General features: G+C 61.0%; 47 protein-coding genes and 1 pseudogene. 20 read left to right on the top strand and 28 right to left on the bottom strand.

Annotated elements, in window-relative coordinates; all coding sequences use genetic code 11:
- Positions 1 to 271: 271 nt before the first annotated feature.
- Both macA and HX812_RS14485 read left to right on the top strand, forming a co-directional pair.
- Complete coding sequence (gene macA, locus HX812_RS14490; RefSeq protein WP_038846603.1) at positions 272 to 1,423, top strand: macrolide transporter subunit MacA; 1,152 nt, start codon at positions 272 to 274, stop codon at positions 1,421 to 1,423.
- A 3-nt stretch (positions 1,424 to 1,426) separates the two neighbouring features.
- Positions 1,427 to 3,385 carry a MacB family efflux pump subunit gene (locus HX812_RS14485; RefSeq protein WP_038846601.1) on the top strand — a complete coding sequence of 653 codons (1,959 nt, stop codon included), beginning with the start codon at positions 1,427 to 1,429 and terminating at the stop codon, positions 3,383 to 3,385.
- 44 nt (positions 3,386 to 3,429) lie between these two features.
- On the opposite strand, the gene HX812_RS14480 is transcribed toward HX812_RS14485, so the two are convergent.
- Positions 3,430 to 4,098 (bottom strand): response regulator transcription factor, encoded by a 669-nt coding sequence (locus tag HX812_RS14480; protein ID WP_177077621.1) that lies wholly within the window; start codon positions 4,096 to 4,098, stop codon positions 3,430 to 3,432.
- A gap of 155 nt (positions 4,099 to 4,253) precedes the next feature.
- Positions 4,254 to 5,489, bottom strand: a complete 1,236-nt coding sequence (locus HX812_RS14475; protein ID WP_038846595.1) for a methionine gamma-lyase — start codon at positions 5,487 to 5,489, stop codon at positions 4,254 to 4,256.
- Positions 5,490 to 5,612: 123 nt separating this feature from the next.
- Here HX812_RS14475 and HX812_RS14470 point away from each other — a divergent pair, with 123 nt between their 5' ends.
- From HX812_RS14470 to HX812_RS14460, 3 genes are all read left to right on the top strand, one after another.
- Complete coding sequence (locus HX812_RS14470) at positions 5,613 to 6,083, top strand: Lrp/AsnC family transcriptional regulator (protein WP_038846593.1); 471 nt, start codon at positions 5,613 to 5,615, stop codon at positions 6,081 to 6,083.
- Positions 6,084 to 6,190: 107 nt separating this feature from the next.
- Positions 6,191 to 7,171, top strand: coding sequence for a Gfo/Idh/MocA family protein (locus HX812_RS14465; RefSeq protein WP_038846589.1), 981 nt, complete (start codon positions 6,191 to 6,193; stop codon positions 7,169 to 7,171).
- A gap of 38 nt (positions 7,172 to 7,209) precedes the next feature.
- Positions 7,210 to 7,839: a ribonuclease T2 gene (locus HX812_RS14460; protein WP_038846586.1), complete on the top strand. Its 630-nt coding sequence runs from the start codon at positions 7,210 to 7,212 to the stop codon at positions 7,837 to 7,839.
- Here HX812_RS14460 and HX812_RS14455 read toward each other — a convergent pair.
- Complete coding sequence (locus tag HX812_RS14455) at positions 7,836 to 8,273, bottom strand: Rrf2 family transcriptional regulator (RefSeq protein WP_038846582.1); 438 nt, start codon at positions 8,271 to 8,273, stop codon at positions 7,836 to 7,838. The two genes, HX812_RS14460 and HX812_RS14455, sit on opposite strands and share 4 nt — an antisense overlap.
- Positions 8,274 to 8,417: 144 nt before the next feature.
- Between HX812_RS14455 and HX812_RS14450 the strand changes: the two genes are divergently transcribed.
- On the top strand, positions 8,418 to 9,290 hold the full coding sequence (locus HX812_RS14450; protein ID WP_038846578.1) for an NAD(P)/FAD-dependent oxidoreductase: 873 nt from the start codon (positions 8,418 to 8,420) through the stop codon (positions 9,288 to 9,290).
- Here HX812_RS14450 and HX812_RS14445 read toward each other — a convergent pair.
- Complete coding sequence (locus HX812_RS14445; protein ID WP_038846576.1) at positions 9,280 to 9,978, bottom strand: SDR family oxidoreductase; 699 nt, start codon at positions 9,976 to 9,978, stop codon at positions 9,280 to 9,282. The genes HX812_RS14450 and HX812_RS14445 overlap by 11 nt on opposite strands.
- 106 nt (positions 9,979 to 10,084) lie before the next feature.
- On the opposite strand from HX812_RS14445, the gene HX812_RS14440 reads away from it, so the two are divergent.
- Entirely contained in the window at positions 10,085 to 10,519 is a 435-nt protein-coding gene (locus HX812_RS14440; protein ID WP_033902288.1) for a helix-turn-helix domain-containing protein, read from the top strand.
- Positions 10,520 to 10,572: 53 nt separating this feature from the next.
- On the top strand, positions 10,573 to 12,261 hold the full coding sequence (locus HX812_RS14435; protein WP_038846573.1) for a phospholipase D-like domain-containing protein: 1,689 nt from the start codon (positions 10,573 to 10,575) through the stop codon (positions 12,259 to 12,261).
- Here the strand turns inward: HX812_RS14435 and HX812_RS14430 are convergent.
- The 3 genes from HX812_RS14430 to HX812_RS14420 form a co-directional block, all read right to left on the bottom strand.
- Positions 12,254 to 12,847 carry a TetR/AcrR family transcriptional regulator gene (locus tag HX812_RS14430; protein WP_038846571.1) on the bottom strand — a complete coding sequence of 198 codons (594 nt, stop codon included), beginning with the start codon at positions 12,845 to 12,847 and terminating at the stop codon, positions 12,254 to 12,256. The genes HX812_RS14435 and HX812_RS14430 overlap by 8 nt on opposite strands.
- A gap of 64 nt (positions 12,848 to 12,911) precedes the next feature.
- On the bottom strand, positions 12,912 to 13,754 hold the full coding sequence (locus tag HX812_RS14425) for an alpha/beta fold hydrolase (RefSeq protein ID WP_038846569.1): 843 nt from the start codon (positions 13,752 to 13,754) through the stop codon (positions 12,912 to 12,914).
- 133 nt (positions 13,755 to 13,887) lie between these two features.
- A complete protein-coding gene (locus tag HX812_RS14420) occupies positions 13,888 to 14,907 on the bottom strand; it encodes an NAD-dependent epimerase/dehydratase family protein (RefSeq protein WP_038846566.1) in 1,020 nt (339 codons plus the stop codon).
- 172 nt (positions 14,908 to 15,079) lie between these two features.
- Here HX812_RS14420 and HX812_RS14415 point away from each other — a divergent pair, with 172 nt between their 5' ends.
- Positions 15,080 to 15,667, top strand: coding sequence for a LysE family translocator (locus HX812_RS14415; protein ID WP_033902283.1), 588 nt, complete (start codon positions 15,080 to 15,082; stop codon positions 15,665 to 15,667).
- On the opposite strand, the gene HX812_RS14410 is transcribed toward HX812_RS14415, so the two are convergent.
- From HX812_RS14410 to gloB, 11 genes are all read right to left on the bottom strand, one after another.
- Positions 15,609 to 16,502, bottom strand: a complete 894-nt coding sequence (locus HX812_RS14410; RefSeq protein ID WP_038846563.1) for an AraC family transcriptional regulator — start codon at positions 16,500 to 16,502, stop codon at positions 15,609 to 15,611. The genes HX812_RS14415 and HX812_RS14410 overlap by 59 nt on opposite strands.
- Before the next feature lie 63 nt (positions 16,503 to 16,565).
- Positions 16,566 to 19,028, bottom strand: coding sequence for a TonB-dependent receptor (locus HX812_RS14405; protein ID WP_038846561.1), 2,463 nt, complete (start codon positions 19,026 to 19,028; stop codon positions 16,566 to 16,568).
- 97 nt (positions 19,029 to 19,125) lie between these two features.
- Positions 19,126 to 20,076 carry a FecR domain-containing protein gene (locus HX812_RS14400; protein WP_038846559.1) on the bottom strand — a complete coding sequence of 317 codons (951 nt, stop codon included), beginning with the start codon at positions 20,074 to 20,076 and terminating at the stop codon, positions 19,126 to 19,128.
- The gene (locus tag HX812_RS14395) at positions 20,073 to 20,594 is read right to left on the bottom strand and encodes a sigma-70 family RNA polymerase sigma factor (protein WP_038846557.1); all 522 of its coding nucleotides are present in this window, start codon (positions 20,592 to 20,594) and stop codon (positions 20,073 to 20,075) included. Before HX812_RS14395 ends, HX812_RS14400 begins: the two co-directional genes overlap by 4 nt.
- 219 nt (positions 20,595 to 20,813) lie before the next feature.
- A complete protein-coding gene (locus tag HX812_RS14390; RefSeq protein ID WP_177077596.1) occupies positions 20,814 to 22,415 on the bottom strand; it encodes an ABC transporter ATP-binding protein in 1,602 nt (533 codons plus the stop codon).
- A 1-nt stretch (position 22,416) separates the two neighbouring features.
- Positions 22,417 to 23,436 carry an ABC transporter permease gene (locus HX812_RS14385; protein ID WP_012723835.1) on the bottom strand — a complete coding sequence of 340 codons (1,020 nt, stop codon included), beginning with the start codon at positions 23,434 to 23,436 and terminating at the stop codon, positions 22,417 to 22,419.
- Between the two features lies 1 nt (position 23,437).
- Entirely contained in the window at positions 23,438 to 24,514 is a 1,077-nt protein-coding gene (locus HX812_RS14380) for a microcin C ABC transporter permease YejB (protein WP_033902277.1), read from the bottom strand.
- Positions 24,515 to 26,353: an extracellular solute-binding protein gene (locus HX812_RS14375; RefSeq protein ID WP_038846200.1), complete on the bottom strand. Its 1,839-nt coding sequence runs from the start codon at positions 26,351 to 26,353 to the stop codon at positions 24,515 to 24,517.
- Entirely contained in the window at positions 26,350 to 28,179 is a 1,830-nt protein-coding gene (locus tag HX812_RS14370) for an extracellular solute-binding protein (RefSeq protein WP_038846202.1), read from the bottom strand. Before HX812_RS14370 ends, HX812_RS14375 begins: the two co-directional genes overlap by 4 nt.
- A 196-nt stretch (positions 28,180 to 28,375) precedes the next feature.
- Entirely contained in the window at positions 28,376 to 29,791 is a 1,416-nt protein-coding gene (locus HX812_RS14365) for a lytic transglycosylase domain-containing protein (RefSeq protein ID WP_038849325.1), read from the bottom strand.
- 98 nt (positions 29,792 to 29,889) lie between these two features.
- Positions 29,890 to 30,657, bottom strand: a complete 768-nt coding sequence (gloB, locus tag HX812_RS14360; protein ID WP_038849322.1) for a hydroxyacylglutathione hydrolase — start codon at positions 30,655 to 30,657, stop codon at positions 29,890 to 29,892.
- A gap of 65 nt (positions 30,658 to 30,722) precedes the next feature.
- Here gloB and HX812_RS14355 point away from each other — a divergent pair, with 65 nt between their 5' ends.
- The 5 genes from HX812_RS14355 to HX812_RS14335 all read left to right on the top strand — a co-directional run bounded on the left by HX812_RS14355 (position 30,723) and on the right by HX812_RS14335 (position 35,823).
- Complete coding sequence (locus HX812_RS14355; protein ID WP_016979721.1) at positions 30,723 to 31,481, top strand: methyltransferase domain-containing protein; 759 nt, start codon at positions 30,723 to 30,725, stop codon at positions 31,479 to 31,481.
- A gap of 30 nt (positions 31,482 to 31,511) precedes the next feature.
- Positions 31,512 to 31,964 (top strand): ribonuclease HI, encoded by a 453-nt coding sequence (gene rnhA / locus HX812_RS14350; protein ID WP_010210917.1) that lies wholly within the window; start codon positions 31,512 to 31,514, stop codon positions 31,962 to 31,964.
- Between the two features lie 70 nt (positions 31,965 to 32,034).
- Positions 32,035 to 32,775, top strand: coding sequence for a DNA polymerase III subunit epsilon (gene dnaQ, locus HX812_RS14345; protein WP_177053027.1), 741 nt, complete (start codon positions 32,035 to 32,037; stop codon positions 32,773 to 32,775).
- Between the two features lie 202 nt (positions 32,776 to 32,977).
- On the top strand, positions 32,978 to 35,233 hold the full coding sequence (locus HX812_RS14340) for an Orn/Lys/Arg decarboxylase N-terminal domain-containing protein (RefSeq protein WP_038843984.1): 2,256 nt from the start codon (positions 32,978 to 32,980) through the stop codon (positions 35,231 to 35,233).
- Positions 35,234 to 35,241: 8 nt separating this feature from the next.
- Positions 35,242 to 35,823 carry a GNAT family N-acetyltransferase gene (locus HX812_RS14335; RefSeq protein WP_080642358.1) on the top strand — a complete coding sequence of 194 codons (582 nt, stop codon included), beginning with the start codon at positions 35,242 to 35,244 and terminating at the stop codon, positions 35,821 to 35,823.
- On the opposite strand, the gene HX812_RS14330 is transcribed toward HX812_RS14335, so the two are convergent.
- Entirely contained in the window at positions 35,820 to 36,713 is an 894-nt protein-coding gene (locus HX812_RS14330) for a LysR substrate-binding domain-containing protein (RefSeq protein WP_038843981.1), read from the bottom strand. The genes HX812_RS14335 and HX812_RS14330 overlap by 4 nt on opposite strands.
- 109 nt (positions 36,714 to 36,822) lie before the next feature.
- Here HX812_RS14330 and HX812_RS14325 point away from each other — a divergent pair, with 109 nt between their 5' ends.
- The gene (locus tag HX812_RS14325) at positions 36,823 to 37,167 is read left to right on the top strand and encodes a hypothetical protein (protein ID WP_038843979.1); all 345 of its coding nucleotides are present in this window, start codon (positions 36,823 to 36,825) and stop codon (positions 37,165 to 37,167) included.
- A gap of 61 nt (positions 37,168 to 37,228) precedes the next feature.
- Here HX812_RS14325 and HX812_RS14320 read toward each other — a convergent pair whose 3' ends face one another.
- Positions 37,229 to 37,465 (bottom strand): hypothetical protein, encoded by a 237-nt coding sequence (locus tag HX812_RS14320; protein WP_016979714.1) that lies wholly within the window; start codon positions 37,463 to 37,465, stop codon positions 37,229 to 37,231.
- Positions 37,466 to 37,692: 227 nt separating this feature from the next.
- Here HX812_RS14320 and HX812_RS14315 point away from each other — a divergent pair, with 227 nt between their 5' ends.
- Complete coding sequence (locus tag HX812_RS14315; protein ID WP_038843977.1) at positions 37,693 to 38,250, top strand: NADPH-dependent FMN reductase; 558 nt, start codon at positions 37,693 to 37,695, stop codon at positions 38,248 to 38,250.
- 11 nt (positions 38,251 to 38,261) lie between these two features.
- Here the strand turns inward: HX812_RS14315 and HX812_RS32410 are convergent.
- Together HX812_RS32410 and HX812_RS14310 are read right to left on the bottom strand one after the other, a co-directional pair.
- A pseudogene (locus HX812_RS32410) lies at positions 38,262 to 38,357 on the bottom strand (N-acetyltransferase); the annotation flags it as partial.
- Positions 38,358 to 38,390: 33 nt separating this feature from the next.
- Complete coding sequence (locus HX812_RS14310; RefSeq protein WP_038845843.1) at positions 38,391 to 39,020, bottom strand: FMN-dependent NADH-azoreductase; 630 nt, start codon at positions 39,018 to 39,020, stop codon at positions 38,391 to 38,393.
- Between the two features lie 95 nt (positions 39,021 to 39,115).
- On the opposite strand from HX812_RS14310, the gene HX812_RS14305 reads away from it, so the two are divergent.
- Entirely contained in the window at positions 39,116 to 39,967 is an 852-nt protein-coding gene (locus HX812_RS14305; RefSeq protein ID WP_038845844.1) for a LysR family transcriptional regulator, read from the top strand.
- Here HX812_RS14305 and poxB read toward each other — a convergent pair.
- Entirely contained in the window at positions 39,964 to 41,688 is a 1,725-nt protein-coding gene (poxB, locus tag HX812_RS14300; protein ID WP_038845845.1) for a ubiquinone-dependent pyruvate dehydrogenase, read from the bottom strand. The genes HX812_RS14305 and poxB overlap by 4 nt on opposite strands.
- A gap of 77 nt (positions 41,689 to 41,765) precedes the next feature.
- Complete coding sequence (locus HX812_RS14295) at positions 41,766 to 42,998, bottom strand: NADH:flavin oxidoreductase/NADH oxidase family protein (protein ID WP_038845846.1); 1,233 nt, start codon at positions 42,996 to 42,998, stop codon at positions 41,766 to 41,768.
- Positions 42,999 to 43,069: 71 nt separating this feature from the next.
- Here HX812_RS14295 and HX812_RS14290 point away from each other — a divergent pair, with 71 nt between their 5' ends.
- Positions 43,070 to 43,474 (top strand): MerR family transcriptional regulator, encoded by a 405-nt coding sequence (locus HX812_RS14290; RefSeq protein WP_038845847.1) that lies wholly within the window; start codon positions 43,070 to 43,072, stop codon positions 43,472 to 43,474.
- Between the two features lie 41 nt (positions 43,475 to 43,515).
- On the opposite strand, the gene HX812_RS14285 is transcribed toward HX812_RS14290, so the two are convergent.
- Positions 43,516 to 44,010 (bottom strand): DUF934 domain-containing protein, encoded by a 495-nt coding sequence (locus tag HX812_RS14285; RefSeq protein WP_033902261.1) that lies wholly within the window; start codon positions 44,008 to 44,010, stop codon positions 43,516 to 43,518.
- Positions 43,994 to 45,652 carry a nitrite/sulfite reductase gene (locus tag HX812_RS14280; protein ID WP_033902260.1) on the bottom strand — a complete coding sequence of 553 codons (1,659 nt, stop codon included), beginning with the start codon at positions 45,650 to 45,652 and terminating at the stop codon, positions 43,994 to 43,996. The genes HX812_RS14285 and HX812_RS14280 overlap by 17 nt, the downstream gene beginning before the upstream one ends.
- 411 nt (positions 45,653 to 46,063) lie before the next feature.
- Between HX812_RS14280 and HX812_RS14275 the strand changes: the two genes are divergently transcribed.
- Positions 46,064 to 47,125, top strand: a complete 1,062-nt coding sequence (locus tag HX812_RS14275; RefSeq protein WP_038845848.1) for an ABC transporter substrate-binding protein — start codon at positions 46,064 to 46,066, stop codon at positions 47,123 to 47,125.
- Here the strand turns inward: HX812_RS14275 and HX812_RS14270 are convergent.
- Positions 47,122 to 47,340 (bottom strand): DUF2970 domain-containing protein, encoded by a 219-nt coding sequence (locus tag HX812_RS14270; RefSeq protein ID WP_033902258.1) that lies wholly within the window; start codon positions 47,338 to 47,340, stop codon positions 47,122 to 47,124. The two genes, HX812_RS14275 and HX812_RS14270, sit on opposite strands and share 4 nt — an antisense overlap.
- Positions 47,341 to 47,392: 52 nt before the next feature.
- A complete protein-coding gene (gene metH / locus HX812_RS14265) occupies positions 47,393 to 51,103 on the bottom strand; it encodes a methionine synthase (RefSeq protein ID WP_038845849.1) in 3,711 nt (1,236 codons plus the stop codon).
- 166 nt (positions 51,104 to 51,269) lie between these two features.
- Between metH and HX812_RS14260 the strand changes: the two genes are divergently transcribed.
- Entirely contained in the window at positions 51,270 to 53,561 is a 2,292-nt protein-coding gene (locus tag HX812_RS14260) for a fatty acid cis/trans isomerase (protein WP_038845850.1), read from the top strand.
- Positions 53,562 to 53,660: the final 99 nt, after the last annotated feature.

Below are 53,660 nucleotides of genomic sequence, written 5' to 3'. Positions count from 1 at the left end.
TTACGGGGCGCCGAAGATCAAAAGCCAAAGCAAAAGCAGAGCGCGGCGGCCTTAGAGCCGACCGGTATTGTGTGGTCGAGCCCGGTCAAATGTGGGAGCTGGCTTGCCTGCGAATGTATCGCCTGGGTCTATCTGATTCACTGAGGTGCCGAGTGTTGGGGCAAGAGCGTTTTGGTTACTTTTGCGCTTTTCAAAAGTGACCCGCTGTAAGAGCGGAACCAATAGTGGCCGTTACTCAAATAACGGATATGTTCTCGATCAAAGGTCATCTATGCAAAAGCCAACGCTACGCAAACTAGGAATGCTCGCCGCACTGGCCATCGCCATAGGCTTGATCATCTACACGGTCCAAGCTCCCGCCGACGCACCGCAATACCTCACCGCCACCGCCTCACGCGGCAACATCGAAAACGCCGTCCTCGCCACCGGCCTGCTCGAAGGCATCAAACAGGTCGACGTCGGCGCCCAAGTCTCCGGCCAATTGAAATCCCTCAAAGTCAAAGTCGGCGACAAGGTCAAAAAGGGCCAGTGGCTGGCCGAAATCGACCCATTGATCCTGCAAAACACCCTGCGCAAAGCCCAGGTCGACGAAGAAAACCTCCAGGCCCAACGCCGCGCCACCGCCGCCCAGCTCAAGCAGGCCAAGTCCGTGTACGAACGCTACAAAGGCCTGCAGATTGACGAATCGGTCTCCCGTCAGGACTTCGAAGACGCCGAATCCACCTTCCAGGTGCAACAGGCCAACCTCTTGTCCCTGGACGCGCAAATCAAAAGCGCCCACATCCAGATCGACACCGCCAAGGTCAACCTGGCCTACACCCGCATCGTCGCGCCCATCGACGGTGATGTAGTGGGCATCGTCACCCAGGAAGGCCAGACCGTGATCGCCAACCAACTGGCGCCGGTACTGCTCAAGCTGGCGGACCTGGACACCATGACCGTCAAGGCCCAGGTCTCCGAGGCGGATGTGATTCACATCAGCCCCGGCCAGCAGGTGTACTTCACCATCCTCGGTGAGGCCGACAAGCGCTACTACGCCAAGCTGCGCGGCACGGAACCGGCACCGCAGAACTTCCTGGAAACCCAGACCGCCGGCACGCCGAAGCAGAACACGGCGGTGTTCTACAACGCACTGTTCGACGTACCCAACCCCGACCACCGCCTGCGCATCGCCATGACCGCCCAGGTACGTATCGTGCTCGACACTGCCGAGGCCGCGCTGATGGTGCCGGTGGCGGCGCTGGGGGCGCGCAATAACGACGGCAGTTACTCGTTGCGGGTGCTGGACGCCAAGGGCAAGGCAGTGTCGCGGGAGGTGAAGACCGGGATCAATAACAATGTGAAGGTGCAGATCCTCGAAGGCCTGGCCGAAGGCGACAACGTGGTGATCGGCGACGCCACGCCGGCTGTGGCGGGGAACTGACGGATGACTCAGCCACTGCTGGAACTCAAGGGCATCACCCGCAGCTTCATGGCCGGCGAGCGCGAATTCATCGCGCTCAAGGGCATCGACCTGACGATCCATGCCGGGGAAATGGTCGCTATTATCGGCGCTTCGGGCTCCGGTAAATCCACCCTGATGAACATCCTCGGCGGCCTGGATTACGCCACGGCCGGCAGCTACAAGATCAACGGCATCGAAACCCGTTCCCTGGGGGATGAGCAGTTGGCCGAACTGCGCCGCGATTACTTCGGTTTTATCTTCCAGCGCTACCACTTGCTGGCGCACCTGAGTGCCTTGCACAACGTAGAAATGCCAGCAATCTACGCCGGCACACCGGAAACCCAACGTCACAGCCGCGCACGGGAGTTGCTCGCGCGGCTGGGCCTGTCCGGTCACACCACCCATCGCCCCAGCCAGCTCTCCGGTGGCCAACAGCAACGGGTGAGTATCGCCCGTGCCTTGATGAACGGCGGCGAAGTGATCCTTGCCGACGAACCCACGGGCGCCCTCGACACCCACAGTGGCAAAGAGGTGATGCGTATCCTCGCCGAGCTGCACGCGGCGGGGCACACGGTGATTATCGTCACCCACGACCCCAAGGTCGCGGCGAATGCTCAGCGCATCGTCGAGGTGAGCGATGGCGAGATCGTCAGCGACAAGGCCAATGAGCGTGCTGGCCTGGAGTTGCCCAGCGACACACCTATCGAGCCAAAACGCAGCGGCGCCCGGCGCTTGGTGGCGAGCCTGGGGTTGTTCAAGGAGGCCTTCAACATGGCCTGGGTCGCGCTGGTGTCTCACCGCATGCGCACCTTGTTGACCATGCTCGGTATCGTTATCGGTATCACTTCGGTGGTGTCGATCTCGGCCATCGGCGAAGGCGCCAAGCGTTATGTGCTCAAGGACATCCAGGCGATTGGCAGCAACACCATCGACATCTTTTCCGGCACCAGTTTTGGCGACAGTCGCGCCTCGGCCATCGAGACCTTGATGCCTTCGGACGTGGACGCGTTGAACCAGCTGTATTACGTCGACAGCGCCACGCCGGTGGTGGGTCGCAACCTGTTGCTGCGCTTTGGCAATATCGACCTGGATGCGCAGGTGAATGGGGTGAGTGACCGCTACTTCAAGGTGAAGGGACTCAAGCTCGAAGCCGGTATCGCCTTCAGCGAAAGCGATGCACGGCGCCAGGCCCAGGTGGTAGTGATCGACCACAACACCCGTCACCGATTGTTCGGCCCGAACGTCGATCCGCTCGGGCAGGTGATCCTGGTGGGCAACCTGCCGTGTACCGTGATCGGGGTCACCGCTGACAATAAGAACATGTTCGCCGCCAGCAAGGCGTTGAACGTGTGGGTGCCCTACGAAACAGCGGCGGGGCGTTTGCTGGGGCAGCGCCATCTGGACAGCATCACCGTGCGCATCAAGGACGGCCAGCCGAGCAAGGTGGTCGAAGACAACGTCAACAAGCTCATGCTGCAACGCCACGGCACCAAGGATTTTTTCACCAACAACCTCGACAGCATCATGCAGACGGTGCAGAAAACCAGCCGCTCCCTGGCGTTGCTGCTGTCGTTGATCGCGGTGATTTCGTTGCTGGTGGGGGGCATTGGCGTGATGAATATCATGCTGGTGTCCGTCACCGAGCGTACCCGTGAGATCGGCATTCGCATGGCGGTGGGGGCGCGGCAGTCGGATATCCGCCAGCAGTTCCTGGTGGAAGCGGTGATGGTGTGTTTGATCGGCGGGCTGATCGGGATCTCGCTGTCCTACGCCCTGGGCTTTCTGTTTTCGTTGTTTGTAAAGGAATGGGAGATGGTGTTTTCCCTGGGTTCGATCATCACGGCGTTTGCCTGTTCGACGTTGATCGGCATTGTGTTCGGCTTTGTGCCGGCCAGGAATGCGGCGCGGCTGGATCCGATCGAGGCGCTTGCCAGAGATTGAGGAACCCGCTGCAGGAGCCGGCAAGCCGGCTTCTGCAGTGTTTTTTACGAGAGCGTGTCCTCAGTGGCATACATCCACCGCAACAACGAATGCCGCCCGCTGATCCCCAGCTTGATCGACGCGCGTTTCAGGTAGCTTTCGATGGTGTTGACCTTCAACGCCAACTGCTCCGCCAACTCCGGCGCCGTGCGCCCGGCGAGCAGGCCCACGCACACCTCAAGTTCACGGTTGGACAAGGTCAACCCTGACTGCACCAGTCGTTCTTGAATGCGCCTGCGCAGGGTTTCGATACCTTGGTTTTCCGGCACTACCGCGTCGCTGTCCTGGCGGCACGGTTGGATCGCGGCGATGTGTTTTTCCACCATGGGCAGCAGCAAGGTAGAAAAGTCCTGCAACATGCTGCGTTCCTGGGGCGAAAAGCTTTCGGACTGGTGCGAGCGATACACCGACAACACGTAGCGCACGTCATCCTTGCGGCGGGTGAGGTGCAATTGTGCGGCGGGTTGTTCCTCGCCCAACGCCTCCACCGAATCGGTGTAGACCGGGCTGATCTTGCGGCGGGTTTGCCCGTCGGCGCTGACCTGCAATTGCGTGATATGGGTGGCGTCCACTGCCAGTTGGGTGAGGATCAGGTCATGCAGCATGCGTGGGAAATGGCGGCTGCCGGTGCTGGCGATGACTTTGCCAATATGAGGGAACAGCTGTGAGTTCATCATTTCGTCCATGAGGCGTGCAGGTATTCGGCCTTATAGCGACGGGGATTAAGATACAAGCCAATGCGAATAACCTACCGTGATAGTCCTTCCCGCCGGAACCTATGCTAGTACAGCCTGGCGACGGGAAGGGGATCCAATCTTAAAAAATCGGATTAAAAACTCACAAGCTTAGAAGGACGCGTAATAGCACGGTTGCACTTGGCCAGTGCCTGTTGCACATCCGCCAACAGGTCGGCAACGTCTTCAAGCCCCACCGACAAGCGCACCAGCCCTTCGCTGATCCCGTGCGCCGCACGCTCCTGCGGGGTGTAGGTGGAATGGGTCATGCTCGCCGGATGCTGGGCGAGTGACTCGGCATCACCCAGGCTGACCGCACGGGTAAACAGCTTGAGTGCATTCATGAAGCGTCGACCGGTTTCTATGCCGCCCTTGAGTTCGAAGGCAATCATGCCGCCTGGCAGTTTCATCTGCTGTGTCGCCAATTCGTATTGCGGGAAAGAACGCAACCCTGGGTATGTCACCCACTGCACGGCCGGGTGCGCCTGCAAGGCTTCGGCCACCGCCTGGGCGTTGCTGCAATGACGGTCCATGCGCAGGGCCAGGGTCTTGAGGCCGCGCATCAACAGTGAGGCGTCCTGCGGCGACATCACTGCCCCGGTCAGGTCCTTGAGGCCTTGCAGGCGAATGCGCTGGGCCAGGGCCTGGCTGCTCACGGCGATGCCCGCGGTGATATCGCCATGGCCGCTGAGGTACTTGGTGGCCGAGTGCACCACCACATCGGCGCCCAGGTCGAGGGGGCGTTGCAGGTAGGGTGTGCAGTAGGTGTTGTCGACGACCAGGGTGACATTTGGCTGCTGGTGGGCGAGGGCAGCTACGGCGGCGATGTCCACCAGTCGCAGGTTGGGATTGGCCGGGGTTTCACAATAGATCATGCGGGTGGCAGGGCTGAGAGCGGCTTGCAGCGCTTCGAGGTCGGTGAGGTCGACATGCCGCACTTTGATACCGAATTCACCGATGCCATGGTGCAGCAGTGCAAAGGTGCAGCCGTACAGGGTCTGGCTGACGATCACCTCATCACCGGGGCGCAGCAGGGTCCAGAACGTCGCAGCAATCGCGCCCATGCCTGAGCTGAACGCCACGGCAGCCTCACCATTTTCCAAGGTGGCCATGCGTGATTCCAGCAGCGCCAGGGTCGGGTTGGAAATACGTGTGTAGAAGTGGCCGCTCGCTTCGCCGGCAAAACAGGCGGCGCCGTATTCAGCGGTTGGGAAAGCAAAGGTGGCTGACAAGTAAATCGGCGGGACGAGTGCGCCGTGGTGGTCTTTTGGGTCATAGCCGTGGTGGATGGCGCGGGTGGAAAAGCCGAATGCATTGTGTTTATTGTTCATGTCGGACGCTCCTTATTTCCTACAATGCTATGCTCATAACCAGAGATGAACTTTGCAATATTTGCTGCTAATTCCCGCGTCATGGGATGAAAACCTCATAAAAATAAAGAATAGAGGCACGTTATGCCTGTCAGTCTCGACCGTACCGATAAAGCACTTTTAAACGCGTTGCAGGGCAATGCCCGTCTCACGGTGGCTGAATTGGCCGACCGGGTTTCCTTGACGACCTCGCCGTGCTGGCGGCGCGTGCGCAACCTGGAAGAGAGTGGGGTGATCAGTGGGTATCAGGCGATTCTCTCACCCAAGGCATTGGGGTATGGGGTGACGGCGTTTGTCAGCATCATGATGGAGAGTCACACCCAGGAGATCGCCCGGGCGTTTGAGCAGCGGTTGTTGGAGATTCCGGAGATTGTGGCGTGTCATAACGTGTCCGGGCGTTATGACTTTTTGTTGGAAGTGGTGGCGAAGGACCTGGAGTCGTTTGGGGAGTTTGCGCGGGAGGTGTTGCAGACGTTGCCTTGCGTCAAGGAGATTTATTCAAGTTTTTCTTATAAATCGGTCCGGGCGTTGAGGGTGATTCCGTTGCCGGCGTAAGGCGCAGGCCGTGGGGCTGGACTCGCCGCAGGTTGATCATGAGGGATGGCGCATAAGCAGAGGGATGTGGATACTGCCCGATTGATCAAAAAGCACGAGGAGAGCAGATGAGCACCATACGTTGGGGCATGATCGGCTGTGGCAGTGTCACTGAAGTGAAGAGTGGGCCGGCTTTCTACAAAGCGCCAGGTTCTGCGTTGGTGGCCGTGATGGGGCGCCGCGAAGACGCCGTGCGTGATTATGCGGCACGCCACGGTATTGCACGCTTCTACACCGACGCCCAGGCACTGATCAACGACCCTGAAGTGGACGCCGTCTACATCGCCACGCCGCCCGACAGCCACCTTGAGTACAGCCTGATGGTGGCGGCGGCCGGCAAGCATTGCTGCGTCGAGAAACCCATGTCGCTGAATGCCGAGCAGAGCGCATTGATGCAGCGCACGTTCGAACGTGCCGGGTTGCATCTGTTTGTTTCCTATTACCGCCGTTCGCTGCCGCGCTTCCAGCAAGTGCGCGACTGGCTACGGGATGGGCGCATCGGTGAGCTGCGCCACCTGACCTGGACCCTGTGCAAACCACCGGCTGCCCATGACGCCAATGCCGCCAACTGGCGCACAGACCCAAGCGTTGCCGGTGGCGGTTATTTTGCCGACTTGGCCAGCCATGGCTTTGACCTGTTCCAGTACCTGGCCGGCGATATCATCGAAGTGTCCGGTTACACCTCGCGCCAGGAAGGCCGTTACGCGGCGGAAGATGCCGTGACGGCCAGCTGGCGCTTTGCGTCCGGCGCGCTGGGCATGGGCTGCTGGAATTTTGTGGCGGACCGTCGTGAAGACCGGGTGGAACTGATCGGCAGCCGTGGTCGAATCCAGTTCTCGGTGTTCGAAGACCAGCCCCTGCGTCTTGCAGGCGAGACGCAGGAGGTGCTGGAAGTACCGTGCCACGCGCATATCCAGTGGCATCACGTAGTGGCGATGAACGCGCATATTCGCGGCGAAGCCGAACATCCGTCGTTGGCCATCGAGGCGCTGAAGACCGATCGGATCCTGGACAAGGTGCTACAACGTAACCCCCATCATCCTGGCTAGGCTCGATAGAGTTTTTCTTTTTTCCAAGGAATAGACGGATGAAATACTGGTTAGCGATCGGGTTGTTACTGGCCACCAGTGCAATGGCGGCTCCGCGTAGCCAAGGCACGCCGGGGGAGTTTGATTTTTATGTGTTGTCGTTGTCGTGGTCGCCGACCTTTTGCCTGACGCACCCGGACAACGAACAGTGTTCAGGCAAGGGCTACGGGTTTGTGTTGCACGGCTTGTGGCCGCAGTACGCGCGGGGAGGGTGGCCGGCGTCTTGCTCGCCGCAATCGCAGTTGAGCCGCGAAGAAATCGAAAAAGGCGCAGCATTGTTCCCGACCCGTTCACTGCTCAGGCACGAATGGGCCAAGCATGGCACTTGCAGTGGCCTGGAGCCGTTGGCCTACCTGCAAAAAACCGATGAGGCGCTGGGCGTGGTGAGCATTCCGCAGCAACTGCAACCCTTCAACACGCCGCCATCGCTGCAAGCCCGTGAGATCGAGGCGCTGTTCCGCGAGAGCAACCCGCGCATGGGCAACCATGGGCTGGCGGTGATCTGCAAAGGCAAGGTGTTCTCGGAAGTGCGGGTGTGCCTGACCAAGGACCTGGCGTTTACCGGCTGCCCGCGCAGTGTGAAAACCCAGTGCCGCGACGGTGATATCCGTATCCCGAGCCAGCGCTAAGGCTGCATCGCCAGGCGATAGCGCTCATCAAAATCCTCGGCCAATTGCGCCAATGTGACTTGGCCCAGGCGCTCCAGCAGCAGCGCCTGGGCTTGCTCGAAGGCCTGTGTCAGCGCGGCGTTCACCGCTTGTTCCACCAGGCATTGCGGGTGGTCGGTGGACAAACCGATGGCGAATATCGACGGCGTGCCCAGGGCGTTGTGAATCTCCAGCAGGGTGATTTCACTCAACGGCTTGCCCAGGCTCCAGCCACCTTGATGGCCCTTTTCCGAACGGACATAGCCCTTTTCCTTGAGCAGCCCGAGCGTGCGCCGCACTACCACCGGGTTGGTGCCGAGCATCTGCGCGATGGTTTCCGACGTGGCGCGCTCTTCATGGCGACCCATATGGATCAGCACGTGAAGCATGCGCGAAAGGCGGGTGTCATTTCTCATCAAGGGGCCTCGGTTCATTCAAGCCGAAAGTATCGTTCGTAACCCTAAAAGTTGCGAGACGCTTGACGGACTATTTTTACGTAACTTATGGTGTGTCGTGAAAGCCCTCGGATAACCGAGGGCACACAACATGGGGTCATTTTCATGATGTACGACGTGATTATCGTGGGTGGCAGCTACGCGGGCCTGTCTGCCGGCCTGCAACTGGCGCGGGCGCGGCGCCAGGTACTGGTGATCGACTCGGGGCAGAGGCGCAATCGCTTTGCGGCCACCTCCCACGGTTTTCTTGGTCAGGACGGCCAGGCGCCGGAGATGATCGCTGCCGAAGGGCGCAGCCAATTGATGGAGTACCCGACGGTCACGTGGGTGCAGGACCGCGTGCTTCAGGCCGAAGGTTGCAGCGTACGTACCGAATACAACGGTACGTTCCAGGCCAAGCGCCTGATCCTCGCCACCGGCGTTGTCGACGAGTTGCCCACTATCGAAGGCCTGCAAGAACGTTGGGGCAAGCACGTATTCCACTGCCCGTACTGCCACGGCTATGAGCTGGATCAAGGCCGTATCGGCGTACTCGCCACCTCACCATTGGCCATGCACCACGCACTGATGCTGCCGGATTGGGGCACCACCACCTTGTTCACCAATGGCGTGTTTACCCCGGATGCCGAGCAACAAGCGCAGTTGGATCGACGTGGGGTCAGCGTGGAAAACGCGGCGGTACGGCGCATCAGCGGTGAGCGCGCCAACCTGGAACTGGACGATGGCCGAGTCTTCAACCTCGACGGCATCTTCACCATGTCCCGCACCCGCATCAGCCCCCTGGCCGAGCAACTGGGTTGCGAACTGGCCGACGGACCCACCGGCACTTACCTGCACACCAACGACATGCGCCAGACCTCCGTGCCTGGCGTGTTTGCCTGTGGTGATACGTCGCTGGCCGCCGGTTCCGTCGCGCTGGCCGTGGCCGAAGGCGTGCGCGCCGGGGTGGGCGCGCACTTTTCGTTGATCAACGGTTGAGGTAGACCGGGCTGTCGGTGGACAACGAGGCTTTGACCCCGTGGGTCATGTCGGTGATCAGCACTTCTTCACGCTCGTCGCTCAAGGCCTGCAAGGTGAGGGCGACCACTTCCTGGGGCGTACTTTTCGGGGCTTGCACATCGGCCACCATGTCGGTGTCGATGTAGGCCGGGTGCACGCCGATCACCAGGGTGTTCTGCTCACGCAACTCGCCGCGCAGGCCGTTGGTGAGGCCCCACTGGGCGGACTTGGAGGCGCTGTAGCCACCGGCGCCCGGAGGGCTCAGCCAGCTCAGAACCGACAGCACATTGATCAACGCACCGCCGCCTTGCTTGGCCAGGATCGGCGCAAAGGCACGGCTGACGCGCAGGGTGCCGAAGGTGTTGACGTCGAAGTGCTGTTGGAGGTTCTCGACGCTGTCCTCCGCCAACAATGAGCCGTACTTCAGAAACCCCGCGTTGTTGATCACGATATCCACGTCCGTGCACTGCTCGGCGGCGCGTTGCACGCTGGCCTGATCGGTGATGTCCAGGGCAATCGGCGTGCTGCCGGGGATGTTCACGCTGCTGGGGTCGCGCGCTCCGGCGTAGACCTTGGCTGCGCCGCCTTCGAGCAAGGCATTGACGAACGCTTTGCCCAGGCCGCGATTGGCACCGGTAACCACTACCACTTTTCCACGAATATCCATGATCAGCTCCAGGCTACAAATTAGGTTTAATGATGAAACTGTTTTTATCCTGTGCCTGTTGGTCCTATAATGCAACCTAATTTTACAGCTGCCTGGAGGGCCGACGATGAAACGCAAATGCCTGGAAGGCGATTGCTGCCCAGTGGCACGCGCCCTGGACGTAGTGGGTGACTGGTGGACGCTGTTGATCATCCGCGATGCATTCGCCGGGGTGACGCGCTTCGGTGATTTCCAGAAGCACCTTGGCGTGGCGAAAAACATTCTTGCCACCCGCCTCAAGGACATGGTCGAGCAAGGCTTGCTGCAAACCAGCGAAGTCGGCGCGCGCAGCGAATACCAGCTCACCGACAAGGGCCGCGCATTGATGCCGGTGCTGGTGACACTGGCGCAGTGGGGCCAAGCCTTCACCGAGCCGGAACATGTCGGCACCCAGGTACTGGATGCACGCTCGCTCAAGCCGCTGCGCAACGTCGAGATCCTCGCCGAGGACGGTCGGGTGTTGGGTATTGACGATATTGTCACTCAAGCGCCACTGGCTTGATCCGGCGCAGGCGCTAGACTCTAAGCACCGTCTCCCATTGGAAGGGACATCGCTTGAGCGCCGATTTCGAGAGCAAGACCACGTTCCAGGGGTTGACCTTCAAGCTGTACCGAGGAGAGGGCGCCGCACTGCTGGCGTTCGACCTGGCGCCGGACCTGGCCACCCCTGACTTTGTCGGTTTCAGCATCGAAGTGCGCTACCCCGGCGCCACCCATTGGGGTGTGCTGCACAACCGCCTGCACTTCGACTATCCACCCACGCCCGAGCGGCCGCGGACTTTTCCGTCCACCGAGGCGCCATTCCAGAAATTCCGCTGGATCCATGTGCCCAGCGAGATCCTGCCAGGCTTTTTCCGCTACCGCGTCACCGCTTGCTACATGGGCGCCGATGGCACATTGAGCAAAGGTGTCGGGGTAGAAGGGCAGGTGAGCCTCGAAGCGCAGACCATCAGCCATTTCGTCAATATCGGCTTTACCCGAGGCTTTGCGTCCTCCCAGGCGTACGGCGACCGTTTCGACAATGAAACACGTATCCTGCCACCGGCCCGTTCCGCCCCCAATGCCTACCTGGAACTGGACATGGCGCCTTTCGAGCGCAACTACCAATGGCTGGGTTTTGAGGCACGGCAGTTGATTCTGCAGGTGCTCGACCAAGTGGCGAACGACCCCGAGTTGACCCTCGACGCGTTGATCTACGAAAGCAAGGAACCGGACATCCTGCGCCGGCTGGAACAGCTTGGCCCGCGCCTGCGTGCAATCATCGACGATCATGGCGACCAGAGCGCCGTCGACAGCTGCGAAAGCATCAGCGCCGCCCGCTTGAGCGCGGCCGGAGCGCAGGTCAAGCGTCTGCATTTCTCCAGCCAGCAGCACAACAAAGTGTTGATTATGCGCCGCGCCGGCAAGGCGATCCGGGTGCTCGGTGGTTCCACTAACTTTGCCTTGCGCGGCTTGTATATCCAGGCCAATAACGTGCTGTTGTTTGACGACGAAACAGTCGCGGGCAAGTTCGCCGAAGTCTTCGACGCCTATTGGACCTCACCCACGACGTTCCGCAAGCACCCGCTCTCGCAACAGTGGTGGGTGGTGCGCGACGAGCCGGGCTCCAAGGTGTCGCTGTGTTTTGCGCCGCATGCCGACAGCGCGTTGTCCCTCGATCCCATCGCCACCAGCATCGAAAAAGCCACCAGTTCGGTGCTGTATTCCATCGTGTTCCTGAGCCTGATCAACGGCAAAGTACGCACAGCACTGGATGAACTGATGCAGCGCGCGCTGTTCTCCTACGGCGTGGCCCAGCGCACCGGCAAGCTGGCGGTGCGCAAGCCGGACGGTTCGGTAGGGCTGCTGCCGTTCGCCTACCTGGCGAGCAACGCACCGGCGCCGTTCAAGTCGGAGTGGTCGGGGAATGCGGGGAACATGGTGCACAACAAGTTTGTGGTCACGGACTTCAATGGCGCCAACCCCACGGTGTACACCGGTTCATCCAACCTGGCCGGCGGTGGCGAGAAGAACAACGGCGACCACCTGATCCGCATCGAAGACCGCAAGATCGCCGTGGTGTATGCCATCGAGGCGTTGCGCCTGTTCGACCATTTCCACTTTCGCGTCAATGCCAGCCAGCCTGGCGCGCTGCAAACCCTGCGCCTGGCCAAGCCTCCGGCAGCGGGTGAGAAAGCCTGGTTTGACGCCTACTATCGCCCCGGCCATGTGAAGGCGCGGGACCGCGAACTGTTCGTCAAATAGACCCCGGGTGGCCGTCCACCAACTGTTGGAACAAGGGCGTCAGCAGGTCGATCAACACCTGCGGATCGGCCTTGGCCAATGCCGACAACTCCAGCATCTGGCGCATCACCTGGAAGCCCGACACCAGCGCCATTACCAACGCCGCACGTTCTTCGTGATGGGCGCCCTTGAGGGCGGCGGCCATGGTCGCCTGATGGCCCTTTTCCACTTGCTCGCGGCCAATGATCGCCGCGCGTTTGCTGGACGCCGAGTGCAGCATGATCAGGAAACCTTCCAGCGGCGTGCTGCCGGCTTCGGTGATGCTGACCAGTGCGGTAGCCATCGTGCGGCCGAGGTTTTCCGAGCTGAGATTGTTCTCGGTGAGGATGATCGGGCTGGCCATGGTGTCGGCGATCACTTCGGCAAACAGCTGCTCCTTGGAGCCGAAGTAGCGGTTGACCAGCATTGCCGTCACGCCCGCGCCAGCGGCGATTTCGCGCACCCCGGCACCGTCATAGCCCGACTGGGCAAACGCCTTGCGTGCGGACAACAAAATGGCTTCGCGGGTGACGGCGGCATTGCGCCGGCGTGGAATGGGGTTGGGCATTGGCATCCTGACGTGGCTGGAAACTGTGGGCGCGCACCCGGTGCGCGCCGACAGGGTACAGGGTCTATTTGCTGTCGAGGAAGCCCAGCAGTGCGGCATTGAACAACGCCGGGTCTTGCAGGAAGGCAAAGTGACTGGTGTTCGGCAGGATCAGCAGGCCTGCACCGGGGATGGTTGCGGCCATGTACTCGGTGTGTTCGCGCTTGATCGCTTCGTCATGGTCGCCGTCGGCAATCAGGATCGGCGTCTTGATACTTTGCAGTTGCGCGTCAGTCCAGTTCGGTTGGCTGGCCCACATATGGCTGATTTGCTCGACGAACGCGTCGTACTCTTTTGGCGTCGGTGATAGCTTGGCGTACTCCTTGCCCGCGCGTTCGATAAAGGCGGCGAAGGTCGGATTTTTCTCAACACCGTCTTTTACGCCAGCGGTCTGGGTGTTGGCGGCGAAGGCGAATACTTTGCCGATACGGTCCGGATGACGCAGGGCCAGGTCGATGCCGATGATCGCGCCGTCGCTCCAGCCGACGATGTCGGCGCGGGGGATTTTCAGGTGGTCGAGTACGGCCACCACGTCGTCGGCCATCAGGTCGTAACCGTAGGGTTTTTCATCCCGCGAACTGCGCCCGTGGCCACGGCTGTCGATGCTGATCACCGTGTGTTTGGCCGACAGCGCCTTGACCTGGTTGCCCCAATAGTCGGAGTTGGACAGGCCGCCGTGCAGCAGCACCACCGGCGAGCCGTGGCCGGTGCGGGTGTAGTAGACCTTGATGCCGTTGACGGCAGCGTAGCCGGTCTTGGCGCCGGCCACGGCGGCGGGTGTTGGCGGCAGGGTTTCCCAGCGTTCAGCGGCTTGGGCGGCGGAAAAAGACAGCATCAGGCAGGCAGCTGCCAGCAGGCGACGTGACATAGCGGTTCCTTGTTTGCGATGAGTAGGGGCTGAACTCTAGCACCGGCGCCAGCAGCGGAAATACGCATTTTTGCCTATCAAAACCGGCCGTTTGAAAGAAAAAAATGCAGTTATATCAATGGAATAAAAGCGTCTAAACGACCTTGTGGGTGATCAGGCTATTGGCACAATCGATCAGCGTCTCGCTGCTGGGGCGCGGCTGCCAGCCCAGCATCACGCGGGCTTTTTCTGCCGTGTGACGGTGTCGGCGGCCAAGGTTGGGGGTGAGGCCGCGCAGCAGCGGATCGAAACGTGCCAGCAGGCGCAGCAGCCAATCCGGGATGTTACGGCTGGGCACCTTGTTGGCGGCGTCGCCCAGGTGGTCGCGCAGTATCTGGGAAATTTCTGCCATCCACAGGAACTGCCCAACCCCCAACAGCCGCTGTCCGGCGGCGGCCGATGCGGTCATGGCGCGGATATGCAGGGCGGCGAGATCGCGTACATCCACCACTTCGAAGCCCAGGCGCGGGTTGCCTTTGGCGCGACCTTGCAACAGGCGGGCGATGACTTGCACGGACCCGAGGGTGTCAGCGCTCATGATCGGGCCGAACACCGCACCGGGGAGCACGGTGGTCAGTGTGGTCGGGCCGGTCTGTTTGTGCATGAAGTCCCACGCGGCACGCTCGGCCTGGCGCTTGGCGTGGCGATACGGGGTCACGTGGGTTTCCTTGGGGTCGAACCACACGGACTCGTCGCTGAGGCTGTCGGGACTCTGCAAGGGTGGGGTGGCGACGGTGGCGGCGCTGGTCATGACCACCCGGCGAACCCCCGCGTGGGTTGCTGCACGCAGGACACGCAAGGTCCCGTCCCGCGCCGGGGCAACCATGTCCTCCAGGTGTTGTGGCGCATCCAGGCCCAGGGGCGAGGCGACGTGCAGCACGTAGTCGCAACCAGCCATGGCCGCGCTCCACCCTTCATCGCGAGTCAGGTCGGCGGCAAAACAGGTGAGCCGGGTGTGGTCGATACCCTGGCTGCTCAAGGCAGCGCGCAGGGCCGGTTCCTTGGCCAGGCTGCGCAAGCTGGTACGCACGTCATAACCCTGTTGCAACAGGCCTGCCAGGCACCAACCGGCGATGTAGCCCGTGCCTCCGGTGACCAGAACCGCTTCCGCCATGACCTTTCTCCCGCCTGTGTGAATGAATTCAGGCTGACTTTAGGGCTGAAATCGCTATAAGTCTACAGCTGTATACAAAATTCCTCGACGAGGGGCATTTTGTTCAATACCCCGATCCAGTTGCTCTCTACCGTATAGCCTTCGTCACTCGTTCGAATAAAAAGGAACTGTAATGAGCTTGATCATTTCCATGGCCGCCTTCGCGTTGGCCACTTCCATCACGCCGGGACCGGTGAATGTGGTGGCGCTGAGTTCGGGGGCGCGTTTCGGGTTTGTCGCCAGCCAGAAACATGTGGTTGGCGCTGCTGTGGGGTTCACCTTGTTGCTGGTGCTGATTGGCCTGGGCCTGCATGAGGTACTGGTGCGCTGGCCGATCCTGACCCAATTGATCCAGTGGGGTGGAGTGGCCTTTCTGCTGTACATGGCTTGGAAGCTGGCGGTGGACGATGGTCGACTGGATGCCGAGGGCACTGCCACCGCACCGTCGATGCTGTATGGCGCGATCATGCAATGGCTCAACCCCAAGGCGTGGCTGGCCTGTGTGGCGGGGATGGGGCTGTTCGTCGCGGACGGCGACGCCGCGCAAGTCTGGCTGTTCGCGGCGCTTTACCTGGTGATCTGCTACCTGTCGGTGGCCTGCTGGGCCTATGCGGGAACCTTCCTGCGCCGCTACCTGGGCAATCCCCAGGGCGTGCGGGTGTTTAACCGTTCAATGGCCGCGTTGCTGGTGGCCAGTGTGGGTTATTTGCTGATGGCGTGAGCCGGTCGCGGTATTGCCCTGGTGTGGCAGCGAAGTGCTGTTTGAAGGTGCGCTGGAAATGCGCCTGGTCGGCGAAGCCCGCGGCCAGGGCTACATCAGCGATCAACTCGCCCTGGCGCAATTGCGTACGGGCAAACTGGATGCGCTGGTTGACCAGGAACGCATGGGGCGTGAGCCCGTAATACTGCTTGAAGGCCCGGATCAGGTAGGAGGGCGACAGCTCGGCCGCACCGCAGATATCTTCCAGTTTCAGCGCCTGGGTGCAGCGCTCTCGGATGTACTCGGCGGCCCGCTCCAGCCTTTGGTTGACCTCGCGCAGCGGGGTATGGGAGGGGTTGAGTCGCTGCTGTACTTCGCTGAAGTAGCTCACCAATGCGCTTTGTTTTTGCAGGTGCTCAGCTTGTTCATCCACCAATATCCGGTACAACGCCAGCAGGCCCTGGTACAGCACAGGGTCCTGGGTGTAAGGCGTGTTGAAGGGCCGGTAGCCCTGGTCAGCACTGAAGCCCAACTGATGCTGCAAATCCGTCAGCCAGGGCGTGTCGAGGTACACCATCTGATAGGACCACGGCTCATTGGCGATGGGATTGCACGCGTGCACGTCGCCGGGGTTCATCAACACCACGGTGCCGGCGCTGATCTCAAAGGTGTCGACGCCATAGTGGTAGTAGCTGCGGCCGGTTGTCACCGCACCAATGGAAAAGTGCTCGTGCGCGTGTCGGGTATAGGTCACCTTGCGCCCATCGTCGATGGTGCGTGCCTCGATGAAGGGCAGGCGCTCGTCGCGCCAGAAGCGCGGCGAGCGTGAAGGAGGAGCGAGGCGGTGCATCGACATGGCGGCGGTTGCCTCCCTTGAGCGAGTGCAGGGATCATTACACACACCGCCAGTGCCGTCAGCTCAGAAGTCCCACTTGGTCGCCAGTTGCACGCTGCGCGGCTCGCCATAGAAGCCCGTACCGAAGTTACCCAGGCCGGTGTAGTACTTTTTGTCGAACAGGTTCTTCACGTTGAGCGTGGTGCTCAGGTGATCGTTGAAGCGGTAGCGCGCCATCAAGTCCACCAGGTAGTAGCTGTCCTGGGTGATACGTGAGTTGTGGCCGAAGTTGACGGTATCTGCCGGGTCGGGCTGGAACACATTGCCGAAGAACTCGCTCTGCCAATTCACGCCGCCGCCCACGGTGACCTTCTCCAGCGCGCCAGGCAGGCGATAGGCGCTGAACAGGCGTACCACTTGCTGTGGCGTGGTGGTTTGCAGCACCGAACTGTAGACGTAGCCATCATTGGCATCGCGGGTGTGCTGGTAGGTGTAGCCGGCGGAAAGGTTCCAGCCGTCCAGCACTTCACCCGACAGCTCTGCTTCGAAGCCCTTGGTGGTGGCGCCGGCAATAGGGCGGTACACCGAGTCGGTCTCGAAGCCTGAGACATACTCGGCGACGTTGTCCTGCTCGATGCGGAACGCGGCAAAGCTGGCGTTCAGGCGGCCCTCGTAGAACGCGGCCTTGATCCCGGCTTCGTAGGTTTCGCCTTCGATCGGGTCGAGCAGTTTGCGGTCCGCGTCCTTGCTGGTTTGCGGACGGTAGATCTGCGTGTAGCTGGTGTACACCGACCAGGTGTCGTTGAGGTCGTAGACAATCCCCGCGTACGGCGTGACCACGCCGCTCTGATGATACGTGGTGCGGTTATCGGTCTTGGTCGGGTCGTAGAAGTCGGTGGTGTCGGTGCCACTGAAATTGCTGACGCGGGTGCCGAGGATCACCGACAGGTCATCGGTGGGTTTCAGGCGTGTGGCCAGGTAGGCACCGGTCTGGCGTTGCACGATGTCGTTCTGGCCGCTGCGTGGGATATCGGGCTTGGCATATTTGCCGCGCCAATCGAAGATGCTGCCGCCCACCGCGGGGTAGATCGAGCCATACACCGGCACGTCCTGCTTTGAGCGGGTGGCCATGAAGCCCATGATCAGCTCGTGCTCGCGACCAAACAGACTGAACGGCCCGCTGAGGTTGACGTCCAGGGTGTTCTGCACCTGATCGCCCTTGTACTTGCCCATGAACATGTACATGTTCTCGCCGCTGACCGGGTCCGGGTTGCCGCCACTGGCGGAGGCGAGCAGGGTGTCGTGCTGGCTGCGCTTGCGATCGAGGCTGACCTTGAGCGACCAGTCGTTTGCCAGCTTTTGCTGCACCGAAGCGAAGAGCGTCTGGTTCTGGAAGTCGCGACGGCTCCAGTCGGCCGCCGGGTTGAACGAGCGCGAGAAGTTCGTGCGCGAGCCGTCGCTGAAGTACATTGGGAAACCGGTCCAGCTGGCGCCGCGTGAGCGGGTGTTCTGCTGGTCGATGCCGAAGGTCAACAGCGTGTCGGGCGTAAGGTCCGCCTCAAGGATGCCGTAGGCGATGTCCTTGGTGTTCTGGTAATGGTCCAGGTACGACTGGCGGTCCTGATACACACCGACAAACCGTCCACGCACATTGCCCGATTCGGTCAGCGGGCCTGAAATGTCGCCTTCGGTGCGGTAGTTGTCCCAGGAGCCGAAGGTCTGGGTCACGGAGGCCTTGAAAACCGCCGTAGGTTTCTTGCGAATCAGATTGACCGTGGCGGACGGGTCACCGGAACCGCTCAACAGGCCGGCCGAACCCTTGATGATTTCCAAGTGGTCATACACCGCCATGTCGGTGCTGGTGGTGCCGTAGTCATACACGCCGTCGTAGGTGGAGTTGACGCCGTCATACTGGAAATTGGTGATCGGCAGGCCACGGCTGGAGAACTCCCAGCGCTCACTGTCGTAGTTCTGCACGCTCACGCCGGGGGCGCGGCGCAGGGTGTCGGCGATGCTGTTGGAGCCTTGGTCATCCATCTGCTGGCGGGTGATCACGGTGACCGATTGCGGGGTCTCGCGCATCGACAGCGGCAGGCCGGTGGCCGAGGCCATGGAGCCTGTGGTGTAGGAATGGGTGTCTTCAGTGGTGGCGCCAAGGTCCTGGCCAGAAATGGTCGTGGCGCCCAGTTCGAGGGCACCGGTATTGGCCGGGATCTGTTCCAGCACATAGCCGTTGTTGCCTTGGGGCAGGGCCTGCAAACCGCTGCCCTGCAACAGGCGCTGCAAGCCGGCTGCCGGGGTGTAGCTGCCATTCAGTCCGGGGCTGGTCTTGCCGGCGGCGAGGTGGTTGTGGCCGGCGATGTAAATACCGGACTGCTCGGCAAAGCTGTTCAGCACACTGACCAGGGAGCCGGCGGCGATGCGATAGCTGCGGCTGGCTTCCTGGGTCGAGGGCGATTCGGCGGCTTGCAGCGTCGATGCGCCAAGGCAAAACAGCGAGGTAGCCAGCGCCAATGGGCGCAGCGCGAAGCGAGCAGGTTGCGACATGGATGTTTCCCTTTGGATCAAATCGATCGGCGAAATGAAGCGTCTGCAGGGTTAACCGAACGAGTTTTCAAAAAGGGAACTGGCGGTTGACGATTGTTTACCGAGGACCGACGGTGACCCACCATGTCATCGGCTTATCGACAAGTATCGGCAATGCGGCTTGCAGCAGATGCAGCGCGTGGTCGCTGTCCATCAACGGGAATGAACCCATCACCGGCAAGTGCGCCACGGCCGGGTCGCAGCCCAGGTGGCCGGGGCGATAACGGTTGAGCTCGGCGATCAGTTGGCCAAGCGGCAGGTTGTCCGCCAGTAATACGCCGCGGCTCCAGGCCTCGCGCGACGGTGAGGCCGGTGCGGTTGGCTGGAAGCCGTTGCGGCTGAATGAGACTTGCTGGCCGGCTTCGATGATGCGCACGGGGTGGTCGGCAGCGGTGACTTGCACCCGGCCTTCGAAGACGTTGAGTTGGGTGTGGTCGTCGCTTTGCACCACGCTGAAACGAGTACCCAGCGCCTGCATACGGCCGTGTGCGGTATCCACCAGGAACGGCCGGCTGGCATCCTTGGCCGTGTCGATCAGCACTTCGCCAAAACGCAGCGCCAGCAGACGTTGAACCCCATCAAAGCGCACATCCAGAGCCGTCAAGGCGTTCAGCCACACATGACTGCCATCGGCCAGCAGCGCATCGCGGGTTTCACCGCTGCGGGTGGCATAGTCCGCGCTCCAGCCGCCGACCAGTCGTGGCAAGATGGTCTCGCGCCAGGTGCCCCAGGCCACTGTCGAACCGACGCCCAGCACCAGCAGTGTCTTGAGCGCTTGACGACGCGAGGTGCGCAACGCCCGGCTGGCGCCATGGGCGTGTTCCTGCAACGGGGTAAACCGCTGGCTCACGCGCTGCACATACTGCCAGGCCGCCAAATGCTCGGGGTTCTGCGCGACCCAGGCCTGCCAGTGCAGTTGCTCCAGGGCGCCCCCTTGATCCTGCAGGCGCACGTACCATTGCGCCGCCTGCTCCAGGCTGGCGTGGCTGAGTTTGCCGGGCGTGTTCATTGCACCAGCATGCCGTCGAGTTCCGCTTCCAGGATCGCGCAGTGCAGCAGGGCCTGAGCCATGTACTTCTTGACCATGCGTTCGCCCACGCCCAACTGCTCGGCGATCTGCTTGTAGGCCAGGCCGTGCAGTTGGGCGAGCAGGAAGGCTTCGCGGACGTTCTTTGGCAGACGCGCAAGCATGGCGTCCACTTCGTAGAGGGTCTCGACGATGATTGCGCGTTGTTCCGGTGACGGCTGGGTGGCTTCCGGGCACAGGGCCAGGCTGTCCAGCCAGGCCTTCTCTAGTTGGCGCCGCCGCCAGAGGTCGATGCACAAGCCACGGGCGATGGTTGCCAGGTACGAGCGCTGGCGCACGTGGTCGGTTTCGGTCGGCGGGCGGTTGAGGAGGCGAATAAAGGTGTCGTGGGCCAGGTCGGCGGCATCCCAGCGGTCATTCAGCCGACGGCGCAGCAGGCCGAGCAGCCAGCCGTGGTGAGTGCCGTAGAGGTGGGTGAAAGAGGTCGACACGATTTCCATCCAACGCAAAAGGATTGGCGTAAATAAGAATTGGTCGCGATTAAAGCAAAGGGGGCGCGTGTGCGCAAATGATATTGAATGGCTATTGAAGGGAAGGTGTGCACTCGATCAAATGTGGGAGCGGGCTTGCTCGCGAATGCGTTTTGTCAGTCATAGATGCATCGACTGACACACTGCATTCGCGAGCAAGCCCGCTCCCACATTTCTGATCTACGTACATCAGGCGGGTACGAGGAACGCTGCCTCCAGCAGTTGCCGGGTGTAGGCATGCTGCGGGTCGGCAAAAATCGCCTTGGCATCGCCTTGTTCCACCACCTGCCCATGCTTGACCACCATCAACTGGTGACTCAGCGCCTTCACCACCGCCAGGTCATGGCTGATGAACAGGTAAGTCAGGTTGTACTTGGCCTGCAGGCTACGCAGCAGTTCCACCACTTGGCGTTGCACCGTGCGGTCCAGGGCTGAGGTGGGTTCGTCGAGCAGGATCAGGCGCGGCTTGAGCACCAAGGCGCGGGCGATGGCGATGCGTTGGCGCTGGCCGCCGGAGAACTCGTGGGGGTAGCGGTGGCGGGATTCGGGGTCGAGGCCCACTTCCTTGAGCGCCGCGATGATCGCGGCTTCCTGCTCGGCCGGCGTGCCCATCTTGTGGATGCGCAGGCCTTCGCCGACGATCTCGCTGACGCACATGCGCGGGCTCAGGCTGCCGAACGGGTCCTGGAACACCACCTGCATTTCCCGGCGCAGCGGGCGTACCTGCTGCTGGGTGAGCTTGTCCAGTTGCTGGCCTTCAAAGCGGATGCCGCCCTTGCTGGCGATCAACCGTAGAATCGCCAGGCCCAAGGTGGATTTGCCCGAGCCGCTTTCGCCGACGATGCCCAGGGTCTGGCCCTGGGGCAGGCTGAAGTTGATGCCGTCCACCGCCTTGACGTAATCGACGGTGTTGCGCAGGAAGCCCTTCTTGATCGGGAACCAGACTTTCAGGTCATCGACTTCCAGCAAAGGGGGCCCGACGTCGTTGCTGGCCGGTCCACCGCTGGGCTCCGCCGCGAGCAGTTCCTGGGTGTACGGATGCTGGGGCGACTGGAACAGCGTTTCACAGTCGGCCTGCTCGACGATGCAACCCTTTTGCATCACGCACACACGATGGGCGATGCGCCGCACCAGGTTCAAGTCATGGCTGATCAGCAGCAGCGCCATGCCCAGCCGCGCCTGCAGTTCCTTGAGCAATTCGAGGATCTTCAATTGCACCGTCACATCCAGCGCCGTGGTCGGCTCATCGGCGATCAGCAACTCCGGCTCATTGGCCAGGGCCATGGCGATCATCACCCGCTGGCGCTGGCCGCCGGACAGCTCATGGGGCAGGGCCTTGAGGCGTTTGTGCGGCTCGGGAATGCCCACCAGATCCAGCAGCTCCAGGGTGCGCTGGGTGGCGACTTTGCCTTGCAGCCCTTTGTGCAGGCCGAGCACTTCGTTGATCTGCTTCTCGATGGAGTGCAGCGGGTTCAACGAGGTCATCGGCTCCTGGAAGATCATCGCAATGCGGTTGCCGCGAATATGGCGGATGGTTTTTTCTTTCAGCGTGAGCAGGTCCTGCCCGGCATAGTCGATGGTGCCGGAGGGGTGCCGCGCCAGCGGGTAGGGCAGCAGGCGCAGGATCGAGTGGGCGGTCACCGATTTGCCCGAGCCACTTTCGCCCACCAGGGCAATGGTCTCGCCACGCTTGATGTCGAAGCTGACGTTGTTCACCACGCGGTGGTGATGGTCGCCCGTGACGAACTCGACGGAGAGGTCGCGGATTTCGATCAGATTGTCCTGATTCATCTCATTTCCTCGGGTCGAAGGCATCGCGAGCGGACTCGCCGATAAACACCAGCAAACTCAACATGATCGCCAGCACGGCAAAGGCACTCATGCCCAGCCACGGCGCTTGCAGGTTGGATTTGCCCTGGGCCACCAGTTCACCCAGGGACGGTGAACCGGCCGGCAAGCCAAAACCGAGAAAGTCGAGGGCGGTGAGGGTGCCGATGGCGCCGGTGAGAATGAACGGCATGAAGGTCATGGTCGACACCATCGCATTGGGCAGGATATGCCGGAACATGATCGCGCCATTCTGCATGCCCAGCGCCCTGGCGGCGCGCACGTATTCCAGGTTGCGTCCGCGCAGGAACTCGGCGCGTACCACGTCCACCAGGCTCATCCACGAAAACAGCAGCATGATCCCCAGCAGCCACCAGAAGTTGGGCTGCACGAAACTCGCGAGGATGATCAGCAGGTACAGCACCGGCAAGCCGGACCAGATCTCCAGGAAGCGCTGCCCGGCCAAATCCACCCAGCCGCCGTAGAAGCCCTGCAAGGCCCCGGCGATCACGCCGATGATCGAGCTGAGCACTGTCAGCGTCAGGGCAAACAGCACCGACACACGGAAGCCATAAATGACCCGCGCCAGCACATCGCGGCCTTGGTCATCAGTGCCCAACAGGTTGACGCTGGAAGGCGGCGCGGGTGCCGGCACTTTCAGGTCGTAGTTGATGCTCTGGTAGCTGAACGGAATCGGCGCCCACAAGGTCCATGCGTCCTTGGCCTTGAGCAGCTCCTGAATATACGGGCTCTTGTAGTTGGCCTCCAGCGGGAACTCACCGCCAAAGGTAGTCTCCGGGTAACGCTTGAGCGCCGGGAAGTACCAGCCACCGTCGTAATGCACGGCCAGCGGCTTGTCGTTGGCGATCAGCTCTGCGCCCAGGCTCAGCACGAACAGGATCAGGAACAGCCACAGCGACCACCAGCCACGCTTGTTGGCCTTGAACCGCTCGAACCGGCGGCGATTGAGGGGGGATAGATTCATCTCAATGCTCCCGGCTGGCAAAGTCGATACGTGGATCGACCAGGGTGTAGGTAAGGTCGCCGATCAGTTTCACGATCAGCCCCAGCAGGGTGAAGATAAACAGCGTGCCGAACACTACCGGGTAGTCGCGGTTGATCGCCGCTTCAAAGCTCATCAGGCCCAGGCCGTCGAGGGAGAAAATCACTTCCACCAGCAAGGAGCCAGTGAAGAAAATCCCGATGAAGGCCGAAGGGAAACCGGCGATTACCAGCAACATTGCGTTGCGAAATACATGGCCGTACAGCACGCGGTGGTTGGTCAGGCCCTTGGCCTTGGCGGTGACGACGTACTGCTTGTTGATCTCATCGAGAAAGCTGTTCTTGGTCAGCAGGGTCATGGTGGCGAAGTTGCCGATCACCAGGGCTGTGATGGGCAGCGCCAGGTGCCAGAAGTAATCGAGGATCTTGCCGCCCCAGCTCAGTTCGTCGAAGTTGTTCGACGTAAGCCCGCGCAAGGGGAACCAGTCGAGGTAACTGCCGCCGGCAAACACCACGATCAGCAAGATGGCGAACAGGAACGCCGGGATCGCATAGCCGACGATGATCGCCGAGCTGGTCCACACATCAAAATGGCTGCCGTGCCGCGTGGCCTTGGCGATCCCCAGCGGGATCGACACCAGGTACATGATCAGCGTGCTCCATAACCCGAGGGAAATGGACACCGGCATCTTCTCCTTGATCAAGTCGATGACCTTGGCGTCACGGAAGAAGCTGTCGCCAAAATCCAGCTGGGCGTAGTTCTTGACCATGATCCACAAGCGTTCCGGCGCCGATTTGTCGAAGCCGTACATCTTCTCGATTTCCTTGATCAGCGCCGGGTCCAGGCCCTGGGCGCCACGGTAGCTGCTGGAGCCGGCCACCGACACTTCGGCACCGCCACCGGCAATGCGGCTGGTGGCGCCTTCAAAACCTTCAAGCTTGGCGATCATCTGCTCCACCGGGCCACCGGGGGCGGCCTGGATGATGACGAAGTTGATCAGTAGGATCCCGAACAACGTGGGGATGATCAGCAATAGGCGGCGAAAGATATAGGCCAGCATTTAATCGCCTCCGCTCGCCGGATCGGCGCTGGTGTCTGGGTCTGAGGTGACGGCGGGTTTTACGTCAGGCTTGGCCCACCAGGTGGCGGTGCCGACGTCATAGCGCGGCGGGACTTTGGGGTGGCCCAAGTGATCCCAATACGCCACGCGGAACGTCTTGATGTGCCAGTTCGGGATCACGTAGTAGCCGAACTGCAACACACGGTCCAGGGCCTTGGCATGCGCCACCAGGCTTTTGCGCGAATCGGCGTCGATCAGCTCTTCCACCAACTGGTCGATGGCCGGGTCCTTGAGGCCCATGTAGTTGCGGCTGCCGGGCTTGTCGGCGCTGGAGGACTTCCAGAACTCGCGCTGTTCGTTCCCCGGCGAGGTGGACTGCGGGAAGCTGCCCACCAGCATGTCGAAGTCCCGCGAGCGAATGCGGTTGATAAATTGTGAGACGTCAACCCGACGAATCACCAGGTCGATGCCCAGGTCGGCCAGGTTGCGCTTGAACGGCAGCAGGATGCGTTCGAACTCGGTCTGGGCCAGCAGGAACTCGATGGTCACCGGTTTGCCGGTGGTGTCGACCATCTTGTCATCGACGATACGCCAGCCGGCTTCCTGCAACAGTTGGTAGGCCTCGCGCTGCTGGGTGCGGATCATGCCGCTGCCGTCGGTCTTGGACGGTTCGAAGGCCTGGGTGAAGACTTCAGGCGGGATCTTGTCGCGCAGCGGTTCGAGGATCGCCAGTTCATCCGGGCCGGGCAGGCCGGTGGCGGCCATCTCCGAGTTCTCAAAGTAGCTGCGGGTGCGGGTATAGGCGCCGTTGAACAGCTGCTTGTTGCTCCATTCGAAATCCAGCAACAGGCTGATGGCCTTGCGCACACGCACGTCCTGGAACATCGGCTTGCGCATGTTGAACACGAAGCCCTGCATGCCGGTGGGGTTGCCGTTGGGGATTTCTTCCTTGATCAGGCGACCCTGGGCCACCGCCGGGATGTTGTAGGCGTTGGCCCAGTTCTTGGCGCTGAATTCCAGCCAGTAGTCGAACTGCCCGGCCTTGAGGGCTTCCAGCGAGACAGTGCTGTCGCGGTAGTAGTCAGTGATGCGGTTATCGAAGTTGTAGAAACCCTTGGCGACCGGCAGGTCCTTGGCCCAGTAATCCTTGACCCGCTCGTAGCGGATCATGCGCCCGGCCTTGACCTCGGCCACCTTGTACGGCCCGCTGCCCAGCGGCACTTCGAGGTTGCCCTTGGCGAAATCGCGGGTGGCCCACCAATGCTTGGGCAATACCGGCAGTTGCCCGAGGATCAGCGGCAATTCGCGGTTGTTGGTGCGCTTGAACTTGAACAGCACCTTCAGCGGGTCTTCGGCGATCACTTCGTCGACGTCGGCGTAGTAGGTGCGGTAGATCGGCGAGCCTTCCTTGATCAGTTCCTGGAAGGTGAACACCACGTCTTCGGCGCGGATCGGGTGACCGTCATGGAAGCGGGCTTCCGGGCGCAAATAGAAGCGCACCCAGCTGTTGTCCGGGGCTTTTTCGATCTTGCCGGCGACCAGGCCGTATTCGGTGATGGGTTCGTCCAGGCTTTGCATGGCCAGGGTGTCGTAGATCAAACCGAGGTTGTCGGCCGGCACGCCCTTGCTGATGTACGGGTTGAGGCTGTCGAAGCCGCCCATGGCCGACTCGCGGAACGTGCCGCCCTTGGGCGCATCCGGGTTGACGTAGTCGAAGTGCTTGAAGTCGGCGGGGTATTTGGGCGGTTCGTTGTAGAGCGTCAACGCATGTTGCGGGGCGGCGTGGGCCGCGGTGCACAGCAGCAGGCCGCCGAGCAGTGCAGTACGCAAATACATCATTGGGCTTTCTCCGAAGCTTTCAGCCACCACGCGCTCAGGCCCAGGCTATAGGGCGGCGTGGTGACAAAGGCGAACCGGTTGCGGTACGCCAAGCGATGATAGTTGAGGTACCAGTTGGGAATACTGTAGTGCTGCCACAGCAGCACCCGGTCCAGGGCACGGCCGGCGGCCAGTTGCTCTTCGCGGGTCTTGGCGGCCAGCAGTTGTTCCAGCAGGTGATCGACAATCGGGTTGGCAATGCCTGCGTAGTTCTTGCTGCCCTTGATCGCGGCCTGGCTGGAGTGGAAGTACTGCCACTGCTCAAGGCCCGGACTCAAGGTCTGGTTGAGGGTGATGAGGATCATGTCGAAGTCGAACTGATCCAGGCGTTGCTTGTATTGGGCGCGGTCGACGGTGCGCAGGCGTGCGTCGATGCCGATGCTGATCAGGTTCTCGACATAGGGCTGCAGGATGCGCTCCAGGTTCGGGTTGACCAGCAGGATCTCGAAGCGCAGCGGTTGGCCGTCTTTGTTCAGCAGACGTTGGCCGGAGAGTTTCCAGCCGGCGTCACCGAGCAGGGCCAGGGCGCGGCGCATGGTCTCGCGGGGGATGCCGCGCCCGTCGGTCTGGGGCAGGCTGAACGGCTGGGTAAACAGGTTGGCCGGCAATTGCTCGCGGTAGGGCGAGAGCATCAGCCATTCATGGCCGGTGGGCACGCCGGTGGCGGAGAATTCGCTGTTGGGGTAATAGCTCAAGGTGCGTTTGTAGGCGCTGCTGAACAGGGTGCGGTTGGTCCATTCGAAGTCGAACATCAGCCCCAGGGCTTCGCGCACCTTGGTCTGGCTGAAGTTCGGTCGCCGGCTGTTCATGAACAGGCCCTGGCTCTGGGTCGGGATCTGGTGGGCAATCTGCGCCTTGATCACGTCGCCCCGGTTCACCGCTGGGAAGTTGTAGCCGTTGGCCCAGTTTTTGGCCTGATGCTCGATATAGATATCGAACTCGCCAGCCTTGAAGGCTTCGAAGGCCACGTCGCTGTCGCGGTAGAACTCCACCTCGACCTTGTTGTAGTTATAGAACCCCTGGTTGACCGGCAGGTCCTTGCCCCAGTAGTCCTTGACCCGTTCGAACACCAGTTGCCGTCCAGGCGTGACCTTGCTGATACGGTACGGCCCGCTGCCCAGTGGTGGTTCGAAGGTGGTGGCCTTGAAGTCGCGGTTTTTCCAATAGTGCTGGGGCAATACCGGCAATTCGCCCAGACGCAGGATCAGCAACGGGTTGCCGGCGCGCTTGAACACAAAGCGGATGCGGTGCCGGTTGAGGATATCCACGCGCGCCACTTCCTGCAGGTTGGTGCGGTATTGCGGGTGACCTTCGGTCAGCAGGGTGCGATAGGAAAACGCCACGTCATAGGCCGTGATTGGCTTGCCATCGTGGAAGCGCGCTTCCGGGCGCAGGTTGAACACCACCCAGCTGCGGTCTTCACTGTACTCCACCGACTGGGCGATCAGCCCATAACTGGAGGTGGGCTCATCGCCGGAAGGCGCGTACAGGCCGGTGCCGACCATCAACGGCTCGTTCAGCTCGTTGACGCCGTATTGCAGGAAATTGGGCGTGGAAACCGGGCTGGAGCCCTTGAAGGTATAGGGATTGAGGGTATCGAAGGTGCCAAAGGCCATGACCCGCAATGTCCCGCCTTTCGGCGCTGCAGGGTTTACCCAATCGAAGTGGGTGAATTTGGCCGGGTACTTGAGCCTGCCGAACTGCGTATAACCGTGGCTCTCGGTAATCGCCGCGTTCGCACCAAAGCTCAAGGCCAGACTTATTAGTAGAAGGAGGGGACGCTTCAAGTCAGGGATCCGATCCAGGCGGCTTGCGCTTTATGATCGGTACAGTAACAGCTTGTTCCGGTTGGAAAAAGCCGATTGGGATGATGTAGATCCAATGTGGGAGCGGGGCTTGTGTGGTGAGCGGGCTTGCCCCGCTCACCACACAAGCCCGATCAACACACCAAGCCCGTTCACACAAACTGGGCTGGTTTGTCAGTCAGCGCGGCCCGGAAACCACCAGCATCTGCCCCGGCTTCAACGCCTGGCCAGTACGCGGGTTCCAGCGCTTGAGATGTTGCATCTCGACGTTGAAACGCTTGGCGACGATGTACAACGAGTCGCCTTTCTTGACCTTGTATTGCACCGGCTTCTTGCTGTCGGCCTTGGCCACCAGCTTGCGCGTGTCCTGCATCACCAGGGTCTGGCCGACCTTGAGCGCCTGGCCGTTGAGCTTGTTCCAGCGCTGCAAGTCATGCACATCGACCTTGTTGGCCTTGGCGATCAGCGTCAGGTTGTCGCCACTGCGCACCTTGTAGCTGCGGGTACGCCCGGCAACGCGCGCGGTCTCGACTTCGTCGAACACCTGCTTTTTCGGCCGCATCGCCAGCAATTCTTCTGGCTTCATCGTCGAAAGGGTACTAGTGAGCAGTTGTGCCTTGGAACTCGGCACCAGCAGATGCTGCGGGCCATCCAGGGTGGTGCGCTGTTTCAGCGCGGGGTTGAGCTGGAACAGTTCGTCTTCGTCGATCTCGGCCAGCGCGGCGACCCGTGACAGGTCCATGCTTTGCTTGACTTCAACCACTTCGAAGTACGGCGTGTTGGCAATCGGGTTCAGGTTGACGCCATAAGCCTCGGGCGCCAGCACCACCTGGGACAGCGCCAGGAACTTGGGCACGTAGTCCTTGGTTTCCTGGGGCAGGGGCAGGTTCCAGTAGTCGGTCGGCAGGCCGAGCTTCTCGTTGCGCTCGATTGCCCGGCTCACCGTGCCTTCGCCGGCGTTGTAGGCGGCCAGGGCCAACAGCCAGTCACCGTTGAACATGTCGTGCAGACGGGTCAGGTAGTCGAGGGCGGCAGTGGTGGAGGCGGTGATGTCGCGGCGGCCATCATAGGCGCGGGTCTGGCGCAGGTTGAAGTAGCGCCCGGTGGAGGGGATGAACTGCCACAAGCCGACCGCATCGCTGCGCGAATAGGCCATTGGGTTGTAGGCACTTTCAATCACTGGCAGCAGCGCCAGCTCCAGGGGCATGTTGCGTTCTTCAAGGCGTTCGACGATGTAATGAATATAGAGGCTGCCGCGTTCGCCGGCGTTCTCAAGGAAGGAAGGGTTGCTGGCGAACCACAGTCGCTGTTGCTCGATACGTGGGTTGACGCCTACACCGTCCTGCAGTTGAAAGCCCCTTCGCATGCGCTCCCAGACATCCTGGGGCACTTCGGGAGCGGGCTTCTGCGAAAGCCAGATGACGGGTTTCTGTTTGATCTTGGCGCTGAGGTTTGGCTTGGGTTGCACGGTGGATTGTGCGGTGAAATTGCTTGATTGGCAGCCCGCCAGCGTGGCGGACACAGCCACCGCCACAGCTTGAGCCAGGCGGGTCAATGCGTCTGAATGGTTGGATTTACGAATAGATGACGACATTGGCTGGAAGTAAGTTCCGGGCAAAAATGTCGGGCGATTCTAGAAACCCGTTTGGTTCCGGTCAACCATTCAGAAATTGCGTATCAGATTGCTTCCCGTTAGAACTTATCTTTCCACGCCCTCAAGCTAGCAAACACCTCGGCCCCAGAGCGGTTGTCGCGGCCATTCCGTTCGTCCGCTTTTTGTTTAACGGATGTTTCAGAGGTGCGCAGAAAGGGGTTGGTGCGCTTTTCCAGGGCCAGGTTGGAAGGCAGCGTGATCTCGCCACGTTCGCGCAATTGGCGGACGTTTTCCACCCGTTCGGCGATATCGGCATTGTCCGGTTCCACGGCCTGGGCAAACTTGAGGTTGCTTTGTGTGTATTCGTGGGTGCAGTACACCAAGGTGTCGGCGGGCAGTGCGGCCAAGCGCTCAAGTGAGGTGTGCATCTGTTCTGGCGTGCCTTCGAACAGGCGCCCGCAACCGGCGGCGAACAGGGTGTCGCCACAGAACAGCACGCCCTGGTGATAAAACGCGATATGGCCCAGGGTGTGGCCGGGCACGGTATAAATGTCGAAGTCCCAGCCGAGCACGCTGATGCGGTCGTTATCGTTCAGGGCGACGTCCCGCGCCGGGATTTTCTCGTTGGCCGGGCCGTAGACCTTGGCGTCAGTCACCCGTTTGAGTTGTTCGACGCCGCCGACATGGTCGTGGTGATGGTGGGTGATCAGGATGTCGCTCAGGACCCACTCAGGGTTTTGCTTGAGCCAGGCCAGCACCGGCGCGGCATCGCCGGGGTCGACCACGGCGCAGCGCTGGGTGCTCGGGTCTTGTAACAACCAGATGTAGTTATCGGTGAAGGCGGGCAGGGCACTGATCTGTATCATTCTTCGATTCGCCAAGCTGAACACATTGGTGCATCTTAGAACGTCTAGGCGAGTTGGAGAATGCAATGACTGATAAAGCGTTCGCCCAGGCCGATCCTGAGTGGCTGGCCCTGATCAGTGCAGCCCGTGAATGGCTGTCCGGTCCGATCGGGCAATTTCTGCTGGACGAAGAACGGCGCATGCTCGAAGACGAGTTGGGCCGGTTCTTTGGCGGCTACCTGGTGCATTACGGACCTTCGGCCGAAACGCCACCGTGCGCGCCCCAGGTGCAGCGCAATGTGCGCCTGGGTGCACCGTTGCCGGGGGTGGAGATTGTCTGCGAGGAGCAGGCCTGGCCGTTGAGCGAGCACGCCGCCGACGTGGTGGTGTTGCAGCATGGCCTGGATTTCTGCCTGTCGCCCCACGGCTTGCTGCGCGAAGCGGCGAGCAGCGTGCGTCCGGGTGGTCATTTGCTGATTGTCGGGATCAACCCCTGGAGCAGTTGGGGCTTGCGCCATGTGTTCGCCCACGACGCCTTGCGCCAGGCGCGTTGCATCTCGCCGCAACGGGTAGGGGACTGGCTGAACCTGCTGGGCTTCGCGCTGGAGAAACGCCGCTTCGGGTGCTATCGTCCGCCGCTTGCGTCGACCAAGTGGCAAGCCCGCCTGGCAGGCTGGGAGCGCCGCGCAGGCGCCTGGCAATTGTCGGGTGGCGGCTTCTATCTGCTGGTGGCGCGCAAGATCGTGGTTGGGTTGCGGCCGGTGCAACAGGTACGCCGCGAGCCGATGGGCAAGTTGGTGCCGATGCCGATGGCCAAGGTCAACCGCAAGCAAAGCGACGCATGACCCTCTTTTTGAATGAATACCGAGCAACCGATGACCGATAGCGTAGAACTCTTCACCGATGGCGCCTGCAAAGGCAACCCCGGCCCTGGCGGCTGGGGCGCGTTGCTGGTGTGCAAGGGCGTGGAGAAAGAGTTGTGGGGCGGCGAGCCCAATACCACCAACAACCGCATGGAGCTGATGGGCGCGATTCGCGGCCTGGAAGAACTCAAGCGCCGTTGCAACGTGTTGCTGGTGACCGACTCGCAATACGTGATGAAGGGCATCAACGAGTGGATGGTCAACTGGAAGAAACGCGGCTGGAAGACGGCGGCCAAGGAGCCGGTGAAGAATGCCGACCTGTGGCAACTGCTCGATGAACAATGCAATCGCCATGACATCACCTGGAAATGGGTACGCGGCCACATCGGCCACCCCGGCAACGAGCGCGCCGACCAGTTGGCCAACCGTGGCGTAGACGAAGTGCGCGGCTACAAACAGAGCTGATGTCGACTCACGTGTTAATATCGCGCGCCTTGAAATACACCACACCGTTGAGAGCTGAACCCTGATGGCCATCCGATCTGTTGTACTCGATACCGAAACCACCGGCATGCCGGTGACCGACGGCCACCGGATCATTGAAATCGGCTGTGTCGAACTGATGGGTCGCCGCCTCACCGGGCGTCACTTCCACGTCTACCTGCAACCGGACCGCGACAGTGACGAAGGCGCGATCGGCGTCCACGGCATCACCGACGAGTTCCTCAAGGGCAAGCCGCGTTTCGCTGAAGTCGCCGATGAATTCTTTGAGTTCATCAACGGCGCCCAGTTGATCATCCATAACGCGGCGTTCGACGTCGGCTTCATCAACAACGAATTTGCCCTGATGGGGCAGACCGATCGCGCAGACATCTCCCAGCACTGCTCGATCCTCGACACCTTGATGATGGCCCGTGAGCGCCACCCCGGCCAGCGCAACAGCCTCGATGCCTTGTGCAAGCGTTATGGCGTCGACAACTCCGGCCGTGAACTTCACGGCGCCTTGCTCGACTCCGAGATTCTTGCTGACGTCTACCTGACCATGACCGGCGGGCAGACCAGCCTGTCCCTGGCGGGTAACGCTTCCGATGGCAGTGGCTCGGCGGAAGGCTCGGGCAACCGTCCTTCGGAAATCCGTCGCCTGCCAGGCGACCGCAAGCCGACCACGATCATCCGCGCCAGTGAGCAGGACCTGGCCGAGCATGCGGCGCGGCTGGAAGCGATTGCCAAGTCGGCGGGTGCGCCGGCGTTGTGGTCGACCCTGACCCAGCAATAGGCTGGAAAAGCGCGGTAAACATGTGGGAGCGGGCTTGCTCGCGAATAGGGTGGTTCAGTTAACTTATCTATCGACTGACACACTGCATTCGCGAGCAAGCCCGCTCCCACCTTTGATTTGTACAACCGTTGAAATCTTCATTCGCGTCATCGCCCCCCAGCTTCTACCCTTGAGTGCATAGCCCTCAGGACTGAACGCACTCATGTACAAAGACCTGAAGTTTCCTGTGCTTATCGTGCACCGTGACATCAAGGCCGACACCGTTGCCGGTGACCGGGTTCGAGGCATCGCCCGAGAGCTGGAACAAGAGGGCTTCAGTATTTTTTCCGCAGTGGATTACGCCGAAGGGCGATTGGTGGCGTCTACCCATCATGGCTTGGCGTGCATGCTGATCGCCGCCGAGGGTGCCGGCGAAAATACCCACCTGCTGCAAAACATGGTCGAGCTGATCCGCCTGGCGCGGCTGCGGGCGCCGAACCTGCCGATCTTTGCCCTGGGCGAGCAAGTCACCCTGGAAAATGCGCCCGCCGACGCCATGAGCGAACTCAACCAGCTGCGCGGCATTCTCTATCTCTTCGAAGACACCGTGCCGTTTCTTGCGCGGCAAGTCGCCCGTGCGGCACGCACCTATTTGGATGGCCTGTTGCCGCCATTCTTCAAGGCGCTGGTGCAACATACCGCCGACTCCAATTACTCCTGGCACACCCCCGGCCATGGCGGTGGCGTGGCCTACCGCAAGAGCCCGGTGGGGCAGGCGTTTCATCAGTTCTTCGGGGAAAACACGCTGCGCTCCGACCTCTCGGTATCGGTGCCTGAACTCGGCTCGTTGCTGGACCACACCGGCCCACTGGCCGAAGCCGAAGCCCGCGCCGCGCGCAACTTTGGCGCCGACCACACCTTCTTCGTGATCAACGGCACCTCTACCGCCAACAAGATCGTCTGGCATTCCATGGTCGGCCGCGATGACTTGGTGCTGGTGGACCGCAATTGCCATAAGTCGGTGTTGCACTCGATCATCATGACCGGCGCCATCCCGTTGTACCTGTGCCCCGAACGTAACGAATTGGGGATTATCGGCCCGATTCCCCTGAGTGAATTCAGCCCCGAATCGATCCGCGCCAAGATCGACGCCAGCCCGCTGACCCGTGGCCGCCCGCCGAAAGTGAAAATGGCGGTGGTGACCAATTCCACCTATGACGGGCTCTGCTACAACGCCGAGCTGATCAAGCAGCAACTGGGCAACAGTGTCGAGGTGCTGCATTTTGACGAAGCCTGGTATGCCTACGCGGCGTTTCACGAGTTTTTCGCCGGGCGCTACGGCATGGGCACTTCGCGCACGCCAGACAGCCCGTTGGTGTTCACCACCCACTCGACCCACAAGCTGCTAGCGGCCTTCAGCCAGGCCTCGATGATCCATGTGCAGGACGGTGGCGCACGCCAACTGGACCGTGATCGGTTCAACGAAGCCTTCATGATGCACATCTCCACGTCGCCGCAATACAGCATCATTGCTTCGCTGGATGTAGCGTCGGCGATGATGGAAGGCCCGGCCGGGCGTTCGCTGTTGCAGGAAATGTTCGACGAGGCATTGAGTTTCCGCCGCGCCCTGGCCAACTTGCGCCAGCACATTGCTGAAGAGGATTGGTGGTTTTCGATCTGGCAGCCGCCCTCGGTCGCGGGTATCGACCGCGTCGTCACCGCCGATTGGCTGTTGCATCCTGAGGATGATTGGCATGGCTTCGGCGACGTGGCCGAAGACTATGTGCTGCTGGACCCGATCAAAGTGACCCTGGTGATGCCCGGCCTCAATGCCGGCGGCGCCCTCAGCGATTGCGGGATTCCCGCAGCGGTCGTCAGCAAATTCCTCTGGGAGCGTGGACTGGTGGTGGAAAAAACCGGGCTGTATTCCTTCCTTGTGTTGTTCTCCATGGGCATCACCAAGGGCAAATGGAGTACCTTGCTCACCGAGTTGCTGGAATTCAAGCGCAGTTACGACGCGAATGTCAGCCTGGCCAGTTGCCTGCCTTCGGTGTTTGCCCAAGGGCCGGCGCGTTACCAAGGGCTGGGTTTGAGCGATTTGTGCAACCAATTGCACGGCTGTTACCGCAGCAATGCCACGGCCAAACACCTCAAGCGCATGTACACCGTCTTGCCGGAAATCGCGATGAAACCGGCCGACGCCTACGACCAATTGGTGAGGGGCGAAGTGGAGGCAGTCTCTATTGATGCCTTGCAAGGCCGCGTCGCAGCAGTGATGCTGGTGCCTTACCCGCCCGGTATTCCATTGATCATGCCGGGCGAGCGCTTTACCGAGTCGACACGCTCGATCATCGACTACCTGGCGTTTGCCCGGACGTTCGATAGCAGTTTCCCCGGTTTTGTCGCCGATGTTCATGGGTTGCAACACGAAGATGACGGCAGTGGTCGTTGTTACACCGTCGATTGCATCAAGGGTTAAGGATGGTTATGCAAGCTGTAATGAACCCGAAGTATCCGGGGCTCAGTGTACGGGTCGCCGACGAAGGCTTTGATGCCTACGTGTGGGGCAATGACTTCAGCTTTGAAGTCAGCGCCTACGGTGAGCCGCAGATGGGCACGCGGGTCGATCAATGGCCCGTGGAGCGCATCCTGCCGTACCGCAAGTGTTATGGCATAGACCCTGAAGAGTTCGCCAGTTTCCGCGATGCGCCCGACAGCGCGATCTTCATGGCCTACCTGGATGATCGCCCGGTGGGACATATCGTGGTCAGCACCAACTGGAATGGTTTTGCCCACGTCGACGAACTGGCGGTGGCCTTGCCTGCGCGGCGTCATGGGGTGGCCAAGGCGTTGCTGGATGTGGCGCAGTTCTGGAGTCGCAAGAAGAACCTGCCGGGCATGATGCTGGAAACCCAGAACAACAACCTGGGCGCCTGCCGATTGTACGAGCGTTGCGGTTATGTGATGGGCGGGGTCGATCACCTGCGCTATCGCGGCATCGATCCGCAAACCCGTGAAGTAGCGATTTTTTGGTATCGGCTGTTCAAGAGCGAAGTCGACAAGCCTTAACCTGCCAACAGGCCCTCGGCCTTTTGCGTCACGATTTCCAGCAGCGCATTAAGCGCGGGTGAGGTCACGCCGTCCTTGAGGGTCAGCGCGTACAGGCTGACGATGATCGGCGGCGACACCGGGCAGGCATCCAGCCCCGCCTCACGCGCGCCGAACGCGGTGAAGGGGTCGACCACTGCCAGGCCTTCTCCCGCTTCTACCATGCTGCGCATCATTTGGTAGGTCTGTACGCGTGTCTGCACCACGGGTAGCGGGCGCAGGGCTTGCAGCTTGGCATCCAGCAGGCGGCTGAGCGGGTCTTGCCCTTCCAGGCCGATCATCGATTGCCCGGCCAGATCCTGTAGCGCGATGTATTTTTGCTTGGGCTTGAGCCAGCCATGGGGGGCGAGCAATTGCAGTTTGCCCTGGGCCAATACCGTGCAGTGAATCTGCGGATGTTCCGGGTCATGCAGGCTCAAACCCACATCGGCTTCGTGCAGCAGCAAACTCCTGACGATCTCTCGGGTCGGTTGGCTCGACAGGTTGCACGGTGTGTCCTGAAAGCGTCGGCGCAACGCTGCAATGCTTTGCGGTAGCAGTTGATTGGCCAGGGGCGGCGTGCAGAGGGCGCGCAGAGTGGGGGCATGATGGTGTTTCAAGCGGCTGGCCAGTCGTTGCACCGGCTCCAGCGCTTCATAGACGTGGGCGATCTCAGCTTGCAGTTCCAGGGTTTCCCGGGTGGCCTGCAAGCGTCCACGCACACTGGCGAACAGCATAAAGCCCAGCTGCTGCTCGGCGTCCTTGAGCGCGGCTTCCACATCGTCCACGGAGAGTTGCAACCACTCGGCGGCCAAGCCTGGGTGTCCGGTCTGCAAGATGGCTTGAATCACTTCGATATGACGTAAACGCATCGCCGGAGTCTATGTGCAGCGGGCCCGGTATTCAATAGAATGGCGATGCTGATCATCAACGACCACAGCCGGCTACCGGCATTAACAACAAAAACAGGTCTGGTCTCATATGCCTTTACCCTCGATTTTCCTCGGGGTAACGGCCAAGCAACTGCTGGTCCTGGTGACCGTCGGCTGCGTGGCTGCTTATCTCCTCGACACTCAAAACGAAACCGCGCCGGAAAACCTCGCATTTGAAGCCTTTATCCGCTCCCAGGAACAGGTGGTCGAGCAGGTAGGCTCGGTGCTGGGCATGGAGTTGGTCAGGCAGGTGGTCGCGCATCCCGGCTACAACTCGGCGGGCTACCAGCGTTCGATGTATGCCGTTGAAGGCGAGCGGGGGCGGTTGATGGTGACGCTGAAGAAGGTGCAGGGAGAGCAGGGCATCGAGGTCACGGAGATCCGTCGTCCGTGATCACCCCAGCCCAGTCAATGCCGTCAATGGCCAGGACTGAGCAGGTCGATAGGGCCAAATCTTAGGACGCGAGGGTGGTTTGCGATTCGCGCACAAGAATGGTGCCCGATTGGATCAACTTGAATTCGTCGCCTTCCAGTTTCTCTACACGGTCGCCAATGGCCAGCTTGTAGGTGGTGGTAGGTGCCGAGCCAGCCAGGTCGCCTTGCGCCGGGTTGGATTCCTGGAACTCATGCACCGAATACACGCGTCCTTCTGCGTCTCTGGCATGAAACTGTCCGACTAATACTGCTGCCATCTGTTTAGAACCTCTGGAGATAAACACTCGATTTGCGGTTCTGTAGACCGTCATGGAGCGGGGTAGTTTACTTACGGAATAAAAATACTATTCGCTGATATTTTCAGATGCTTCCTACGTGTCGCGGTGCCAGGCAAACGCCCGCAGGAATATCAAAACCTTCTGGTGAACACGCCGCGAAGACTCTATAACTACAAGCTCCTTTAGTCAGACGTCGGGAAACCCCAATGAGCAAGGTTTACACCGTAGCCGTCGTGGTCGGCAGCTTGAGAAAAGACTCGATCAACCGCAAGGTCGCACTGGCACTGGCCGAACTGGCCCCGGCCAACCTGAAGTTGAACATTGTGGAAATTGGCGATTTGCCGCTCTACAACGAAGACATTGACGGTGCGACACCGCCGGCAGCCTACAGTACTTTCCGCAAACACGTGAGTTCATCCGACGCGGTGTTGTTCGTGACCCCGGAATACAACCGCTCCGTGCCCGCCCCGTTGAAGAACGCCATCGACGTCGGTTCGCGGCCTTACGGGCAGAGCGCCTGGAGTGGCAAGCCGGGCGCGATCATCAGTGTATCGCCGGGTGCGATTGGTGGATTTGGCGCCAACCATCACCTGCGCCAGTCCCTGGTGTTCCTTGATGTACCGTGCATGCAGCAGCCGGAGGCCTATCTGGGCGGCGCGGGCAGTGTGTTTGACGAGGCGGGCAAGGTCTCGGAAAAGACCAGGCCGTTCTTGCAGGCGTTCATTGACGCCTATGGCAAGTGGGTCGAAAAACAGCACGGCTGAATACTCCGGACTTTGTGGCGAGGGAGCTTGCTCCCGCTGGACTGCGCAGCAGGCCCATCTTTTGGGGCCGCTTCGCGGCCCAGCGGGAGCAAGCTCCCTCGCCACAGGTACAGTGTTCACATCAGTTTTTCCCCCGCGTGTCAGGCCAACTGATCCGCAAGCAACAACGCCAACTCCGTGCTTTTCAGGCGCGACGCCTGATCGACCTCCGGCCCCAGGATGGTCTTCTCCACATAGAGCGAGTGCACATCCGTCACCCCGATAAAGCCTAGCCAGGCCTCCATGTAAGGCTTCTGGAAATCCATCGCCTGGGTGTCCGGCGCCGAAAAATCCATACCCCGCGCATACACGTTCACCGCCGTCTTGTTGCGCAGCAGCCCGCGCAAACCGTGCTCCGGGCTGAATTCGAACAACACGTCCTTCTGCGACACCACGTCGATAAAGTGCTTGAGCTTGTAGGGCACGGCGAAATTCCACAGCGGAACCGAGAACACCAGCACGTCAGCCTGATGCAGTTGGGCTGCCAGCCTTTTCAGCGTTTCCCAGGCGAGGGCTGGTTCTTCGCTCATGGGCGTTCCACTGAGCCCGGCGTATTTGGCGTCCATGATCGGGCCGTCGAATTCGGGCAGGTCCAGCGCCCAGAGGTCCAGGGTATTGACCTGGGTGTCGGGCGCGTTCTGCTGATACCGCGCGATAAACTGGCGGGCGATTTCCAAAGAGGCGGAGCGCTGTTTGCGCGGTGAGCATTCGATGTGCAGGAGGGTGGTCATGGCAGGTCTCGGAGAAAGATGACCCAAGCATTGCAACATAGCGCCAAGTGAAATATAAATCGTGTTTTATCGCTTGATTAATCTGTTATCAGAATATGTTCGATATCGTCCTGCTAAAAACCTTTGTCGCCGTGGTGGATGAAGAAGGCTTCAGCCGCGCCGCTGCCCGTTTGCACCTCACACAATCGGCGGTCAGCGGGCATCTGCGTCGTTTGGAGGAGCAGGTGGGCAAGCCCTTGCTCACCCGCACCACGCGCTCTCAGCAACTGACGCCGGACGGCGAACGCCTCATGGCGTACGCACGGGGCATCCTGGCGCTGAATCGCAATGCTTGGGCCGAGCTGACGCGCTCGGCATTTGAAGGAAGCTTGCGCGTTGGAGTGTCGGAAGAGTTTGCGGATGCGCGTCTGTTGCGCGAGTTGCAGGAGGTTGCCGCGCAATATCCCGGCCTGCAAATCACTGTGCAGGTGGGCATTCCCGGTTCGTTGCTGGCATTGATGAAGCAGGGCGAGCTGGATGTTGTGGTCGGTTCATTGTGCGAGTCCAGCGAGCCTGGCCTGGCGCTGTGGCAGGAGCCGTTGGTATGGGCCTGGTCTGCGCAACCGCTGACGACACTGCCGACGCCCTTGCCCTTGGCGCTGTTTCCCGAGCCTTGCCCTTATCGCGAAGCGGCGCTTTCACGCTTGGCCCAGGTGGGCATCGTCCAACGTACCGCTATGCTTTGCTCCAGCTATGCGGCGCTGCATGCCGCTGCGCTGGCAGGATTCGCCATCGCGCCGATCGCGCGCAGCCAACTGGTGCCAGGTTTGACGATACTCGGCGCGGAGCACGGTTTGCCCGAATTGCCCGATGCCGAGTTCCGTCTGTTCAGCGCGCCGGAGGCGGACCCACGCATGGTCGAGGTGATCACCGAAGTAGTGGTCCGCTACGGTGCTTCCTTGCGCTAGCGCAACCAGTTGGTCCGCGCCAGTTCGATCACCTCATCGCCACGGCCACTCATCACCGCCTTGAGCATATACAGGCTGAACCCCTTGGCCTGTTCCAGCTTGATGGTCGGCGGCATCACCAACTCCTGGGTCGCGGTGACCACGTCCACCAGCACCGGGCCGTCATGGGCGAGGGCACGGCGCAGGGCCGGTTCCAGGTCTTCGGATTGCTCCACGCGAATGCCGAGAATGCCCATGGCGTTGGACATGGCGGCGAAGTCCGGGTTTTTCAGCTCGGTACCGGCATCCAGATAGCCCGCAGCCTTCATTTCCATGGCTACGAACCCCAAGGAAGAGTTATCGAAAACGATGACTTTCACCGGCAGCTTCAGCTGCGCCAACGAGATGAAATCCCCCATCAGCATGGCGAAACCACCGTCACCCGACATCGAGATCACCTGCCGATCCGGAAAGGCTGCTTGCGCACCTATCGCCTGGGGCATGGCATTGGCCATGGAGCCGTGGTTGAACGAACCGATCAGGCGGCGCTTGCCATTCATCTTCAAATAGCGCGCAGCCCACACGGTGGGCGATCCGACATCGGCGGTAAAGATTGCATCGTCATCCGCCAACTCACTGAGCAAACGTGCGACGTATTGCGGGTGAATCGGTCGATTGGCTTTTGAGGGTTGAGCGAGGTCGTCCAGTCCTTGGCGGGCTTTCTCGTAATGCTTCAGGGACGTTTCGAGAAAGCTGCGATCGGTCTTGCGCGTCAGGCGCGGCAGCAGGGCGCCGATGGTTTCGCTGACATCCGCGGCAATGCCCAGGTCCAGTGTGGCGCGGCGGCCGAGGGCCTGCGGGTTACGGTCGAGCTGAATGATCTTGGCGTCGGTTGGGTAGAACTGGCGGTAGGGGAAGTCGGTGCCGAGCATGATCAAGGTGTCGCAGTCGAGCATGGCATGGTAGCCAGAGCTGAAGCCGATCAGGCCGGTCATGCCCACGTCGAACGGGTTGTCCCATTCCACGTGTTCTTTACCGCGCAGGGCGTGTACCACAGGGGCGCCGAGGGCGTCGGCCAGGGCCACCACCTGGTCATGGGCGCCGGCACAGCCGCTGCCACACAGCAGGGTGGTTTTCTGGCTGCTTTCCAGGATCTCGGTGAGGCGTTGCAGGTCCTGCTCCGCCGGCAGCGTGCGTGGCGCATGCAAGGCGGGCCACGGCTTGAGCTTGTCTTCGACTTCCAGCAGCGACACATCGCCCGGAATCACCACCACCGCCACGCCGCGATTGAGGATCGCCGACCGCATGGCGCGGTGCAGCACGTGAGGCATCTGTTCGGGGTTGGTGACCAGCTCGATAAAGTGGCTGCACTCCTTGAACAGTTCCTGCGGATGGGTTTCCTGGAAGTAGTTCAGGCCGATCTCCGACGACGGAATCTGCGCGGCAATCGCCAGCACCGGCACATGATTGCGATGGCAGTCGAACAGGCCATTGATCAAATGCAGGTTGCCCGGCCCGCAGCTGCCGGCGCACACGGTCAGTTCTCCGGTGGCCGCCGCTTCGGCGCCGGCCGCGAACGCAGCCACTTCCTCGTGACGCACATGCATCCACTCGATACTGTCCATGGTACGCAGGGCGTCGGTGAGGCCATTGAGGCTATCGCCGGTCAGGCCCCAGATGCGCTTGATCCCCGCCTGTTCAAGGGTGGTCGCCAATTGCTGGGCCAGGTTGATTTTCGCCATGAAGAACTCCAATCGTCAGTGAGGTTAAAAACTGCTGATCAATAGGGGACAGTTCGATCACGGCGGATGTTCATCCTTTAATGTGAAGATTGCGTCATGGCTGCGCGGTACTGCCGGGTGCGTCGCGCCAGAAACCATTGGTCCCGCACCAGCGCCATGCACGGCGCGACGTTGGCCTTGGGCAAATGGCCGCGGCTGAGGCGGCGCATCTGGTAGCGCACCACGGCAAGGATGGCGAGGGAGGCCAGCGGTTTGCGTTTCCAGTCGATGGGCTTGAGCTGCGGGTTGGGGTCGCGACCTTCGCGCCAGTGCTGGATCAGCTGCGGTTCCAGCGTCAGGGCGGTAGCGATCCCGGCCATGGCGACGCCGCTGTCCAGCACCTGTTGCACGATGGGCAGGCGACGTATGCCGCCGGTGACCATTACCGGCATCTTGGCAATGGTCGCCAGTTGGCTGGCGAACTCCAGGAAGTACGCCTCCCGCGCCAGGGTGCGGCCGTCACGCGCTTCGCCTTGCATGGCCGGTGCTTCGTAACTGCCGCCGGATAATTCCAGCAGGTCGATGGGCAGCGGGTTGAGCATTTCGACCACGGCGCGTGCATCGGCTTCTGCAAAACCGCCCCGTTGGAAGTCGGCGGAGTTGAGTTTGACGGCGACACAAAACGACGGGCTGACGCTGGCGCGCACCGCACGGATCACTTCCAGCAACAGCCGCGCGCGGTTTTCCAGGGAACCGCCCCAGCGGTCGGTGCGCTGGTTGCTCAGAGGCGATAGGAACTGGCTGAGCAAGTAGCCATGGGCGCCGTGGATCTGCACGCCGGTAAACCCGGCTTTTTCAGCCAGGCGTGCGCTGGTGGCAAAGCGCTGGATCACATCCTGGATATCGTCCTCGGTCATGGCCTTGGGCGTGGCAAACATCTTCGAGAAAGCCCCCAGGTCGAGCGCTACGGCGGACGGCGCAATGGCTTGCTGGCGCAGGTTGGCCGGGGTCTGGCGGCCTGGATGGCTGAGTTGTACCCAGAAGTGCACGCCGTTGCCGCGCGCCACGTCGGCCCACTCGCGAAAGCTCGCCAGGTGCTGCTCGTCTTCGAGAGCCACGCCACCGGGGCCGGTCATGGCGCGGCGGTCGACCATCACGTTGCCGGTGATCAACAAGCCAGGCTCGCCCTGTGCCCAAGCCTTGTACAACTGCTTCAGTTCAGGGGACGGTGCCTGATTGCCGTCGGCCATGTTTTCTTCCATCGCGGCCTTGGCGATGCGGTTGGAAAGGACTTGGCCATTGGGCAGTTGCAGGGCTTCAAAGGGTGACATGGGTTGACTCCTGAGCGGGGGAGGCCTCAGGCTAAGCTTAAAGTTAACTTTAATGTCAAGCAGGTGCAGCGATGAATATTGGTGAGCTGGCAAAGCAGAGTGGGCTGGCGGCGTCGCGGATCCGCTTTTATGAAGCCGAGGGGCTGATCAGCCAGGTGGGGCGCCAAGCCAATGGTTATCGGCGCTACTCGGCGGAAGCGTTGCAGACGTTGCAGCTGATTCAGAGCGCGCAACAGGCAGGTTTTACCTTGCAGGAACTCAAGGCGCTGATGCCGGCGCCGGGTGAGCACAAGCGTGAAGAGCTGATCGAAGCGCTGGAGCGCAAGGTCGCGCAGATCGAAGCGATGCAAGCGCAACTGGCTCATAGCAAGGCGCAATTGCTGGGGGTGATCGAAGCGGTGCGCGCGCAGCCCGAAGGTGTGCCGTGCAGCATGGGGCAAAAGCAGGTGCTGGCGTCGATCAAACTCAATGCATAAAAAAAGCCCTGGCATGCCAGGGCTTTTTCATGCGCCAAGACTCAGCGACGACGGAACAGCGGCAGCGGTTCGTCCGTGGCGGCCTGGTACGTTACCGAGAAGTCCTTGAGGCTTTCCAGCGCTTCGTACGGGTCTTTGTCGGCGCGCAGGGCGAAGGCATCGAACCCGCAGCGGCGCAGGTAGAACAGCTGGTCGCGCAGCACATCGCCAATCGCGCGCAACTCGCCTTTGTAACCATAACGGTCACGCAGCAGGCGCGCGTTGGAGTAGTTGCGGCCGTCGGTGAAAGCCGGGAAGTTAAGGGCGATGACCTGGAAGTGCTCCACGTCGTCACCGATTTCTTCGGCTTCTTCCTCCGCATCCAGCCATACGCCCAGGCCGCCGTCGCGGGCCTTGAGGGCGTGCGCGTGTTCGCGCCACAGGGCCAACGGCACGATCAGGTCGTCGCAGTTGGAAATGCCGTCGAAGCTCGCGTCCTTGGGCAGCAGGTGCCAGGTTTCGTCGAGGACTTCGTTGTTCTTAATGATTCGCTGCATAGACGCGCTCCTTGAACAGGTCGATGCCGATGCGCTGGTAGGTGTCGATGAAACGCTCATCTTCGGTGCGCTGTTCGATGTACACATCGATCAGTTTGCCGATCACCTCGGGCATGGCTTCCTGGGCGAAGGATGGGCCGAGGATCTTGCCCAGGCTCGCATCGCGGCTGGCGCTGCCACCCAGGGACACTTGGTAGAATTCTTCGCCTTTCTTGTCCACGCCCAGGATGCCGATGTGGCCGACATGGTGGTGACCACAGGCGTTCATGCAACCGGAGATGTTCAGGTCCAGCTCGCCGATGTCGAACAGGTAGTCCAGGTCGTCGAAACGGCGCTGGATCGATTCGGCAATCGGGATCGACTTGGCGTTGGCCAGGGAGCAGAAATCGCCGCCTGGGCAGCAGATGATGTCGGTCAGCAGGCCGATGTTCGGCGTGGCGAAACCGCCTTCGCGCAGCTCGCCCCACAGGGTGAACAGTTGGCTCTGTTCAACGTCCGCGAGGATGATGTTCTGCTCGTGGGAGGTGCGCAGTTGACCGAAGCTGTAGCGCTCGGCCAGGTCGGCGACGGCGTCCAGCTGCTTGTCGGTGATATCGCCCGGTGCAACACCGGTCGGTTTCAGCGACAGGGTCACCGCGACATAACCTGGTTTCTTGTGCGCCAGGGTGTTGCGGCCACGCCAGCGGGCGAAGCCTGGGTGTTCTTGGTCCAGCGCTGCGAACTCGGCGTCCTGATTGCTCAGGGCCTTGTATTCAGGGTCGACGAAGTGCTTGGCGACGCGGTGCACTTCGGCTTCGGTCAGGGTGGTCTGGCCGCCGCGCAGGTGTTCCATCTCGGCGTCGACTTTCTGGGCGAACACCTCAGGGGTCAGCGCCTTGACCAGGATCTTGATCCGGGCCTTGTACTTGTTGTCACGACGGCCGTAGCGGTTGTAGACCCGCAGGATCGCATCGAGGTAGCTCAACAGGTCCTGCCACGGCAGGAACTCGTTGATGAAGGCACCGACCACCGGGGTACGGCCCAGGCCGCCACCGACCAATACGCGAAAGCCCAGCTCGCCGGCTGCGTTGTGCACCGGCTCCAGGCCGATATCGTGCACCTCGATGGCCGCACGGTCCGAGGTCGAGCCATTGATGGCGATCTTGAACTTGCGCGGCAGGTAGGCGAATTCGGGGTGGAAGGTGGTCCATTGACGGACGATTTCGCACCAGGGGCGTGGGTCGATCAGCTCGTCGGCGGCAACACCGGCGAATTGATCGGTGGTCACGTTACGCAGGCAGTTACCGCTGGTCTGAATGGCGTGCATCTGCACGGTGGCCAGTTCAGCCAGGATATCCGGCACATCTTCCAGCGCCGGCCAGTTGAACTGTACGTTCTGGCGGGTACTGATGTGGGCATAGCCTTTGTCGAAGTCGCGGGCAATCTTGGCCATCATGCGCGTCTGGCGCGACGTCAGTTGGCCATAGGGCACGGCCACCCGCAGCATCGGCGCAAAGCGCTGAACATAAAGGCCATTTTGCAGGCGCAGAGGGCGGAACTCTTCTTCGCTCAGTTCACCTGCCAGATAGCGTCGGGTCTGATCACGGAACTGCTTGACGCGGTCCTCGATGATGCGCTGATCGTATTCGTCGTATACGTACATATAGGTCCTGTTCTCGGCAAATCTGCGCGCACGGCCGCGCACTCCCAACGGAGCCGGCGCACGATACCAGTTTGCGTTTATGCGCAAAAGTGATGTTTGAGTATATGCAAATAACCAAAATGACTAATGAGAACGGTTATCGCGATACCCACATTTGTCATGCGGGCAATCGTCGACTTTACTGTGAGCGTGTCTGAACGTTATCACCTATAAAACCGACAAGAGGCGATGCGATGAGCAATTCGACAAAAGCTCGTAAACCCGACAGTACCGTTGATGCCTGGGCCATCCTGTTCCTGATCATTCTGGTCGTGGGAACTGCCGTGTTCTGGGTAAGCCACCAGTAAACAGCCTCGATTGACTGTCGCAATGCCACTATCATGGCGGTCAATATTCAAGGCTTGAACATCCATGTCGAAGGTGCTGATTGCGTGTGTGTGGTTGCTGGGATCGGCGTACGGGGCGATGGCCCATGCCACGTCGGTGGTGTTTCTCAACCCTGGCATGTCGACGGAAACCTTCTGGGTCAGCTACGCGCAATTCATGCAGGCCGGTGCCAAGGACCTCGGCCTGCATTTGCGTGTGCGCTATGCCGAGCGTGACGCCCATAACACCCTGAGCCAGGCCCGCGAAGCACTGCAAGGCAACGAGCGGCCGGATTATCTGGTGTTGGTGAACGAGCAGTACGTCGCCCCGCAGATCCTGCGCATGGCCCAGGGCAGTGGGGTGAAGCTGCTGATCGTGAACAACGCGCTGACCGCCGATCAGGTGCAATTGCTCGGCAACAGTGCAGGCTGGATCGCCAGCATGGTTGCCGACGACGGACAGGCCGGCTACCTGATGCTCACCGATCTACTGCGCCAGCACGGTCCGGTCGCAGCCGGTGAGACCATCGACCTATTGGCATTCTCCGGCACCAAGACCACCCCAGCCGCGCAATTGCGCGAACAGGGCTTGCGCCGCGCCCTGGCCGAGCACCCAGAAGTACGCCTGCGCCAGTTGGTCTACGGCGAATGGAGCCGTCAACGTGCGTTCGAGCAAGCCACGCTGCTGTTCAAGCGCTATCCGCAAACCGCGCTGGTGTGGTCGGCCAACGACGAGATGGCGCTGGGTGCCATGCAGGCGTTACAGGACAGCGGGCGCGTGCCGGGCCAGGAGGTGTTGTTCAGCGCAGTGAACAGCTCGCCGCAGATCTTGCAGGCGCGGCTGGAAGGGCGGTTGAGTACGCTGGTCGCCGGGCATTTCACCCTGGGCGGCTGGGCGATGGTGTTGATCAATGATGACGCCAAGGGCGTGGATATCAGCGCTCATGGTGGGCGTGACCGCCAGCAATCGCTGTTCCAGCTGATAGACACGCCCCAGGCACAACGCTTGCTGGGGCCCATGGCGCCCGTTGATTTCCGGGCACTGTCTGCCGTCGGCAAGCCGGGGTCCTACCGTTACCCGTTCAGCCTGCAATTGCTGCTGCGCTAGACACCGGCCAACAGCAGCACCAGCTTGACGATGCCGAATAGCGTCAAGGCAAACACCGCCGTGAACAGAATACCCAGCACTACAAAGTGGCTGGGCTTGCCGTGGGTGAAGTCGCGGGCGCGGTTCTTGCCGCTTTGCACGCCAAACGCGGCCGCCATAACGCTGTGCAGCATTTGCCAGAAGGTAGGGGGCTTGTTGTTGACTGGATCGTCCATACATCCCTCGACACAAGGTGTGTGAGGGACAGCATAGACAATCCCGCCGGGCTTAGTTGTCGTAACCCAGGTTTGGCGCCAGCCAACGCTCGGTCACGCTCAGGTCCTGGCCTTTACGCGCGGTGTAGCTCGCCACCTGGTCCTTGTCGATCTTGCCCACGGCAAAGTACTGCGCCTGTGGATGCGCGAAGTACCAGCCACTGACGGCAGCAGCCGGGAACATCGCGTAGTGCTCGGTGAGGAACACGCCACTGCGGCCCGCTTCCATCTCGCGTGCCTCCGGGTCCAGCAGTTGGAACAAGGTGCCTTTCTCGGTGTGATCCGGGCACGCCGGGTAGCCCGGGGCAGGGCGGATGCCGCTGTACTGCTCCTTGATCAGCGCCTCGTTGTCCAGTTGCTCGTCCTTGGCATAACCCCAGTAGTCTTTACGCACTTGCTGGTGCAGCCATTCGGCGCAGGCTTCGGCCAGGCGGTCGGCCAGGGCCTTGACCATGATCGAGTTGTAGTCGTCGCCCGCGTCCTGGTAGGCCTTGGCGACTTCTTCGGCGCCGATGCCGGCGGTGGTGATGAAACCACCGATGTAGTCGGTCACGCCGCTGTCCTTGGGCGCCACAAAGTCGGCCAGGGAGAAGTTCGGCTTGCCGTCGGTTTTGATGATCTGCTGGCGCAGGTGATGCAGCTTGGCAATCGGCTGGCCGTCGTCACCGTAGACTTCCAGGTCATCGTCCTGCACCTGGTTGGTCGGCCAGAAACCGAACACGGCACGGGCGCTGATGAGTTTTTCGTCGATCAGTTTCTTGAGCATTTCCTGGGCATCGGCGTACAGCGCGGTCGCCGCTTCACCGACAACTTCATCAGTCAGGATGCGTGGGAATTTCCCCGCCAGGTCCCAGGAAATGAAGAACGGCGTCCAGTCGATGTACTCGGCCAGCACCTTGAGGTCGATAGTGTCCAGCACCTTGGCGCCGGTAAAGGTCGGCACTACCGGCGTGTAGGTGCTCCAGTCGAACTGCGGCTTCTTGGCGATGGCGGCCGGGTAGCTCAGGCGTTCGGTGCGGGCGCTGCGGTTTGCGGTGCGCTCGCGCACTTCCACGTATTCTTCGCGGGTCCGCTCCACGAAGCCGGCTTTCAGCTCCTTGGACAGCAGCTGAGTCGCCACGCCGACTGCACGCGAGGCGTCGGTGACATACACCACGGCATCGTTGCTGTACTTGGGCTCGATCTTCACTGCCGTGTGGGCCTTGGAGGTGGTGGCGCCACCGATCATCAGCGGCAAGTGGAAGTCTTGGCGCTGCATCTCACGGGCCACGTGCACCATCTCGTCCAGGGACGGCGTGATCAGGCCGGACAGCCCGATGATGTCGCACTTCTGCTCCTTGGCCACCTGCAGGATCTTCTCCGCCGGCACCATCACGCCCAGGTCGACGATGTCATAGCCGTTGCAACCCAGCACCACGCCGACGATGTTCTTGCCGATGTCGTGCACGTCGCCTTTCACCGTGGCCATCAGGATCTTGCCCTTGGCTTCCGGCTTGTCGCCTTTTTCCAGCTCGATGAACGGAATCAAGTGCGCCACGGCCTGCTTCATCACGCGGGCGGATTTCACCACTTGGGGCAGGAACATTTTGCCCGCGCCAAACAGGTCGCCGACGATGTTCATGCCGGACATCAGCGGACCTTCGATCACTTCGATCGGGCGTGCGAACGACAATCGCGACTCTTCGGTGTCCTCGACAATATGCGTGGTGATGCCCTTGACCAGCGCGTGTTCCAGGCGCTTGTTCACCGGCCAGCCGCGCCATTCTTCGGTCTCGGCTTCCTTGACGCTGCCGTCGCCCTTGTACTTGTCGGCGATGGCGAGGAGGGCGTCGGTGCCTTCCGGCGTGCGGTTGAGCACCACGTCTTCCACGGCGTCACGCAGCTCGGCCGGGATCTGGTCGTAGATCTCCAGCTGGCCGGCGTTGACGATGCCCATGGTCAGGCCGTTGCGGATCGCATACAGCAGGAATACCGAGTGGATCGCCTCGCGCACCGGGTTGTTGCCACGGAACGAGAACGACACGTTGGACACGCCGCCGGAGCTCAGCGCGTACGGCAGTTCGTCACGGATGTAGGCGCAGGCGTTGATGAAATCGACAGCGTAGTTGTTGTGCTCTTCAATCCCGGTGGCGACCGCGAAGATGTTCGGGTCAAAGATGATGTCTTCCGGCGGGAAGCCGACTTCGTTAACCAGAATGTCGTAGGAGCGCTTGCAGATCTCTTTCTTGCGCGCTTCGGTGTCGGCCTGGCCGGCTTCGTCGAACGCCATCACCACCACGGCGGCGCCGTAGCGCTTGCACAGCTTGGCGTGGTGGATGAACTGCTCCACGCCTTCCTTCATGCTGATGGAGTTGACGATACCCTTGCCCTGGATGCATTTGAGGCCAGCCTCGATCACTTCCCACTTGGAGGAGTCGATCATGATCGGCACGCGGGAGATGTCCGGCTCGCCGGCAATCAGATTGAGGAAGGTCACCATGGCCTTCTTCGAATCCAGCATGCCTTCGTCCATGTTGATGTCGATCACCTGGGCGCCGGCTTCCACCTGCTGCAGGGCGACTTCCAGGGCTTCGGTGTAGTTGTCCTCGCGGATCAGGCGGGCGAACTTGGCCGAGCCGGTGATGTTGGTGCGCTCACCGACGTTGACGAACAACGAGCTGCGGTCGATGGTGAAAGGTTCCAGGCCCGACAGGCGGCAAGCCTTCGGGATATCCGGGATCTGGCGCGGCGCGTAACCGGCCACGGCCTTGGCGATGGCCTCGATGTGGCCAGGCGTGGTGCCGCAGCAACCGCCGACAATGTTGAGAAAGCCGCTCTGGGCGAATTCTTCGATGACCTTGGCGGTTTGTGACGGCAACTCGTCGTACTCGCCGAATTCGTTGGGTAGACCGGCGTTCGGGTGCGCAGAAACGTGGGTGTTGGCCTTGTTCGACAACTCTTCCAGGTACGGACGCAACTCGCTGGCACCCAGGGCGCAGTTCAGCCCCACGGAAATCGGCTTGGCGTGGGCCACGGAGTTCCAGAACGCTTCGGTGGTCTGGCCCGACAGGGTACGGCCGGAGGCGTCGGTGATGGTGCCGGAGATCATGATCGGCAGTTCGATGTTCAATGCCTCGAACACGCCCTGCACGGCAAAGATCGCGGCCTTGGCGTTGAGGGTGTCGAAAATGGTCTCGATCAGGATCAGGTCGGCGCCGCCTTCGATCAGGCCTTTGGTGGCTTCGGTGTAGTTCTCCACCAGCTCATCGAAGGTTACGTTGCGGTAGCCGGGGTTGTTCACATCGGGCGACAGCGAGCAGGTGCGGCTGGTCGGGCCGAGCACGCCGGCGACGAAACGCGGCTTGGCCGGGTTTTCTGCGGTCTTGGCGTCGGCGATCTTGCGCGCCAGGCGTGCGCCTTCTACGTTTAGCTCGTAGGCCAGTTCTTCCATGCCGTAGTCGGCCATGGAGATGCGCGTGGCGTTGAAGGTGTTGGTTTCGAGGATGTCGGCACCGGCATCCAAGTAGGCTTTTTCGATGCCTCCAATCACGTCCGGACGGGTGATCACCAGCAGGTCGTTGTTACCCTTGACGTCGCTTGGCCAATCGGCGAAGCGTTTGCCACGGTAGTCATTTTCCTCAAGCTTGTAGCTCTGGATCATCGTGCCCATACCGCCGTCGAGGATCAGGATACGTTCCTTGAGGGCTTGATGAAGGGCTTGCAGACGAACGCTACGATCGGACATGGGACTACTCTGGTCAGGCATTTCGGAGGGCGTGAATCATAGCAAACCTGTGCCGATTTAGAGCACGTGCAGGTTTTGCATGAATATCGTTCATGTTGCTGTCGGGTGTGGCCCGGTAGAATCACCAGCAAATTTTCAGCGTACGTATTGAATCGGGACCGGATACATGTCACTTCGCCTCATCACCAGCGCCGTCCTGGCACTGGTCGCCTGCATTGCACAGGCCGACGGACCCGCCCCGGCGATTTCGTACACCCGCGACATTCAACCTATCTTCACCGAGAAATGCGTGGCCTGCCACGCCTGCTACGACTCTGCCTGTCAACTGAACCTGGGCAGCGGCGAGGGTGCGGCCCGTGGCGCCAGCAAAGTGCCGGTCTACGATGGTGAGCGCAGCCAGGCGACACCGACCACACGGTTGTTCTATGACGCTTTCGGCAAGCAGGCCTGGCAGCAAAAGGGCTTCTATTCGGTGCTGGATGCCCAGGGCAGCCAGGCTGCGCTGATGGCACGCATGCTGGAACTGGGCCATAACGCACCGTTGCAACCCAATTCCAAGCTGCCCGAAGACATCGTACTGGGCCTGAACCGCGAAAACATGTGTGCCATGCCTGGCGAGTTCAATGCCTATGCCGGTGCCCATCCCAAGGAGGGCATGCCGCTGGCGGTTACCGGCCTGACGGACCAGCAATACCAGACTTTGCAGCGTTGGCTCGCGTCCGGCGCACCTATCGATGAACAAGGCCTGGCGCCCAGCGCCAAGGAAGCCTTGCAGGTCCAGCAGTGGGAAAACCTGTTCAACCAGCCGGGCGCCCGGGAAAGCCTGGTGGCGCGGTGGTTGTTCGAACATCTGTTTCTCGCGCACATCTACTTCGAAAATGGCGAACCGGGGCATTTCTTCCAGTGGGTGCGCTCGCGTACGCCAAGCGGTCAGCCAATCGACCTGATCGCCACCCGTCGCCCCAATGATGACCCAGGCACCCGTGTGTACTATCGCCTGTGGCCGGTGCAGGGTGTGATTGTGCATAAAACCCACATCACGTACCCGTTCAGTGCCGAGAAGATGGCACGCATTAAAGAGTTGTTCTACGCCGGCAATTGGCAGGTCAACGCCTTGCCGGGCTATGGTCCGGGCCGGCGCGCTAACCCGTTTGAGACCTTTGAAGCCATTCCGGCCAAGGCGCGTTACCAGTTCATGCTGGATAACGCCGAGTACTTCGTGCGCACCTTTATCCGTGGGCCGGTGTGCCGTGGGCAGATCGCCACGGATGTGATCCGCGACAACTTCTGGACGTTGTTCCAGGACCCGGACCACGACCTGTACATCACCGATGCGCGCTATCGCGGCCAGGCCACGCCGTTGCTGGCCATGCCGGGGCAGAACGATGATGTCGGCAGCGTGCTCAGCCTGTGGTTGGCCTATCGTGACAAGCGCAATGCATACGAGGCGCTGCGCCGCGACAGCTATGCCGATTTGCCGCCGCCAAGCTGGTCGAGCCTGTGGGCCGGTAATGACAATGCCTTGCTGAGCATCTTCCGCCACTTCGACAGCGCCTCGGTCACCAAAGGCCTGATTGGCGAGGTGCCACAAACCATGTGGCTGTTCGACTACCCGCTGCTGGAGCGCACCTATTATCAGTTGGCGGTGAACTTCGATGTGTTCGGCAATGTGTCGCACCAGGCCCAGACCCGGTTGTACTTCGACCTGATCCGCAATGGCGCCGAGCAGAACTTCCTGCGCCTGATGCCGGCCGATTCTCGCGATGACTTTATGGATGATTGGTATCAGAACAGCGGAAAACTCAAGCTGTGGCTGGACTATGAGGCGATTGATGACGATAAGCCTACCGGCCTGCACCTGAGCGAAAACGATCCGAAGCGTGACTTTGCCAACCAGTTGCTGGCGCGTTATGGCGATTTGAATGCGAGCCCGGATCCGATCAACCGTTGCATGGGTGCCTATTGTTCCCGTGATGGTGTCGACCCCGCCATTCAGGATGCGGAGCAGGCGCTGAGCCGCCTGGCGTCACGCCCGGCCGCTGGGCTCAAGGTTATCGATCAATTGCCTGAAGCGACGATGCTGCGGGTTGAGACTGCCAGCGGTAAGCGTGTGGTCTATAGCATGTTGCGCAATCGTGCTCACAGTAATGTGGCGTTTCTGTTGGGTGAGGCTTATCGCTATCAGCCGGGCCTGGATACGGTGACGATTTATCCGGGTGTGTTGAGCAGCTATCCGAACTTTATGTTCAATATTCCGGCCCAGGAAGTGCCGGAGTTTGTGGCTGAAATGGAGCGGGCCAAGGATGCCAAGCGGTTTGAGAAGATTGTGGATCGTTGGGGTGTGCGGCGTAGTCATCCGTTGTTTTGGCAGTATTTCCATGATTTGTCGGCGTATATTCGTGAGACTACGCCGGTGGAGGAGGGGGTGTTGGATATGAATCGGTATGAGAATTTGTGAGGGGGTAGGGGTACATATCCGTTATTTAGGTAACGGCGGCTTATGGTTCCGCTCTTACAGCGGCTCACTTTTGGAAAGGCCCAAAAGTACGCATGGGCC

The organism is Pseudomonas sp. IPO3749, from assembly GCF_013386605.1.
Taxonomy (GTDB): Bacteria; Pseudomonadota; Gammaproteobacteria; order Pseudomonadales; family Pseudomonadaceae; genus Aquipseudomonas; species Aquipseudomonas azotoformans_A.
Note: the sequence above shows the minus strand (reverse complement) of the source record. Positions and strands in the feature narration are given on the sequence as shown.

Coding starts and splice junctions, on each gene's coding strand:
- macA (WP_038846603.1), top strand. CDS start 272: ATGCAAAAGCCAACGCTACGCAAACTAGGAATGCTCGCCGCACTGGCC.
- HX812_RS14485 (WP_038846601.1), top strand. CDS start 1,427: ATGACTCAGCCACTGCTGGAACTCAAGGGCATCACCCGCAGCTTCATG.
- HX812_RS14480 (WP_177077621.1), bottom strand. CDS start 4,098: ATGAACTCACAGCTGTTCCCTCATATTGGCAAAGTCATCGCCAGCACC.
- HX812_RS14475 (WP_038846595.1), bottom strand. CDS start 5,489: ATGAACAATAAACACAATGCATTCGGCTTTTCCACCCGCGCCATCCAC.
- HX812_RS14470 (WP_038846593.1), top strand. CDS start 5,613: ATGCCTGTCAGTCTCGACCGTACCGATAAAGCACTTTTAAACGCGTTG.
- HX812_RS14465 (WP_038846589.1), top strand. CDS start 6,191: ATGAGCACCATACGTTGGGGCATGATCGGCTGTGGCAGTGTCACTGAA.
- HX812_RS14460 (WP_038846586.1), top strand. CDS start 7,210: ATGAAATACTGGTTAGCGATCGGGTTGTTACTGGCCACCAGTGCAATG.
- HX812_RS14455 (WP_038846582.1), bottom strand. CDS start 8,273: ATGAGAAATGACACCCGCCTTTCGCGCATGCTTCACGTGCTGATCCAT.
- HX812_RS14450 (WP_038846578.1), top strand. CDS start 8,418: ATGATGTACGACGTGATTATCGTGGGTGGCAGCTACGCGGGCCTGTCT.
- HX812_RS14445 (WP_038846576.1), bottom strand. CDS start 9,978: ATGGATATTCGTGGAAAAGTGGTAGTGGTTACCGGTGCCAATCGCGGC.
- HX812_RS14440 (WP_033902288.1), top strand. CDS start 10,085: ATGAAACGCAAATGCCTGGAAGGCGATTGCTGCCCAGTGGCACGCGCC.
- HX812_RS14430 (WP_038846571.1), bottom strand. CDS start 12,847: ATGCCCAACCCCATTCCACGCCGGCGCAATGCCGCCGTCACCCGCGAA.
- HX812_RS14425 (WP_038846569.1), bottom strand. CDS start 13,754: ATGTCACGTCGCCTGCTGGCAGCTGCCTGCCTGATGCTGTCTTTTTCC.
- HX812_RS14420 (WP_038846566.1), bottom strand. CDS start 14,907: ATGGCGGAAGCGGTTCTGGTCACCGGAGGCACGGGCTACATCGCCGGT.
- HX812_RS14415 (WP_033902283.1), top strand. CDS start 15,080: ATGAGCTTGATCATTTCCATGGCCGCCTTCGCGTTGGCCACTTCCATC.
- HX812_RS14410 (WP_038846563.1), bottom strand. CDS start 16,502: ATGTCGATGCACCGCCTCGCTCCTCCTTCACGCTCGCCGCGCTTCTGG.
- HX812_RS14405 (WP_038846561.1), bottom strand. CDS start 19,028: ATGTCGCAACCTGCTCGCTTCGCGCTGCGCCCATTGGCGCTGGCTACC.
- HX812_RS14400 (WP_038846559.1), bottom strand. CDS start 20,076: ATGAACACGCCCGGCAAACTCAGCCACGCCAGCCTGGAGCAGGCGGCG.
- HX812_RS14395 (WP_038846557.1), bottom strand. CDS start 20,594: ATGGAAATCGTGTCGACCTCTTTCACCCACCTCTACGGCACTCACCAC.
- HX812_RS14390 (WP_177077596.1), bottom strand. CDS start 22,415: ATGAATCAGGACAATCTGATCGAAATCCGCGACCTCTCCGTCGAGTTC.
- HX812_RS14385 (WP_012723835.1), bottom strand. CDS start 23,436: ATGAATCTATCCCCCCTCAATCGCCGCCGGTTCGAGCGGTTCAAGGCC.
- HX812_RS14380 (WP_033902277.1), bottom strand. CDS start 24,514: ATGCTGGCCTATATCTTTCGCCGCCTATTGCTGATCATCCCCACGTTG.
- HX812_RS14375 (WP_038846200.1), bottom strand. CDS start 26,353: ATGATGTATTTGCGTACTGCACTGCTCGGCGGCCTGCTGCTGTGCACC.
- HX812_RS14365 (WP_038849325.1), bottom strand. CDS start 29,791: ATGTCGTCATCTATTCGTAAATCCAACCATTCAGACGCATTGACCCGC.
- gloB (WP_038849322.1), bottom strand. CDS start 30,657: ATGATACAGATCAGTGCCCTGCCCGCCTTCACCGATAACTACATCTGG.
- HX812_RS14355 (WP_016979721.1), top strand. CDS start 30,723: ATGACTGATAAAGCGTTCGCCCAGGCCGATCCTGAGTGGCTGGCCCTG.
- rnhA (WP_010210917.1), top strand. CDS start 31,512: ATGACCGATAGCGTAGAACTCTTCACCGATGGCGCCTGCAAAGGCAAC.
- HX812_RS14340 (WP_038843984.1), top strand. CDS start 32,978: ATGTACAAAGACCTGAAGTTTCCTGTGCTTATCGTGCACCGTGACATC.
- HX812_RS14335 (WP_080642358.1), top strand. CDS start 35,242: ATGCAAGCTGTAATGAACCCGAAGTATCCGGGGCTCAGTGTACGGGTC.
- HX812_RS14330 (WP_038843981.1), bottom strand. CDS start 36,713: ATGCGTTTACGTCATATCGAAGTGATTCAAGCCATCTTGCAGACCGGA.
- HX812_RS14325 (WP_038843979.1), top strand. CDS start 36,823: ATGCCTTTACCCTCGATTTTCCTCGGGGTAACGGCCAAGCAACTGCTG.
- HX812_RS14320 (WP_016979714.1), bottom strand. CDS start 37,465: ATGGCAGCAGTATTAGTCGGACAGTTTCATGCCAGAGACGCAGAAGGA.
- HX812_RS14315 (WP_038843977.1), top strand. CDS start 37,693: ATGAGCAAGGTTTACACCGTAGCCGTCGTGGTCGGCAGCTTGAGAAAA.
- HX812_RS14310 (WP_038845843.1), bottom strand. CDS start 39,020: ATGACCACCCTCCTGCACATCGAATGCTCACCGCGCAAACAGCGCTCC.
- HX812_RS14305 (WP_038845844.1), top strand. CDS start 39,116: ATGTTCGATATCGTCCTGCTAAAAACCTTTGTCGCCGTGGTGGATGAA.
- poxB (WP_038845845.1), bottom strand. CDS start 41,688: ATGGCGAAAATCAACCTGGCCCAGCAATTGGCGACCACCCTTGAACAG.
- HX812_RS14295 (WP_038845846.1), bottom strand. CDS start 42,998: ATGTCACCCTTTGAAGCCCTGCAACTGCCCAATGGCCAAGTCCTTTCC.
- HX812_RS14290 (WP_038845847.1), top strand. CDS start 43,070: ATGAATATTGGTGAGCTGGCAAAGCAGAGTGGGCTGGCGGCGTCGCGG.
- HX812_RS14285 (WP_033902261.1), bottom strand. CDS start 44,010: ATGCAGCGAATCATTAAGAACAACGAAGTCCTCGACGAAACCTGGCAC.
- HX812_RS14280 (WP_033902260.1), bottom strand. CDS start 45,652: ATGTACGTATACGACGAATACGATCAGCGCATCATCGAGGACCGCGTC.
- HX812_RS14275 (WP_038845848.1), top strand. CDS start 46,064: ATGTCGAAGGTGCTGATTGCGTGTGTGTGGTTGCTGGGATCGGCGTAC.
- HX812_RS14270 (WP_033902258.1), bottom strand. CDS start 47,340: ATGGACGATCCAGTCAACAACAAGCCCCCTACCTTCTGGCAAATGCTG.
- metH (WP_038845849.1), bottom strand. CDS start 51,103: ATGTCCGATCGTAGCGTTCGTCTGCAAGCCCTTCATCAAGCCCTCAAG.
- HX812_RS14260 (WP_038845850.1), top strand. CDS start 51,270: ATGTCACTTCGCCTCATCACCAGCGCCGTCCTGGCACTGGTCGCCTGC.